The organism is Pseudomonas sp. URMO17WK12:I9 (genome assembly GCF_900230165.1).
GTDB lineage: Bacteria > Pseudomonadota > Gammaproteobacteria > Pseudomonadales > Pseudomonadaceae > Aquipseudomonas > Aquipseudomonas fulva.
In genome coordinates, this window is record NZ_OCMQ01000002.1 from 172767 (window position 1) to 229274 (window position 56508).

A 56508-nucleotide genomic window follows, 5' to 3' on the forward strand; every position below is an offset into this window, starting at 1 on the left:
GGCATGAAGCGACTGATCGGCGCCGGCCTGCTGATTGCCGGGCTGCTGTATCCGTTCGCCGTGCATTTCGGCATGGCGCACTACGCCCCCTGGCAATTTGGCCTGCTGCTCGGCGGCCTTTGGCTGGCACGTGCGCTCAGCGCCCCTCGTCGTCCCGGCAGCCTGTGGATGGCAGTTGCCGCCCTGCTGTTCTGTGGGCTGCTGGGGCTGTCGGACAGCCAGGCACTGCTGCGTTGGTATCCGGTGCTCATCAGTACCTTCATGCTGGGGCTGTTCGGTAGCAGCCTGCTGCACGGCATGCCGGTGGCCGAACGCCTGGCACGCTTGAGCGACCCAGCGCTGCCACCGCGCGCGGTGCGTTATACCCGGCAGGTCACGCAGGCCTGGTGCCTGTTCTTTTTGCTCAACGGCCTGATCGCGGCCGCGCTTACGCTGTGGGCGCCGTTGGGCTGGTGGACGCTCTACAACGGCGTGATCGCCTATGCCGCGATGGGCGTGCTGTTCGCCCTCGAATGGCTGATTAGACAACGTGTGCGAGGACGCTCATGAACTGGATCAACCTCCAACACCTGCTGCTGCCGCTGGATGCGCCGCGCCAGGTGACCCAAGCCCCTGTCCTGGACCATGCCGAACTGAGCCAGCAGGCACTGCGCCTGGCCGGTGGCCTGCGTGCGCGGGGTGTTCGCCGATTGGCGGTGCACCTGGAGGACGCCGCGCAACTGGCCGCTGCCCTGCTCGGTGCATGGCGGGCCGAGGTTGAGGTCTTGCTGCCGGCCGACCTGCAACCGGCCACACGCGAGCGCTGGAATGCCCACGTAGACCTGTGGCTCACGGATCAGGCTGAGGATACGCTGCCCGACGACCTGTTCGACGCGCCCTTGCCACCTGCCGTTCTGGACTTGGCCCGGTGCCGCATCAGCCTGTGCACCTCCGGGTCCAGCGGCGAGCCCAAGCGCATCGACAAGCAGCTCACGCAACTGGCCAGCGAGGTGAACGCGCTGGAGCACTTGTGGGGCAAGGCCCTGGGCCCTGCCTGGATCATCGGCAGCGTCGCCACCCAGCACATCTACGGGCTTTTGTTCCGCGTGCTGTGGCCCTTGTGCGCCGGGCGTGGTTTCGAGCGCCGTCAATTGCCGTTCCCCGAAGACCTGCAACGGGCCAGCCGCGCCCACCCGGCCTTTGCCTGGGTCGCCAGCCCGGCGCTGCTCAAGCGCATGGGGGAAAACCTCGACTGGCCAGCCCTGCAACCAGTGCGCAAGGTGTTCTCGTCGGGCGGTGAGTTGCCCGCCGATGCGGCCGAGCGCCTGCACCAGCGTCTCGGCCAATGGCCGGCTGAAATCCTCGGCAGCTCGGAGACCGGCGGGATCGCCTGGCGTCAGGGGCAGCCCTTGTGGCAGCCGTTTGCCGGTGTACAGGTCAGCCAGAATGAACAGGGCGCGCTGTGCATCGCCTCGCCCTACCTCCCTGCGGGGCATGTAGAACACAGCGCCGACGCTGTCGAATTCTCATCAGATGGGCGCTTTCGCTTGCTGGGGCGACTGGATCGGATCGTCAAACTCGAAGAAAAGCGCATTTCGCTGCCCATGCTCGAACAGGCCTTGTGCACGCATCCATGGGTGTCTGAAGCACGCCTTGGCATGATCGAAAACGGCCGGGCCAGCCTCGGCGCCCTGCTGGTGCCGACCCCCGCAGGCTTGCACGCCCTGCGCAACCAGGGGCGGCGGGCCTTGGTCGAGGCCCTGCGCAGCCACCTGGCAGGCCACTGTGAGGCGCTGGCACTGCCCCGCCGCTGGCGCTTGGTGCAGCATTTGCCGCTCAACAGCCAGGGCAAGCTGACCCAGGCTGCGCTGCAGGCATTGCTGCTGGCGCCTCGCAGCATGGCGCCGCATGTGCTGGAGCAGCACCGCGAGGGTGACGAACTCCAGCTCAAGCTCGGCGTGCCCCTGGACCTTGCCTGTTTCCCGGGGCATTTTCCCCGCACGCCCGTGTTGCCCGGCGTGGTCCAGATCGACTGGGCCGTCGCGCTGGCCGCTGAGCTGACCGAGTCGCCGCTGCGCTTTGCAGGCATGGAGGTGCTCAAGTTCCAGCAGTTGGTGCGGCCCGGCGATGAGCTGGCGCTGAGCCTTCGCCTGGACAAGGCCCGCGGTAAGCTTTACTTCGCCTTCACCTGTGCCGGTCAACCGTGCTCGAGCGGCCGGGTTCTGTTGGAGAACGCCTGTGCATAAGCCCTGCGCGGTGATCCCGGTCTACAACCATGAACAGGCCGTTCCGGCGGTCGTGGACGACTTGCTGCGCGCGGGCCTGCCCTGCGTGCTGGTCGACGATGCCAGCGACGCAGGCTGCGCGCAGGTGCTCGCCCGGCTGGCCGAACAGACGAACGTGTTTCTGGTCACCCTGCCCGTCAACCAGGGCAAGGGCGGTGCAGTCATGGCCGGCCTGCGCGAGGCAGCGCGACTGGGCTTCAGTCATGCGTTGCAGGTCGATGCCGATGGCCAGCACGACCTGGGCGATGTGCAGACGTTTCTGGAACATTCGCGTCATGCCCCCCAGGCACTGGTGTGCGGTTATCCACAGTACGATGCCAGTGTGCCCAAAGGGCGGCTGTACGCGCGCTACCTAACCCACGTCTGGGTGTGGATCAACAGCCTGTCGCTGCAGATTCCCGACTCCATGTGCGGGTTTCGGGTCTATCCGCTGCCAGCCACGCTGGCCCTGATCGACACCGTGCGACTTGGCAAGCGCATGGACTTCGACCCGGAAATTCTCGTGCGCCTGGCCTGGCGCAACCAACCAATGCGCTGGCTGCCGACGCGGGTACATTATCCACAGGATGGCCTGTCGCATTTTCGCCTGGTCCACGACAACGCACTGATTTCCAAGATGCACGCCAAGCTGTTCTTCGGCATGCTGGTGCGCGCACCGGCGATCCTCTGGCGTCGGTGGCGGTCATGAGCGAACCGTCGCAGCACTGGGCCGACCACCAGGAGCGGGGCAGCTTCTGGCTGATGAAGCTGACCGCCGCCCTGGTACGGTTGCTAGGCCGCCGCGTGCTCAGCCCATTGATCCACGTGATCGTCGCCTACTTCTTCCTGTTCGGCCGCCGTGCCCGCCGCAGCGCGTGGCAGTACCAGCAACGCCTGCGCCAGTGGAACACCGGGCAGACGCCTGCCCCTGGCTCATGGCAGGTCTTTCGCCAGTTCATGGCCTTTGCCGAGGCCCTGCTGGACAAGCTTGACGTGTGGAACGGCAAGCTGCGCATCGAGGATATCGAAATCCACGACCCTGCCGGCCTGCGTCAGCAACTGCGCGGCGCACGCGGGCAGATGCTGGTGGGCGCCCACCTGGGCAACCTGGAAGTCTGCCGGGCCCTGGCCGAAATCGGCGAGCAGGTGACCATGAACGTGCTGGTGCACACCCGCCATGCCGAGCGCTTCAACCGCTTGCTGGGCGAGGCGGGCGCCACCAACCTGCGGCTCATCCAGGTCAGCGAGCTGGACCCTGCGGTGATGCTGCAACTGTCCGAGCGCCTGGAGCGCGGTGAATGGCTGGCCATCGCGGGTGATCGCGTGCCGCTGCATGGCGGGCGTACCGTCGAGGTGGACTTCCTGGGCCACCGCGCCGCCTTCCCGCAGGGCCCCTGGTTGCTGGCGGGCATGCTCGAATGCCCGCTCAACCTGCTGTTCTGCCTCAAGCACGACGGCCGCTACCACGTCACCCTCGAGCCCTTTGCCGAACGCCTGCAATGGCGACGCGGCCAGCGCGATGAAGTCATCGCCCAGTGGGCCGCCCGCTACGCCGATCGCCTGGGCCACTACTGCACGCGCGCGCCCCTGCAGTGGTTCAATTTCTACCCTTTCTGGAAGACCGATGACGATGCAAGCGCATGAACCTGTCACGTTCGGCGAATCGCCGCTGGCTATCGAAGACGTCGTGGCGCTGGCCGAAGGCCGTGCCACGGCACACCTGCAGGGCGATGCCGCCTACCGCGAGCGCATTGCCCGCGGGGCGCGCTTTCTCGACACCCTGCTCGACAAGGAAGGGGTGATCTACGGCGTGACCACCGGCTACGGCGACTCCTGTGTCGTGGCCGTGCCGCTGGAACACGTCGAGGCGCTGCCACGCCACCTCTACACCTTCCACGGTTGCGGCCTCGGCAAGCTGCTGGACGCCTCGGCCACACGCGCAGTGCTGGCTGCACGCCTGCGGTCGCTCAGCCACGGGGTATCCGGTGTTCGCCTGGAACTGCTCGAGCGCCTGCGCGACTTCATTGCCCACGACGTCCTGCCGCTGATCCCCGAAGAGGGTTCGGTAGGCGCCAGTGGCGACCTCACCCCGCTGTCCTACGTGGCCGCGACGCTCTCGGGCGAGCGCGAGGTGATGTTCCAGGGCCAGCGCCGCCTCAGCGCCGACGTGCACCGCGAACTGGGCTGGCAGCCCCTGGTGCTCAGGCCCAAGGAAGCCCTGGCCCTGATGAACGGCACGGCAGTGATGACCGGCCTTGCGTGCCTGGCGTTTGCCCGCGCCGATTATCTTCTGCACTTGGCAACCCGCATCACCGCACTGAACGTGGTTGCCCTGCAAGGCAACCCCGAGCATTTCGACGAACGCCTGTTCGCCGCCAAGCCACACCCTGGCCAGGCGCAGGTCGCCGCCTGGCTGCGCCAGGACCTGGCGATCGACGCACCCCTGCCGCCCTTGCACCGCCTGCAGGACCGCTATTCGCTGCGCTGCGCGCCGCACGTCCTGGGGGTACTGGCCGACAGCCTGGGCTGGTTGCGTGGTTTCATCGAGACCGAGCTCAACAGTGCCAACGACAACCCGATCATCGACGGTGATGCCGAGCGCGTGCTGCACGGTGGGCATTTCTATGGCGGGCACATCGCCTTTGCCATGGACAGCCTGAAAACCCTCGTCGCCAACGTGGCCGACCTGCTCGACCGACAACTCGCGCTGGCGGTGGATGTGCGTTACAACCACGGCCTGCCGAGCAACCTGTCGGGCGCACCGGCCGAGCGCGCCATGATCAACCACGGTTTCAAGGCTGTGCAGATCGGGGCCAGCGCCTGGACTGCCGAAGCGCTCAAGCAGACCATGCCCGCCAGCGTGTTTTCGCGCTCCACCGAATGCCACAACCAGGACAAGGTGAGCATGGGCACCATTGCCGCCCGCGATGCCCTGCGGGTCCTGGAGCTGACCGAGCAAGTCGCCGCCGCTGCGTTGCTGGCCGCCAACCAGGGCGTCTGGCTGCGCAGCCAGCAGCCCCAGGCACACGCGCTGCCCCCTGCGCTGGCGCAGATGCACGAGGCGTTGTTGCAGGAGTTCGCGCCGGTCATCGAAGACCGGGCGCTGGAAGGCGAGCTGCGCCACTGCCTGGTGCGCATCGGCCAACGTCACTGGAGGCTGCATGCGTAACCCTGGCGTTTTCCACGTCGACACCGAAGTCATCGTGCCGTTTTTCGATGTCGACAGCATGCATGTGGTCTGGCATGGCCATTATGTGAAGTACCTGGAAGTGGCGCGGTGCGCCCTGCTCGACCGCCTGGCGCACAACTATGTGCAGATGCAGGCCAGCGGCTATGCATGGCCGGTGATCGACCTGCAGCTGCGCTACATGCGCGGCGCCACGTTCGGTCAGCGCCTGGTGGTGCGGGCCAGCCTGGTGGAATGGGAAAACCGCCTGAAGCTGCATTACCTGATCAGCGACGCCGTGACCGGTGAGCGCATGACCCGTGCCAGTACGGTTCAGGTGGCCGTGCACATCGACAGCGGCGAAATGCAGCTGGCCTCGCCGCAGGTCATGCTCGACGCCGTGCAGCAGGTGTTGTCATGAGTGCTGCGCTAAGACGGCTGGCCTGCGTGCTGGCAACGTTGGCGGTGCTGATCGTCAGCCCCTTGAGCGCAGCCTTTGACCTGGACGCCCTGCAACACCAGCTCAGCGCACCTGCGGTGGTCAAGGGCCCCTTCATTCAGGAAAAACACCTGCGTGCCCTGCCCCAGCCCTTGCTGAGCGAAGGTGAGTTCGTGCTTGCCCGTGATCATGGCCTGCTCTGGATGCTGCATACGCCACTGCGTCAGGACTACCGGATCGACGCCCATGGCATTGCCCGGCGCGACCCGAGCGGCTGGCAAGTGCTGCCGAGCCGCAGCGCCGGTGCGCAGCAAAACCAGCTGTTCTTTGCCGTGCTGCAAGGTGACAGCACTGGGCTGCAGCGTGATTTCGAACTGGCCTTGAGCGGCGATTCAACCCAGTGGCAACTGCGTCTGACCCCACGCTCGTTGCTGCTCAAGCAAATCTTCAGCCGCATCGATATCAGCGGCGGGCGTTTTGTGCAGCGCATCGAGCTGAGCGAGACCCAAGGCGACAGCACCGTGTTGCGCCTGCCTGAAAGCACCGGCGCTGCCGAGCTGAGCGACATGGAGCGCAGTGACTTTGCCGACTGAACGCCAGTTGCCGCGCCTGTTCGTCTGCCTGCTGCTGATCATGCTGGCCGTGGCCGGCTGGCAGTGGCACCGCGGCGCGCCCTTGTCCGCCGACTTGATGGCGCTGGTACCCGGAGCGACCCAGGATCCGCTGGTGCAACAGGCCGAGCAGCGGATGCAGGAACCGCTGAACCGCGAGTTGCTGCTTCTGGTCGGCCACGCTCAGCGTCAACAGGCAGTGGCGCTGGCACAACGGTTGGCGGAACAGTGGCAGGCCACTGGCCTGTTCGAAAAGGTGCAGTGGAGCCTGGACACCGACCTGCAGGCAGTGCGTGATCAGTTGCTCAAAGGTCGCCTGGCCATGCTGCCGTCATCTGACCGGCAACAATTGCAGCAGGAGCCGGACGCCTTCGTGGCGCAGCGCGTCCAGAGCCTGGTCGATCCCTTCGCAGGGTTCAGCCTCGTGCCAGGCCAGGATGACTGGCTAGGCCTGACCGGGCGTATCCAGAATGCCCAGCCCAAGCCCGCGAACGTGGAACTGGACACCGCCAGCGGTGCCTTGATTGCCCAGGCCGAAGGGGATTACTGGGTGCTGGTGCGCGCGCACACCCTGGGCAATGCCTTCGACATGCACCTGCCCCTGCAGGTCGCGGACTTGCTGGCCCAGGCGCGTGTGCAGGCAAGCGCTGTCGATGCGCAGTTGCTGGCCGCCAGCGGCCTGCTGCACGCGGCCGCCGGCCAGCAGCAAGCCAGCCGGGAGATCACCTGGGTAGGCGGCGGGGCAACGCTGGGCATCTTGCTGTTGCTATTGCTGGCCCTGCGCAGCGTGCGTGCGCTGCTGGCGTTCCTACCCGTGCTGGTCGGCATGCTGTTCGGTTCAGTGGTGTGCGTGGCGGTGTTCGGCCAGATGCACGTCATGACCCTGGTGCTGGGCTCCAGCCTGATCGGCGTCGCGATCGACTACCCACTGCACTACCTGACCAAGAGCTGGAGCCTCAAGCCCTGGCAAAGCTGGACGGCCGTGCGCCTGACCCTGCCAGGCATGAGCCTGAGCCTGGCCACCAGTTGCATCGGCTACCTGGCATTGGCCTTCACCCCGTTCCCGGCGCTGACCCAGATTGCCGTTTTCTCCGCCGCTGGCCTGTTGGGCGCCTACCTCAGTGCGGTGTGCCTGGTCCCGGCCCTGCTGAGCAAGGCGCAGCTGCAACCTGCCGATTGGCCAATGCGTATCGCGCAGGCGCTCACCCGCTGGCGTGAGGCATTGCTGCGCAAAGTGCCGAGCGCAGCGCTGTTGGCCCTGCTGCTGTTGTTCTGCGCCAGCGGCCTCTGGCACCTACAGACCCACAACGACATCCGCCAATGGGTGGGCACGCCGCCGCAACTGTTGCAGCAAGCCCAGGCAGTGGCACGCATCACCGGTTACCAGCCCTCCAGCCAGTTCTACCTGGTGCGGGCTGCCGACCAGCAGCAATTGCTCGAACGCACCCAACAGCTTGGGGCCAAGCTCGATGAGTTGGTCGCGCTGGGCAAACTCAAGGGCTACCTGAGCCTCGGACAGCTGGTCGCAACCCCTGCCGAGCAAGCACAGGTGCGCGAGGCCCTGGCCACGCTAACGGCGCATTGGCAGCCGCTGGTGGCGCTCGGCGTTCCCCAGGCGGCCTTGGCCGCTGAAGTCGCGCAACTGCGCGCACTGCCACTGCAGCGTATCGACGACGTGCTGGCAGGCCCGTTGGGCGAGGCATGGCGGCCCTTGTGGCTGGGCAGCACAGGTGACGGCGTGGCTGCCATCGTCAGCCTGCAAGGTTTGTCTGACGCCGCCCTGTTGCAGTTGCAGGCGCAGGGCCTGCCCGGTGTACAGCTGGTTGATCGTCTTGGCGAGCTGAACCAGTTGTTCGCCGCCACCCAGGTCAGCGCAGCGGAACTCAAACTGCTTTCGTGTGCGTTGATTCTGATGCTGCTGGCAGTGCCTTTCGGGTTGCGGGGTTCTTTGCGCATCGTTGCCCTGCCGCTGTTGGCTGCTCTGTGCAGCCTGGCGAGCCTCGGCTGGCTGGGCGAGCCGTTGACACTGTTCAGCCTGTTCGGATTGCTGCTGGTGACGGCCATCAGCGTCGACTACGCCATCCTCATGCATGAGCGCATCGGCGGCGCCGCGGTGAGCCTGCTCGGAACCTTGCTGGCTGCGTTGACCACATGGCTGTCGTTCGGCCTGCTGGCCCTGTCCAGTACGCCGGCAGTCAGCAACTTCGGCATGGCGGTAAGCCTGGGCCTGGTGTTCAGCTTCCTGCTGGCGCCTTGGGCAGCGCCTCGCGAGGGAGCGCACGACCGCTCATGATGATCGCCGTCTTCTGGGCGCTGGCGCTGGCGCTCTTCACCCTGGCCAGCAGGCTGGGCAAGCGCCTCGGGCTGATCCCGATCGTCAGCCATCTGTTGCTGGCAACACTGGTACTCCCTGCCTTGATGGGTCTGTGGGTAACGCCGCACTGGCAATTGGAGGGCACTGCGTTAATCGCACCAGCATGGGTAAAAGCCCTCTACGGCGGCAGTTTCGCCTTGTTGCTCGGTCATATCCTGATCGACGTGCTGGCGCTGCGCCCGGACCGACAGGCGCTGAAACTTGCCGTGCCCAGCTTCCTGCTGCCGTTCCTCTGCGGTATCACCTGCGCGATCTGGGTGATAGGCCTGAGCGGGGTCGGTGCACTGGCACTGGGCCTGGTGTTCGCAATCACCGCCATACCGGTGCTCTACCTCTATCTCCAGGCAATCGACTATCCCCCGGCGGCCAGCCGGCGGTTGTTGCAGGCTGCCATCTTGATCGACCTGGCGTGCTGGCTATTACTAGGTGCGGGCCAAGGCAGCCTCGATCCCGGCACACTGGCCGTGCCGCTGTTGGCGGCGCTGCTGCCATGGCCGTTGCACGCGCTGGGTCTGCGCGCGCCTTCGCTGTATGGCGCGTTGTTCCTGGTGCTGCTGTTCATTGCCGAACACTACAAGCTCAACGCACTGATCCTGGGGGTTGGCTATCTGGCGTGCCTGGCTTGGCTCAAGGTCGCGGCGGCATTGCCGCTGCCAGAGCGGTACAACCGCCTCGTGCAACAGGGCCTGGCGGTCCCCATGATCCTGACCTACGGCGTGGTGCAGATCGATGCCCACCAGGCCCTGGGGCAGTTGGACGCGTGGCAGCTGGTCGCCTTGCTGGTGCTTCCGATCGCCAGCAAGTTGCTGGGCAACTGGCTGGGCCTGTGCTGGGCTGCTGCGTCGCCCGGCGCTGCCGGCAAATGGCGCGAAAGCCTGCTGCTGAACATTCGCGGCCTCAGTGAAATCGTTTTTCTCAACCTGCTGCTGTCCCAGCAGTTGATTACCCCAGCGGTGTACTTCGCGCTCATGCTGATGAGCCTGGTCGCCACTCTGATGCCGGCGCTGGCCGGCCTTCATCGCCTTCCGCTCAACACAGAACCCATGGCAAGGAGCCCGCATGCCAACCCTTGAAACCCAACAACGCCAGGTCCTGGTCATCGGCGCCGGGCCTTCCGGTGCCATCGCGGCGGCCTTGCTCAAGCGCAGCGGGCACGACGTGCTGGTGATCGAGCGTCAGCGCTTCCCGCGCTTTTCCATCGGCGAAAGCCTGCTGGCGCACTGCCTGGACTTCGTCGAAGAGGCGGGCATGCTGGATGCCGTGCAGGCGGCAGGTTTCCAATACAAGAATGGTGCTGCCTTCGCATGGGGCGACGAATACACCGCCTTCGACTTCGGGCAGACCTTCACGCCAGGCAAGACCAGCACCTTCCAGGTGCAGCGTGCTCGCTTCGACCAGATACTGGCCGACCAGGCCCAAGCGCAGGGCGTGGAGATCCGCTACGAGCATGAGGTGGTCAGCGCCGACATGGGCGGGCTACAGCCACAGGTGCGTGTGCGCCGGCCTGATGGCAGCGAGTACGTGCTCCAGGCACAGTTCGTCCTGGATGCCAGTGGCTATGGCCGCGTGCTGCCGCGTCTGCTGGACCTTGAAGCCCCGTCCGCCTTCCCAGTGCGCAAGGCGGTCTTCACGCACATCGAAGACCGCATCGACCACCCCGGCTTCGACCGCGACAAGATCCTCATCACCACCCACCCCGAGCACCGTGACATCTGGTTCTGGACCATCCCCTTCAGTGATGGCCGCACCTCGTTGGGGGTAGTGGCTGCCGCTGAGCGCTTTGCCACTGCCCCTGACGACCTCGATGCGTGCCTGAAGCACTTCGTGGCGCAAGCGCCCGCCCTGGCCAAGGTGCTGGCCAATGCAGTCTGGGACACCCCGGCTCGCACCATCGGCGGCTACTCGGCCAACGTGAAAGCCCTGCATGGGCCGGGTTATGCGCTGCTGGGCAATGCCGCAGAGTTCCTCGACCCGGTGTTCTCCTCCGGGGTCACCATCGCCATGCGCTCTGCCAGCATGGCTGCAGGCCTGCTGCATCGCCAACTGCAAGGGGAGGCAGTGGACTGGCAGAGCGCATTTGCCGAGCCGCTGCAGCGTGGCGTCGACACCTTCCGTGTCTACGTGGAGGGCTGGTACGACGGCAGCTTCCAGGATGTGATCTATCACCCCGGCAGCTCACCGGAGATTCGCGCCATGATCAGCTCCATACTGGCCGGGTATGCCTGGGATACACGTAACCCGTTCGTCGCCGAGCCTCGGCGCCGGCTGCGTACCCTGGCTGAACTGTGCGCAAGGGACACCCCATGACCCAGCGCCCGTTCCTGAGCGAGACTTACGTGGAAGAAACCCGCATCGGGTTTCGCTTCCTGAGCAGCCACACCTGGCAGCATCACGTGCTGCGGGTGGCGATCGATGACCTCGCCCGACTCTTCGCAGGCGCCCTTCCCCAGGCGCCGGTTCTGCTCGATGCCGGCTGCGGGCAGGGCAAGTCGTTCAAACACCTGCAACGGGTATTCGCCCCCTCCAGGCTGCTGGGCACCGACGCCGATCCGCACAGCCTCGACCTCAGCGCAGCCGAGGCCAAGCGGCTGGGCATCGAGGTGGAATTGTCTGGCGGTGACTGCGCCAGCCTGCCCTACCCCGATGCCAGCATCGATGTGCTGTTCTGCCATCAGACCTTTCATCACCTGGTCGAACAGGAAAAGGCCCTGGCCGAGTTCTACCGCGTACTCAGACCGGGCGGCTACCTGCTGTTCGCAGAATCCACCCAAGCCTATATCGATACCTGGGTGATTCGCTGGTTCTTCCGTCACCCCATGCACGTGCAGAAAAGCGCCGAAGGTTATCTGCACATGCTGCGCATGCAGGGGTTCGCGTTCGGGCCCGACAACGTGTCCTATCCCTACCTGTGGTGGAGCCGGGCCAAGGACTTCGGCCTGCTGGAGCGTCTGGGCCTGCGCAAGCCACCTCCCGTTGGCGAACGCGATGAAACGCTGGTCAATGTCGTGGCTCGCAAGCCCTTGGAGCACGCATGAAAACCTGGATGGCGCTAGTCCTTTGCCTGATGCTCGGTGCCTGCGCCGCCAGGGCCCCGCTGCCCGCATCCCCCCCGGCGCTTGCCCTGCCGCAGCAACTGCATGTGGAGCGTACCCAGGCCGGTCAGCGCCAGGACTGGCTGCTGGTGATCCAGGACGAGGGTGGCCGCCTGCGCTGGTCGCTGCTCGACCTGCTGGGTATTCCCCAGGCGCGACAAGTGCTGGACGGCCAGCAGTGGCAGGCCGACGGCTTGCTGCCACCCGACCCGGCGGCCCGCGAGTTGTTCGCCGCCATGCTGTTCGCCCTCACGCCACAGGACCAGTTGGCCCGGTCGTATCCCCAGGCCCGGCAGGAGCAGGGGCAGCGTTGGCTGGGCAAGCGCTGGCGAGTGACCTACCGCACGGCCCACGCCTTCGACTTGCACTTGGACCAAGGCCTGCGCTATGTAGTCGCCCCCCTGCCCCGTGAGCACACACCATGACCGCCTACCTCAATGCCCTGGGCCTGATCTGCGCCCTTGGCCATGGCCAGGCCGAGGTCGCCGCACGCCTGTTCGCCGGCGACTGCTCGGGAATGCGGCCGGCCGCAGGCTGGATCCCCGAGCGCCAGCCTCCGGTGGGAGCCGTGATGCAGCCACTGCCAGCCGTCCCCTTGCCGGAGCAGCACAGTCGCAACAACCAGCTGCTGTACGCCGCCGCGTTGCAGATAGAGCCCGCCCTGCGCCAGGCGATCGCACAATACGGCGCCCACCGTGTTGGGGTGGTCCTGGGCACCAGCACTTCGGGCATCGCCGAAGGCAGTGCCGCCATTGGCCACTTCCTGGCGGGCGGCCACTTCCCGGCCGATTATCACTATGACCAGCAAGTGTTGAGCGCGCCGGCCGACTTTCTCGCCGACTGGCTGCAACTCGGCGGCCCGGCCTATGTGATTTCAACCGCGTGTACCTCCAGCGGCCGAGCACTGCTGAGCGCTCGGCGCCTGCTGGACCTGGGCGTGTGCGATGCAGTGCTGTGCGGCGGCGTGGATAGCCTCTGTCACCTCACGCTCAATGGGTTCAGCGCCCTGGAAGCGATCAGCGAGCACCGCTGCAATCCGCTCTCGGCCAACCGCGACGGCATCAATATCGGCGAGGCCGCCGCCTTGTTCTTGATGACCCGCACACCCGAAGCGCAAGGCGAGCGCATCGCCTTGCTCGGCGCGGGCGCCAGTTCCGACGCGCACCACATCTCCGCGCCCGACCCAACTGGCGCCGGTGCCTTGCAGTGCATGGGCAAAGCGCTGGACAATGCGGGGCTTGAGCCCGCGCACATCCATTACCTGAACCTGCACGGCACCGCCACGCCCCATAATGACGCCATGGAAAGCCTGGCCGTCGATACCCTGTTCGGCGCCGGTCTGCCCTGCTCATCCAGCAAGCCGATGACGGGCCACACCCTGGGCGCTGCCGGTGCGCTCGAGGCAGCGTTCTGCTGGCTGAGCCTGAGCAGGCACAACCCGTTGGGTTTGCTGCCGCCGCACGTGTGGGACGGTCAGCCCGACCCTGCCCTGCCTGAACTGACCCTGGTCGACGGCAGCCAGCGCCTGGCAACCCATGGCCCACGCCGACTGATGAGCAACTCGTTCGCCTTCGGCGGCAACAACGTCAGCCTGATTCTTGGAGACACCGCATGATCACCTGGCCCCTGGCCGAGCTGCTGCCCCATGCTGGCGACATGATCCTGATCGATCACATCGAGCATTGTGACGAGGAGCAGATCAGCACCCGCACCACCGTACGGCCCGGCGCACTGTTCAATCGCGCCGATGGCAGCCTGCCGGCCTGGTTCGGCATCGAATTGATGGCCCAGAGCGTGGCCGCCTATGCCGGCTGTCGGGCACGGCGCAATGGGCAAGCCGTCGAGCTGGGTTTCCTGCTCGGTGCCCGCAAGTACTCGTGCGATGTCGAGTCTTTTCCGGCCGGCGCCCAATTGCATGTGCACGCCCAGCGTTCGCTCGAAGACGAGAACGGCATGGGCGTTTTCGAATGTCACCTGCGCGGCCCCGGCATCCACGCCACCGCCCGCCTGAATGTGTACCGCCCGCCGCAAGCGGCCAGCTACCTGGCCGAAGCGGGCCCTGAGGAGCCCCTGTCATGACTGATACCATTCTGGTGACCGGTTCGAGCCGTGGAATCGGCCGCGCCATCGCCCTGCGCTTGGCCCGCTCGGGCTACGACCTGGTGCTGCATTGCCGCAGCGGCCGGGCCGACGCCGACGCGGTGGCCGATCAAGTGCGCGCGTTGGGGCAGCAGGCGCGGGTATTGCAGTTCGACATCGGCGAACGTGCCGCCTGCCGCACAGCGCTCGAAGCCGACGTGGAGGCCCACGGCGCCTATTACGGCGTGGTGTGCAATGCCGGCCTGACCCGCGACGGCGCTTTCCCGGCGCTGACCGACGAGGATTGGGACCAGGTGCTGCGGACCAACCTGGACGGTTTCTACAATGTGCTGCAGCCGCTGACGATGCCCATGATCCGCCGCCGTGCGCCGGGTCGCATCGTCTGCATCACCTCGGTTTCGGGGCTCATCGGCAACCGCGGGCAGGTCAACTACAGCGCGTCGAAGGCGGGCCTGATCGGGGCGGCCAAGGCCCTGGCAATCGAATTGGGCAAGCGGCGCATCACCGTCAACTGCGTAGCGCCCGGGCTGATCGACACCGCCATGCTCGACGAACATGTGCCGGTAGACGAACTGATGAAGATGATCCCTGCCGGGCGCATGGGCACCGCTGAAGAGGTAGCGGGCGCCGTCAACTTCCTCATGTCGCCGGAGGCCAGCTACATTACCCGCCAGGTGCTGGCGGTCAACGGGGGGCTGTGCTGATGCGTCGCGTGGTCGTCACCGGCATGGCCGGCATCACCTCGCTGGGCAACGACTGGGCAACCATTGCCGGTCATTTCGCCAGCCAACGCAGTGGTATCCGCCGCATGGACGAGTGGGACCGCTTCGAGGAAATGAACACGCGCCTGGCAGGGCCCATCGATGATTTCAAGGTCCCGGCGCACTGGACGCGCAAGCAGCTTCGCAGCATGGGCCGGGTGTCCCGCCTGGCCGTTGGCGCCGCCGAACAGGCCCTTGCCGATGCAGGCCTGCTCGGCGACCCGAGCATTCGCGACGGCCGCATGGGCGTGGCCTGCGGCTCGTCCACCGGCAGCACCGACGAGATCAAGGCGTTCGGCAACATGCTGCTCAACTCGGTGGCCGACGGGCTCAATGCCAACTCCTATGTGCGCATGATGCCGCACACGACCGCCGCCAACATCAGCATTTTCTTCGGCCTGACCGGGCGCCTGATCCCCACGTCCAGTGCCTGCACCAGCGGCAGCCAAGGCATCGGTTATGCCTACGAAGCCATCAAGTACGGCCGCTTGCCGATGATGCTGGCCGGCGGTGCCGAAGAGCTGTGCCCGACCGAGGCCATGGTCTTCGATGCGCTCTATGCCACCAGCCTCAAGAACGACACACCGCACCTCAGCCCGCGCCCCTACGACTGCGGCAGGGATGGCCTGGTGATCGGCGAAGGTGCCGGCATGCTGGTGCTCGAAGCGCTTGAGCATGCACAGGCGCGGGGCGCGAAGATTCATGCCGAGATCATCGGTTTCGGCAGCAATGCCGACGGTCAGCACACGACCCGGCCTGAACAGTCGACCATGCGCAGGGCCATGGAGCTGGCGCTCGAAGACGCAGGCCTGGCCCCGGAGGCGATTGGCTATGTGAACGGCCATGGCACCGCCACCGAGCAAGGCGACATCGCCGAAACCCTGGCCACCAGCGGCCTGTTCGGCCCACGCATGCCCATCAGTTCGCAGAAGAGCTTCCTGGGCCATACGCTGGGGGCGTGCGGTGCACTGGAGTCCTGGTTCAGTATCGAGATGATGAACAGCGACCGCTATGTGCACACGCTGAACCTGGACGCGGTAGACCCTCGCTGCGGCGAACTGGATTACCTGCGGGGTGAGTTTCGCCATATGAACCACGGGTTTGTGATGAACAACAATTTTGCCTTTGGCGGGGTCAACACATCGCTGATCTTCCGCCGCTGGCCCTGACCCTCGATAGGAGCGCAAGGAATGTCCTCACTGCTACGCGCCGCTGCACTAGGGCTGGTACTGGCCGGCATTGCCGGCTGTACCTCCAAACCGGTGCTCAACCCCTCGGAACAATTGGCTGCTGCCACCCCTTACACCCAGCAGCAGGTCCAGCAGGCGATCCTCAAGGCCATCGTCGAGCGTGGCTGGACGGCCCGGTCGGTCGGCGCTTCGGTCATTCAGGCTGACATCACCGTGCGCAATACCTTCTACGCCGCCGTGGACATCCACTACAGCGCCAGCCAGTTCCGCATCGATTATCGCGACAGCCGCGAACTGGGGTATGACGGCGGCAAGATCCACCGTAACTACAACCGCTGGGTCTACAACCTGGACCGCAGCATCGTGCGCCAGCTCAACGCACTGTCCGCCGATCAGCTTCTGCAACGCAGCAACGCCTCATCCAACCACTGACCAAGGAAGAACCCGATGCGCTTGAAAACCCTGACCGCCGCTACCGCCCTGCTGCTGGCTGCCCTGCCCGGCCTGAGCCAGGCCCGCGACACGGCGTTGTACCTGCCGTTCGAAAAGGTGGTGCAGCAGATGCTTGCCGAGAAGAAGCTCGATGGCTCGGTCAAATTCTACCTGGCCGGCGTAAAGCCGCGCGGCAAGGTCACCGTGATCAGCCCTAACTCGGTCACCAACAAGAAAACCAACGCCTTCAACAAGAGTGACGAGGCTGCCTGCGAGTGGGCCCTGCAGTCCGCGTTGCTGACCTTGCAGGACGCTGCCCGCAAGGCCAACGCCAATGCGGTGACGAACATCGCCAGCTACTACAAGCGCAACGAACGCAAGGACGCTTCCACTTACGAATGCCACGCCGGTGCAGTGATTGCCGGTGTTGCGCTCAAGGGTGACCTGGCCCGCGTCAACTGATGATCCGCTCTGCTCAACGGTCAGGTTTCACCCCTGAACCTGCCCGGTGAGCAGCTCGGCAAACGCCTGAGCCATCGCTGACCTGCGGGACTGGCGCTGTACCAGCCAGACCGCCGAGGTGGCCTGCTCGTCCAGCAAGGTGCGATACACCACGCCCTCAATGCGCATGCGCTGATAGGACGCCGGCAGCACCGACACCCCAAGCCCCGCCGACACCAGGCCGATGATGGTCATGGCCTCCCCTGCCTCCTGCGCAAAGTGGGGACTGAAACCCGCCTGCCGCGCCAGCTCCAGTAACTGCGCGTACAAACCACTGCCGTAGCTACGCGGAAAGAACACGAAGGGCTCGTGGGCCAACGCTGCCAGGTGCACACCCTGTTCGGCGCCGTTGGCCAGCGCATGAGAGGCGTTGATCACTGCCACCAAGGGCTCACGAAACAGCTCGGTCGCCACCAGGCCGTCTGCCAGCGGCATGGGCCGCATTAGCCCCACTTCGATGGACTCGTCGAATACGCCCTGCGCCACTTCGCGGCTGCTCATTTCCATGAGGTTCAGGTGCACGGCAGGAAAGCGCTGCCGGAATGCATGAATCGCCTTGGGAATTTTCGATGTGAACGGTGCCGAGGAGGTGAAGCCGATCTTCATCTCACCCAGTTCGCCCAACTGTGCGCGCCGGGCGACATCAGCGGCCTTTTCGACCTGCGCCAACACCTGGCGAGCCTCTTCCAGAAACAGTCGCCCGGCCTCGCTGAGCTCGACACGGCGGTTGGTCCGCTCGAACAGCCGCGCCCCGAGTTCTTGCTCGAGCGCCAGAATCTGCTGGCTAAGCGGCGGCTGCGAAATGCCCAGGTGCTGAGCCGCCCGGCCGAAGTGCAATTCTTCGGCAACCGCGACGAAATAGCGTAAATGGCGCAGCTCCATCACCCCCCCTCATAGGTCGTGAAACGTCTTAATTAGGTCGAACAATATATTGGACCTAATTATTAGCCAGCTATATGATTTTTTCACTGCCTCTGAGGTACTTGCCTGTGAAAACCGCTGTAGCCCTTGTAGCCACCAAACCCGAACCCGAGCCCGTGACCTCGAACGACGCCTGGATCGAAAAAGGCACGCCGGCCTTCATGAGAACGGTGCTGGCGCTGTTCAGCGGCGGCTTCGCTACCTTTGCCCTGCTTTACTGCGTCCAACCGATGATGCCCTTGCTGTCGAAGGAGTTCGGCATCAACGCTGCACAGAGCAGCCTGGTGCTTTCGGTTTCGACCGGCATGCTGGCGCTCGGTCTGCTGGTCACAGGCCCGATTTCCGACCGCATCGGCCGCAAGCCGGTAATGGTGGCGGCGCTGGGCTGCGCGGCCTTGTCCACGATAGCCAGCGCGGTGATGCCGACCTGGGAGCTGGTCCTGGCAACCCGGGCACTGGTCGGGTTGTCGTTGAGCGGGCTGGCGGCGGTGGCCATGACCTACCTCAGTGAAGAAATCCACCCACAGCACATCGGCCTGGCCATGGGCCTGTACATCGGCGGCAATGCCATCGGCGGCATGTGCGGACGCCTGATCACTGGCGTGCTGATCGATTTCGTCAGCTGGCACGCGGCACTGCTCACCTTGGGAAGCCTGGCGTTGCTGGCGGCGATCGTGTTCTGGAAGGCATTGCCCGAGTCGCGCAACTTCCAGCCCCAGACCCTGAACCCACGCACGCTGGTCAACGGGTTCCTCATGCACTTCAAGGACGCCGGCTTGCCCTGGCTGTTCCTCGAAGCCTTCCTGCTCATGGGCGCCTTCGTCACTCTGTTCAACTACATCGGCTACCGCTTGCTGGCCGAGCCTTATCACATGAACCAAGCCCTGGTGGGTTTGCTGTCGGTCGTCTACCTGTCCGGCATCTACAGTTCGGCCCAGGTGGGCGCACTGGCTGACAGGCTGGGGCGGCGCAAGGTGTTCTGGGCCAGCATCGTGGTCATGGGCGGCGGCTTGCTCATGACCCTGACCCAGCCGCTGTCACTGATCATCCTGGGCATGCTCGTCTTCACCTTCGGCTTCTTCGGGGCTCACTCGGTGGCCAGCAGCTGGATCGGGCGCCGGGCGCTGAAAGCCAAGGGCCAGGCCTCTTCGCTGTATCTGTTCTGCTATTACGCCGGTTCAAGCGTGGCGGGCACGGCGGGCGGGGTGTTCTGGCATCATTGGGGCTGGAATGGTATTGGCCTGTTCATTGGGAGCTTGCTGGCGGTGGCCCTGATGGTGGCGTTGCGCCTGAGCACCTTGGCGCCAAAGGCCGCCTGAAGGCTGGGGGCAGGCCGGTTCACGGCGCGGCGGACTCGCCAAGAACCGGCCTGCCTGCGACAGGAGTGCTGGATCAGTTGATGATCTCGACACGGTCCACGTCCACCTCGCGGCTCATCAAGTGTTTCTCGACTTCACCAGTGAGCTTGACCTTGGTCTTGTCATTGAATGGCGTGGCTGGCAGGTCCTCGTCATCGATCTCGACCGTGATGGTGCCGGTGCTGTCCTTGAATTCGTATTTGTCATCGTTGTCGAGCTTGCGGGTTACGTAGCCCTGCAAGACCACCGGGGTATCGTCTGCGGCCTCGCTGGCAGCGGCCACGGTGGAAATCGACTGCGCGCCAGGGCCGGTGTAGCCACCTGAAGCCAATGCAGCGGTGCTGAACAGGGGGGCAAGGATCAGGGCAAGATAGCGTGCTTTCATGGGGGCGGGTCCTATCTGTGTTGGAGTAGGACCAGCCTAGCGAGCACCGCTGAATTGAAACTTAATGCGACAGCCTTGCTGCATTCAGCCCCAGTCGGGCCATGCAGCGTAATGCGCTGTCACAACCGGTTCACTGGTGATACTGCGCCGACAGCTCGTGCACGGCATTGATGAAGGCGCCCGCGTTTTCAGGGTCGACCTCCGGCGTGATGCCGTGGCCCAGGTTGAACACATGGCCGCTGCCATGGCCGTAGCTGGCCAGGATGCGCGCCACTTCCGCACGAATGGCCTGCGGCCGGGCATACAGGACGGTCGGGTCCATATTGCCCTGCAAGGCGACCTTGTCACCTACCCGGCGACGGGCATCGCCGATGTCGCAGGTCCAGTCCAGCCCCAGGGCATCGGCCCCGGCATCGGCAATGCTTTCCAGCCACAGGCCGCCGTTCTTGGTGAACAGGATGACGGGGACTTTGCGCCCGTCATGTTCGCGAATCAGGCCGCTGACGATTCTGCGCATATAGGCCAGGGAGAATTCCTGATAGGCCGCCGACGACAGGTTGCCGCCCCAGGTATCGAAGATCTGCACGGCCTGGGCTCCGGCCAGGATCTGCCCATTGAGGTACGTGGTTACCGACTGCGCCAGTTTGTCCAGCAACAGGTGCAGTGCCTGTGGGTTGTCGTAGGCCATGGCCTTGGTCTTGCGGAAATCCTTGGAGGAGCCGCCTTCGACCATGTAGGTGGCCAGGGTCCAGGGGCTGCCGGAGAAGCCGATCAGCGGCACGCGGCCATTGAGTTCGCGGCGGATGGTACTGACCGCGTCCATCACATAGCCCAGGTCTTTCTGCGCGTCGGGAACAGGCAGCGCCTCGATGTCGGCCGGGGTGCTGACCACCTTCCGAAAACGCGGACCTTCACCGGTTTCGAAATACAGGCCCAGGCCCATGGCGTCCGGGATGGTGAGGATGTCCGAGAACAGGATCGCCGCATCCAGCGGGTAACGGTCCAGCGGCTGCAGGGTCACTTCGCAGGCGAACTGCGGGTTCTTGCACAGGCTCATGAAGTCGCCGGCCTTGGCGCGGCTGGCGCGGTACTCCGGAAGATAGCGGCCGGCCTGGCGCATCATCCATACCGGGGTGACGTCAACGGGTTGCTTGAGCAGAGCACGCAGGAAACGGTCGTTCTTCAGGGCAGTCATGTCGGCATCCGGAAAAATAGTGGGGGCATTTTCTCAGACACCGACACAAAAGGCACGGTCGGGGCCATGCGTTTTGTTTTTTGCGTGCTTCAGGTCAAGCATTCCTGGGCAAGCCCGGGCGTCTGCCCCAGGCAAGTGAGGCCGCCCAGCGACCCCACCTTACCTGCCAGGGCGCTTAGACTTCCAGGTAGTCCAGAATGCCTTCTGCAGCGGTACGCCCTTCGAAAATCGCGGTCACGACCAGGTCCGACCCGCGCACCATGTCGCCACCGGCGAACACTTTCGGGTTGCTGGTCTGATGCTTGAACCTGCTCTTCTCCGGCGCCACGACACGGCCCTGGCTGTCGAGCTGGATATCGTGCTGCTCGAACCAGGAGGCGGGGCTGGGGCGGAAGCCGAACGCGATCACCACCGCATCGGCCGGCAGGATCTCTTCAGAACCCGGGATTGGCTCCGGGCTGCGGCGCCCGCGCGCATCAGGCTCGCCCAAACGGGTCTCGACCACCTTCACGCCCTCCACCTTGTCCTCGCCAACGATGGCGATGGGCTGGCGGTTGTAGAGGAACTTCACCCCTTCTTCCTTGGCGTTCTTCACTTCCTTGCGCGAACCCGGCATGTTGGCTTCGTCGCGGCGGTAGGCACAGGTCACCGTCTGGGCACCCTGGCGAATCGAGGTACGGTTGCAGTCCATGGCCGTGTCGCCACCGCCCAGGACCACGACTTTCTTGCCCTTCATGTCGACGAAATCTTCAGGCGACTTCTCGAAGCCCAGGTTGCGGTTGACGTTGGCGATCAGGAAATCGAGGGCATCGTGCACCCCTGGCAGGTCTTCGCCAGGGAAGCCGCCTTTCATGTAGGTATAGGTACCCATACCCATGAAGACCGCGTCGTACTCGGCCAGCAACTGTTCCATGGTCACGTCCGTGCCCACGTCAGTGTTGAGGCGGAACTCGATACCCATGCCGGTGAAGACTTCGCGGCGATTGCTGAGCACGCTCTTTTCGAGCTTGAACTCAGGGATACCGAAGGTCAGCAAGCCGCCGATTTCAGGATTCTTGTCGAACACCACGGGCGTCACGCCAGCGCGCACCAGCACGTCTGCGCAGCCCAGACCAGCCGGGCCGGCACCGATGATGGCCACGCGCTTGCCGGTAGGCTTGACCTTGGACATGTCCGGGCGCCAGCCCATGGCGAAGGCCGTGTCGGTGATGTACTTCTCCACCGAGCCGATGGTCACGGCGCCGAAACCGTCGTTCAGGGTGCAGGCGCCTTCACACAGACGGTCCTGTGGGCATACGCGCCCACAGACTTCGGGCAAGGTATTGGTCTGGTGCGACAGCTCGGCGGCCGCCAGGATGTTGCCCTCGGACACCAGCTTCAACCAGTTGGGGATGAAGTTGTGCACAGGGCACTTCCACTCGCAATACGGGTTACCGCAGCCCAGGCAACGGTGCGCCTGTTCAACGGACTGCTGCGGCTTGAAGGGTTCGTAGATTTCCACGAACTCTTTCTTGCGCTGGCGCAGCAATTTTTTCTTCGGGTCCTTGCGGCCCACTTCGATGAACTGGAAGTCGTTGTTCAGACGTTCAGCCATTTTTCAAAACCTCTTAACAGCAGCCGCACGCTACACGCTGCAAGCCGCAAGACGATCACTTGAGCCGGGCAAACCCTGGGCTGCTCCGGTCGAGCGCCCAGGGTTGGTCACGTGCAGCTGTTTACTGCGGGTTGGCGCGGGTGCTGGACAGCAGTTGCTTGAGGTTGGCGGCCTTGGGCTTGACCAACCAGAAACGTCGTACGTAGTCGTCCAGGTTTTCGGAGAGCTCGCGCCCCCACTCGCTGCCGGTTTCATCCACATACTCGGCAAGAACCCGCGCCAGGTGGCTGCGGTAAGCCTCCATCGCTTCACCACTGATGCGCTGGATTTCCACCAGTTCGTGGTTGAGCTTGTCGACGAAGCTGTTGTCCATGTCGAGCACGTAGGCGAAGCCGCCCGTCATGCCAGAGCCGAAGTTGTAACCGGTCTTGCCCAGGACGCAGACGAAGCCGCCGGTCATGTACTCACAGCAGTGATCACCAGTGCCCTCTACCACGGCGTGGGCACCAGAGTTGCGAACAGCGAAGCGCTCGCCCGCCGTACCGGCAGCGAACAGCCTGCCACCGGTGGCGCCGTACAGGCAGGTGTTGCCGACGATTGCGCTGTGCTGGGTTTCGAACGGGCTGCCGGCCGGCGGCACGATGGTGACCTTGCCACCGGTCATGCCTTTGCCGACGTAGTCGTTGGCATCACCCTCGAGGTACAGGTTCAGGCCACCGGCGTTCCAGACGCCGAAGCTCTGGCCTGCGGTGCCTTTGAAACGGAACGTGATCGGCGTACCGGCCATGCCCTGGTTGCCGTACAACCGCGCGATCTCACCGGACACACGCGCACCGATGGAACGGTCGCAGTTGCAGATGTCGAGCGCGAACTCGCCACCGGCCTGGTCACGCACCGCCGGCATGGCCATTTCGACCATCTTCTCGGCAAGCTCGCCCTTGTCGAAAGGCGGGTTCCTGTCCACCTCACAGAACTGCGGCTTGTCGGCCGCAATGTGCGAGCTGCCCAACAGCGGGGTCAGGTCCAGGTGGTGCTGACGCTCGGTGTCGCCCGGCAGCACTTCGAGCAGGTCGGTGCGCCCGATCAGCTCCCCAAGGCTGCGTACGCCTAGCCTTGCCAGCCACTCACGGGTTTCCTCGGCAACGAAGGTAAAGAAGTTGACGACCATGTCGACCGTGCCGATGTAGTGATCCTTGCGCAGCTTGTCGTTCTGGGTAGCCACGCCGGTTGCGCAGTTGTTCAGGTGACAGATACGCAGGTACTTGCAACCCAGCGCGATCATTGGCGCAGTGCCGAAGCCGAAGCTCTCGGCCCCCAGGATGGCCGCCTTGATGACGTCCAGGCCGGTTTTCAGGCCGCCGTCGGTCTGCACCCGCACCTTGCCGCGTAAATCGTTGCCACGCAGGGTCTGATGAGTCTCGGCCAGGCCCAGTTCCCATGGCGCGCCCGCATACTTGATCGAGGTCAGTGGCGACGCACCCGTGCCGCCGTCGTAGCCCGAGATGGTGATGAGGTCGGCATAGGCCTTGGCCACGCCAGCGGCGATGGTACCGACACCCGCCTCGGCCACCAGCTTGACCGAAACCAGCGCCTGCGGATTGACCTGCTTGAGGTCATAGATCAGCTGCGCCAAGTCTTCAATCGAGTAGATGTCGTGGTGCGGTGGAGGCGAGATCAGCGTCACGCCCGGTACGGCGTAGCGCAGCTTGGCGATCAGGCCGTTGACCTTGCCGCCGGGCAGCTGACCGCCCTCGCCGGGCTTGGCGCCCTGGGCCACCTTGATCTGCAAGACTTCGGCATTGACCAGGTATTCAGGGGTCACGCCAAAGCGGCCGGTTGCCACCTGCTTGATCTTGGAACTCTTGAGGGTGCCATAGCGCGCCGGGTCTTCTCCGCCTTCGCCGGAGTTGGAGCGCGCGCCCAGGCGGTTCATCGCCTCGGCCAAGGCTTCGTGAGCTTCTGGAGACAGCGCACCCAGCGAGATACCGGCAGAGTCGAAGCGCTTGAGGATGGCGTCGAGCGGTTCGATCTGCTCCAGCGGCAACGGCTGGTCAGCCACTTTGACCTTCAACAGGTCGCGGATCATCGACACCGGGCGCTGGTCGACCAGTGTGGTGTATTCCTTGAACTTGGCGAAGTCGCCCTGCTGCACGGCGGCCTGCAGGGTGTTGACCACGTCGGGGTTGTAGGCGTGGTATTCGCCACCATGGACGAACTTCAGCAAGCCACCTTGCTGAATCGGCTTGCGTACGCTCCAGGCCTCGGCAGCCAACAGCTTCTGGTCACTTTCCAGATCGACGAAGCGCGCACCCTTGATACGGCTCGACACACCCTTGAAGCTCAGCCCGACCACTTCCTCGGCAAGACCGATGGCTTCGAACAACTGAGCGCCCCGGTAGGAGGCGACCGTGGAGATGCCCATCTTCGACAGGATCTTGAGCAGGCCTTTGGAGATGCCCTTGCGGTAGTACTTGAACACCTCGTCCAGATCGCCCAGCACTTCGCCAGTGCGGATCAGGTCGGCCAGCACTTCATAGGCCAGGTACGGGTACACCGCCGAAGCCCCGAAGCCCAGCAGCACGGCGAAGTGGTGCGGGTCACGGGCGGTGGCGGTTTCCACCAGGATGTTGCTGTCGCAACGCAGGCCTTGCTCGGTCAAGCGGTGATGCACTGCACCTACGGCCAGCGAAGCATGTACCGGCAGCTTGCCAGGGGCGATGTGGCGGTCGCTGAGTACCAGTTGCGTCTTGCCCGCGCGCACGGCTTCTTCTGCCTGGTCGGCGATGTTGCGGATAGCCGCTTCCAGCCCAACGGCCTCTTCGTAGTTCAGGTCGATCAGCTGGCGCTCGAAGCCGTCACGCTCCAGGTTCATCAGCGAGCGCCACTTGGCCGGCGAGATGACGGGCGAGCTCAGGATGACGCGCGAGGCATGCTCCGGCGACTCCTGGAAAATGTTGCGCTCGGCGCCTAGGCAGATCTCAAGCGACATCACGATCGCTTCGCGCAGCGGGTCGATCGGCGGGTTGGTGACCTGGGCGAACTGCTGGCGGAAGAAATCGTATGGCGAGCGCACGCGCTGCGACAGCACGGCCATCGGCGTGTCGTCCCCCATCGAACCGACCGCTTCCTGGCCCTGTTCACCCAAGGGGCGCAGCACTTGGTCACGCTCCTCGAAAGTGACCTGGAACATCTTCATGTACTGCTTGAGCTGGTCAGCGTCGTAGCTGGCCACACCCTGGTCGTCGGTCAGGGTCGCCTGAATCCGCGTGGCGTGCTGACGCAGCCAGCGCTTGTACGGGTGGCGGGACTTGAGACGGTCATCGATGGCATCGGTGTCGAGGATCTGTCCGGTTTCGGTGTCCACCGCCAGGATCTGCCCGGGTCCGACGCGGCCTTTGGCCAGTACTTCATCGGGCTGATAGCCCCACACCCCGATTTCCGAGGCAATGGTGATGTAGCCGTTGGTGGTGGTGACCCAACGCGCCGGACGCAGCCCATTGCGATCGAGCAGGCACACTGCGTGGCGACCTTCGGTCATCACGATGCCGGCCGGGCCGTCCCAGGGTTCCATGTGCATGGAGTTGTATTCATAGAAGGCGCGCAGGTCGGCATCCATGGTCTCGACGTTCTGCCAGGCTGGCGGCACCAGCATGCGCACGCCACGGAACAGATCGATACCGCCGGTCACCATCAGTTCGAGCATGTTGTCCATGCTCGACGAGTCTGAGCCGACGCGGTTGACCAGCGGGCCGAGCTCCTCGAGATCGGGGATCTGGTCATTGGCGAACTTGGTACGCCGGGCCATGGCCCAGTTGCGGTTACCGGTGATGGTATTGATTTCGCCGTTATGGGCAAGGAAGCGGAAGGGCTGCGCCAGCGGCCACTTCGGCAGGGTGTTGGTGGAGAAGCGCTGGTGGAACACGCAAATCGCGGTTTGCAGGCGCTCGTCGCTCAGGTCCGGGTAAAACGCAGCCAGGTCCCGCGGCATCATCAAGCCTTTGTAGATGATGGTCTTGTGCGAGAAGCTGCAAATGTAGTGGTCGGCGTCATGGGCATTGGCTACCGACGAACGGCGGCGGGCGCTGAACAGCTTGATGGCCAATTCCTGGTCGCTCAGGCCGTCGCCGCCGATGAACACCTGCTCGATTTGCGGCAAGCGTTCCAGGGCTAGGCGACCCAGCACGCTGGTGTCGATCGGCACCTTGCGCCAGCCCACCAGTTGCAGGCCGGCCGCGCGGATTTCACGGTCCATGTTGGCGCGGGCCGCTTCTGCCTTTATCGGATCCTGGTTGAAGAACACCATGCCGACGGCGTACTGCCTGGGCAGTTCGACGGCAAAATGTTCCTGGGCCATGGCACGCAGGAACTGATCGGGCTTCTGCATCAACAGCCCGCAACCGTCGCCGGTCTTGCCGTCGGCGTTGATACCGCCGCGGTGCGTCATGCAGGTCAATGCCTGCATGGCGGTTTGCAGAAGGTGGTGGCTGGGCTCGCCCGTCATATGGGCGATCAGGCCGAAACCACAGTTGTCCTTGAATTCTTCGGGATGGTACAGACCTGTTTTCATAGACACATTCTCACCAGGTTCACCCCTCAACGGAGGCAAATCTCTTTTTTTAACAACCACTTACCATCCACGCCGATCAAACGCCAGCTTTTTTGCGGTGGCCATGGAAAACTATTGTTGCACAGCGACAGCGACGCTCACAAATTTTCATGTCTCACCATTGAAAATTTATGTCGCATTTTTGAATGTATTGATGCCGCCAACCATGTGGCAACTTCGCTGGACTCTGAAGCGATTCAGCCAGGACTGCATGGGCGGCTTGTGGCCGGCAGCCCGGGACGGAAAAGCCTGCCGCGCTCAGGCGCAGCAGGCTAGACGAAAACCAGAATTCGCTTGGCTACAGGGCAGCGGGGTGGTGCTGCCCGGAAGGTATCAGCGGGCCGAAGCCAGCTCTTGTTGGACGCTGGCGACGGTACGTGGCCAAGGTTTACCAGCCTGGACCTTCGCTGGCAAGTTCTTGATGGCAGCCACAGCTGCATCGCGGTTGGCGAAGTTACCGTAAGTGACCACGTAAAGCGGTTTGCCCTGCAGGGACTTGCGGAAGTAGCGATAGTCGCCACCTTGGGCTTTCACGAAGGCCTGGGCGGATGCTTCGGAGCTGGTCCCCAGAATCTGCACCACGTAGTTGCCCGGCTTCTGACCGGTGTACCAGCTGCTGTTGCCGCTGCCACCTGACGCTGGTTTTTCAGCAGCTTTCTCGGCGACCTTGGGCGCGGGCTTGGCCACCGCCACCTGGGTAGGTGCAGGCTCAGGCTTGGCCGGCGTGGTTTGCTTGGGCTGTTGCGTGACCACCGGCTTGGGCGTGGAGGTCACCGGCTGGGCAGGTGCCGGCGCTGGGCCAGCAGACACGCCCTGTGGCGGTGCGATGGTGGTTACCGTGGGTGGCGGGTTGCCCGGTTGCAACGCGGTATCACCCGCCGGGCTGCCCTCTTCGCCCTCGCCCATGCCTGCGGCCTGGGCCAACGGTTCACGCATGACCGGTTGCGACTGCCCGCCCAGCGGCAGGGGCTTGGGCTGGGACGAGCCGGAGAACTCGATTGCCGCGCTGGAATTGCCGTCGCCAAGGGGCAACTGGGCCTGGGCTGCGGGTGCATCTTCAGGGGCCTTGTCGCCCTTGCGGGGCATCAACACCGCCGCGGCCACGGCGACGACGACCACGGCGGATAGCGCGAGTACGTGTTTTTTAGGCATCTTGAACCCCATGGCTGGTCGCTTTGCCGTCGAGCGGCTGGCGATCATGGCTTCGATCAGAGTGTCACGGGCAACCTGGTTGATAGTGCCAGGCCACCCATCGGCATTTTCATGGATATCGGCGATCTGCTCCCGGCTGAACACCTCGATACCCCGGCCGGCACCCACCAGGCGCTGTTCGAGATACTCGCGGGTTTCCTCCTCGCTGTACGGCGCAAGTTCGATGATGTGGAAGCGTTCTTCCTCGATATTCAACTCATCGAGCCCTGCGATCAGCGATGGCTCACCGAACAGGAATACATGCGGACGCCCTTCGGGAACGCCTGCCGCCAATTCCAGCAACGCTTGGAGTGCCGACTCGTCCAGTTGTTCCGCATCGTCCACCAGCAGATACACTTCCTGGCCAGTCAGGGCCAGTTGCACCATCTTGGACAGGATGCTCTGGACCTGCGGCTCGGCCACATCCAGGTACTGCGCAATCTGGCCGAGGATACTGGCAGCATCGCCGGCACTGCGGGCCGAAACCACGACGCTCTGCACCGACTGCTTGTTGGTGCTGGCCGCCAGCGCCTGGCGCAGCAAGGTCTTGCCGCTGCCCAGAGGCCCGGTGACCACCAGCATCAGGTGGCTGTAGCGAGCCAGGTGGTGCAGCTGCGCCAGAACCGGCTTGCGCTGGGCGGGAAAGAACTTGAAGCCCGGTACGCGCGGTGCGAACGGGTCATGGCTCAGTTGGTAATGGTCGAGAAAGGCCTCATCGGCGTGCAAACTGGTCATTGCGCTGTCACAACCTCAAAGCTGGGCCACGATCGCGCGGTAATCCGCCGACAGCGTGGCCTGGAGAATCTCATTGGGATAGTCGTCGGTGACCACGGCCTCGCCTAGCTGGCGCAACAGCACCAGGCGCAGACGGCCGTCCAGCACCTTCTTGTCGACCGCCATGTGTTCCATGAAATGCGCTGGGGTCATTTCCTGCGGGGGCACCACCGGCAAGCCTGCCTCCAGCAGCAAGCCAATGCCGCGGTCGCGTTCGGCCTGCGTGATCCAGCCCAGACGCATGGACATTTCCAGCGCCATGGCCGTACCTGCTGCCACGGCTTCGCCATGTAGCCAGACGCCATAGCCCATATGGGTTTCGATGGCATGGCCGAAGGTATGGCCAAGATTGAGCGTGGCGCGAACACCCGACTCGCGCTCGTCAGCCCCTACGACGGCTGCCTTCGCCGCGCACGAGCGGCGGATGGCTTCGGTCAACGCGACGGCGTCGAGGCTGCGCAGCGCCGGCATATTTTCTTCGAGCCAGGCCATGAAAGGCTTGTCACAGATCAAACCGTACTTGATGACTTCGGCCAACCCGGCAGACAGCTCACGCGCTGGCAGGGTCCCGAGGGTCGTGGTGTCGATCACCACGGCGTTGGGCTGGTAGAACGCCCCGACCATGTTCTTGCCCAGTGGGTGATTGATGCCGGTCTTGCCGCCGACCGACGAATCCACCTGCGACAGCAGGGTGGTGGGTACCTGGATGAAATCCACACCGCGCTGATAGCACGCCGCAGCAAAACCGGCCATGTCGCCGATCACGCCGCCACCGAGCGCTACAACGGTGGTGCGCCGATCGTGGCGGGCCGTCAGCAGGCCATCGAAGATCAGCTGCAACGTTTCCCAGTTCTTGTGGGCCTCACCGTCGGGCAGGACCACCGGCAGTACGCTGTAAGCCCCCAGAGTCTTGCTCAGGCGCTCCAGATAGAGCGGCGCCACGGTCTCGTTGGAAACGATGGCAACCTGACGGCCAGCGATATGCGGCGTCAGCCACTCAGGCTGGTCCAGCAGGCCTTCGCCAATGTAGATCGGGTAGCTGCGCTCGCCCAGGTCGACCTTCAGTGTCTGCATGTATCCCCACAATGAGCTGGTGCACGGCGCCTTTGGCAGGCAAGCCACGCGGTATCGTTGAGCCTCGCCTCGGCGCAGGAGGCCGAGAATAGTCCCGGGTTAACGGGGCGGCAACTGCTGCAGGCGCTCGAGAATGTCGATCACCACCATTCGCGGTGGCCGCTCGTCGGTTTGCACCACCAGGTCGGCAATTTCACGGTAGAGCGGGTCTCGGGTTTCGAGCAAGGCGCGCAGGGTCGCCTCCGGGTTGGCGGTACGCAGCAATGGCCGGTTGCGATCCCGAGCGGTGCGGCCGACCTGCTGCTCGACCGAGGCATGCAGGTAGATCACCCGCCCGCCCTGGTGCAGCGCGCGGCGATTGGCCTCGCGCATGACCGCCCCGCCACCGGTGGCAACGACCACGCCATCAAGGCTGCACAATTCGGCAATCATGGCCTGCTCGCGGTCACGGAAACCCGGTTCGCCTTCCTTGTCGAAGATCCACGGAATGTTGGCACCGCACCTCAGTTCGATTTCCTTGTCGGAATCCCTGAATGGCAGGCGCAGCTCTTTGGCCAATAGGCGCCCGATGGTGCTTTTACCAGCACCCATGGGCCCCACAAGTATCAAATTTCGCACAGAATCAACGACTCACAGCAATCGTCTGGTCACTCATGATACGCGGAGTCAGGAAGACCAGCAGCTCGGATTTTTTCTCTTGTAGTACATCGCGTCGAAACAGCCGTCCAACATACGGCAGATCGCCAAAAAATGGCACCTTGTCCACTACATTGTTTTGCGTGGTGGAGTAGACGCCACCGATCACGATAGTCTGCCCGTTCTCGACCCTGACCTTGGCATTGACCTCGTTCTTGCGAATGGGCGGGACGTCATTGAGGGCATTGACGTAGTCAGGTTCGTCCTTGGTCACTCTCACGGTCATGACGACACTGTCATCCGGCGTGATCTGCGGCGTCACCTCCAGTGAAAGCGAGGCTTCGCGAAACGACACGGTTGTCGCGCCATTCTTGTTGGACTGCTGGTAAGGCACCTCGGTACCTTTGAGTATCCGCGCCGTCTCCTTGTCGGCGGTCACTACCTTGGGCTGGGAGATGATCTCGCCCTCACCGCTCTTTTCCATGGCACTGAGCTCAAGGTCAAGGAGCACGTCGCCGCGCAACAGACCAACGCCAAGGCTGCTGCCGCCCCGCTCGACGCCCAGGTCAACGAACAGGTCCTTGCCCGCTCTCGGTGCGGCGCTGTACAGGTCGCCGCCCCATCTCACCCCCAGGCCTTTCTGGTAGTCGACGTTGGCCTCCACGATACGGGCCTCGATCGCTACCTGACGCACGGGCACATCCAATTGGGCGATCAGTTGCCGAATCTCGGCGAGTCGATTCGCCGGCTGGTGGACCACCAGCGTGTTGGTGCGCTCATCCACGCCCAGGCTGCCCCTGCCGGCAAGAATGCCGTCCTCAGACATGCTCGCCAGTAACAGCTCGGACAAATCGGCGGCCTTGGCGTAGTGGATACGCATCAGTTCCCGACGCATGGGTTGTGATTGCGTGTCGAGTGGGTTCGAGGTGCCCTCGAACGACTGCGCGCTCAGGGTAGAAAGCGGTGCGATCAGCAGCACGTTGCCTTCGTGGCGTCGACCCAGGCCCTTGCTGCGCAATACCAGGTCGATCGCTTGATCCCAAGGCACATCTTCCAGTCGCAAGGTGACGCTCCCTTGTACGTCGTCGCTGGCGACCAGGTTGATGCCGGCATGATCGGCAAGCACCTGCAGCACGGCGCGTACCTCGACATCCTGAAAATTCAGTGACAGCCGCTCACCCTGGTAAGGGGCCGCCATTGCCGTCAACGGCAGCAGCAGGGTTGCCAATAGCCATTTCCATGTCTTGCTCATCCAGGACCAGGGCCTCCTTGCCCACAGGTGTTGCCATAGAGATAAACGCAACGCGCTCGTGCCATGCACCGTCCATGAACCAGTGTTCGCGGATTTCCACTTGAACCGAATCGATATGCGTAACGACCCCTTGATCGCGCCCGACCCGGTCGCCCAGCCGCACCCGATGAACCTTACCGGCCGCCATTAATAGCGCTTCGTTAGCCTGTGCCCGTGACAGGCTGCCAACCATGCGCACCTGGGACAGCGGCACGCTTGCCAGCCCGCGATCAGGCAGCCGGCCCTGCTGCGGCCTGAACGGATCGACCTGTGGTGCCGCCGCGGGCACGCTTGCCGGCAGCTGGGCCAATGTCTGTGGTTGCAGCGTCGGGACAGTTGCCTGAAAGGCATCGACCTGCAGCCGTAGCTGCACCATGCCAGGCTGCCCGGTGACAGGCTCCAGGCTCATGTCGCCAGTGCGCAGCAGCCGAGCCTGGCCAAGCCACTCCAATAACCATTGCCGCACGCCGGCATACTCGCCTTTGACCCGCAGCTCCAGCGGCACCTGTTGGTACTCACCATGGGGTTGCGCCTCTTGCACCCGCAGCAGCTCGATGAGCAAGCCGTGGGCACGGCCCAACGCCGAGATGTGGTCCACCAGGTCGCTCATGTCCTGGCCGGCGGCCATGTTCCACAGGGCCACCTGCAGGCGTTGCTCAGCCCCTGCCACCGAGGCGCGCAGGCTGTCGAGCGTTGCGCGTTCTCCATTCAAAGCCGATTGCTGCTCATCCAGTGCCTGGGACTTGGCCTGCTCCTGGTCCATTTGCTGCAGCGCTGCGGGCAGGCGTATCGCGCAGCCCAAGGCGAACAGGCAAACGGCCAGCAGCACTGGCGCCATGCGCTTGGCCCGCACGGACTGCCCGAGCAGCGCCGCTCGATCCAAGTGCGCCTGCAGTTTCATGACCAGGACGCAGCGACGCGTGCCGTCAGCAGGAACTGATCGGCACGGGGCAGGCTTTTGATGTGCTTGAGTTGCAGGTCGATCAACATGCCAGAGCGACCCAGGTCCCGCATGAACTGGGCGATCACGGCGCCAGAGGGAGCGAGGCCCGTAATCTGCAGGTGGCTGGCTTCGAGTTGCAGGCCCAATAACTGCACAGTGGTCGGCAGGGCGCGCTCAAGGTCCGTGAACAGCCCCTCCAGGATGCGCTGTTCAGCGCGCAGCGTCTCAAACCGGGCAAGCTGACTCGACGACGTGGCGTACTGGTCCTGCAGCTGCGCCCTCGACGCTGTCGGCTCATTCAGGGCCGCCAATGCCGCCGCACGCTGCCTGTTATCGGTCGTCTGTAACTGGGCCCGTTGACGCGCCAGCTGATCGACCATCGTCACGGCGCACAGGGCCGCCAAGGCGCTTGCCAACAGCTGGTTGCGAAAGCGCCGAATGGCCGCTTGCCGCTGCCGCTCGCGCCAAGGAAGCAGGTTGAACCTGATCATGCCCGTAACCCACCTGCCGCCAGCGTGCTGGCAAGCAGCATGGGGCCACCGAGACACTCGAGCCCGCCGGGTGCGGGTAACGGCCGGCAACGCACGTTGAGCCGTTCGCTCATCGCGTGCAGGTGCCGAGGGGTCATGCAGGCGCCGCTGGACACCCACAGGTCCGCCGGCAGGCCCTGCGACACGAGCGCCAAGACGACCTGCTCTGGCAGCTCACCCGACAACATGGGTTCAGTCGACGTCCACGCCCATCGTTGGCAGACGCCTTGGCGCTGCCAACGATGCAGGGCGATGTTTTGCAGATCGATCCGCAACACGGCGGATTGATCCGAACAGGCAGGCGGTAACAGCCGGGTAAGGGCAATCGTATCGACCTCGACGGCTTCCAGTTGCAGCCCCGCGTGCCTCGCCACCGATTGCACCAGTGCCAGCGTGCTCTGCCGGCAAGCCGCCACCATCACGTCGACACTGTTCGGCTCATCAGAGCAGGGACCCAGCACATGGAAATCCATGGCCAGGTCATCCAGCGCAAAAGGCAGTAGCCGCTCGGCTTCGGCGAGCAACTGCGCTTCGATCTGCTCCTCGCACGCCTGACGCGGCACGCGGCACGGCTTGCAGATCACCTGGTCGGCTGCCAACGCCATGGCCACTCGATGCGGGCATACACCGTGACGCTCGAAGGCACGGCGCAGCGCCGCTGCAGCATGTGCTGGCTGAACCATCCAGGTGGTGTCGGCTGGCTGCTGATAGGGTTCCTGTGCCTGGCAAAGCACCTCAAAGCGCCGCTTGCGCTTGCGCAACTGAACCACCCGCACCGCATTCTCGACGATTTCAATCCCTGTAAATGAACCGGCATCCTTGCTGAAGCGTCCAAGCATCGCGGCCTCCCTTACGCTCGATGCAGCCTGGGGCACCCCCTGGACCTGGCCGCCGCCAGACGACGAGCAGCCCGGGCGGTAACCCCGGCGTGGCGAAAAATGCTTATAATGCCCGGCGTTTTCCGGCCCGCCGGGCCTGCGTGCAACCCATTCACAACCTGGACACCGAAAAGCCTTGATACGTCTGCTTAAGTTCTTCTGGTGGTCTTCCGTCGCAGCCATCTGCGCGCTCGTACTCGGTGTGAGCGGCGCGTTTCTGTATCTTAGCCCCAACCTGCCTTCGGTCGATTCGCTCAGAAGCATCCAGTTGCAGATCCCCCTCAAGGTGTTCAGCAGCGACGGCAAGCTGATCGCGGAATTTGGCGAAATGCGCCGCTCCCCGATCCGCTTCTCGGAGATTCCGCCACAGTTCATTCAGGCACTTCTGTCGGCCGAGGACGACAATTTCCTCAACCACTATGGCGTCGACCCCAGCAGCCTGATGCGCGCGGCCACACAGCTGGTCAAGACCGGACACATCCAGACCGGCGGCAGCACCATCACCATGCAGGTGGCGAAGAACTTCTTCCTGACCAGCGAACGCAGTTTCTCGCGTAAGACCAACGAGATCCTGCTGGCACTGCAGATCGAGCGCGAGCTGACCAAGGACGAAATTCTCGAGCTGTACGTGAACAAGATCTACCTGGGCAACCGTGCGTACGGCATCGATGCCGCCGCCCAGGTTTACTATGGCAAGTCGATCCGTGACGTGAGCCTGGCGCAGATGGCGATGATCGCGGGCCTGCCCAAGGCGCCGTCACGCTTCAACCCGCTGGCCAACCCGGTCCGCGCCAAGGAGCGCCGTGACTGGATCCTGGGCCGCATGTACAAGCTCGGCAAGATCGACGAGGCAAGCTACCAGGCCGCCCTGGCCGAGCCGCTGAACGCCCGCTATCACGTGCCCACTCCTGAGGTGAATGCGCCCTTCGTCGCCGAAATGGCCCGTGCCGAAATGGTCGGCCGCTACGGCAGCGACGCCTACACCGAAGGCTTGCGCGTGACCACCACCGTGCCTAGCGACACCCAGGAAATCGCCAACAAGGCGGTCCTCAAAGGGTTGACCGACTACGACCAACGCCATGGCTACCGCGGTCCCGAAGCACGCTTCCCAGGGCGTACCGTCGCGGCCTGGACTCACGAACTGGCCAGGCAGCGCACACTGGGGGGGCTGGAACCAGCCATCGTTACCCGCGTCGAGAAGACCGGCCTTCAGGTGTTGACCCGCAATGGCAAGGAACAAACCGTAGCCTGGGACACGATGAAGTGGGCGCGTCCGTTCATCAACACCAATGCCCAAGGCCGTGCGCCCCAGTCGCCGGCAGACGTTGCCCAAGTCGGCGACCTGGTGCGCCTGCAGCGGCTGGATGACGGGTCGTTCAAATTCAGCCAGGTGCCCAGCGCCCAGAGCGCGCTCGTCACCCTGGACCCTACCAGCGGCGCCATCCGCGCACTGGTCGGCGGTTTCTCGTTCGAGCAGAGCAACTATAACCGTGCCATGCAGGCCAAGCGCCAGCCCGGTTCGAGTTTCAAGCCTTTCATCTACAGCGCAGCGCTCGACAGCGGCTACACCGCCTCCAGCCTGGTCAACGACGCACCCATCGTGTTCGTCGACGAATCGGTGGACAAGGTCTGGCGCCCCAAGAACGATACCAATACGTTCCTCGGCCCGATTCGCATGCGCGAAGCCCTGTACAAGTCGCGCAACCTGGTTTCGATCCGGCTGCTGCAGGCCATGGGCATCGACCGCACCATCGACTACATCGCCAAGTTCGGTTTCAACAAGCAGGACCTGCCACGCAACCTGTCGCTGGCACTAGGCACCGCCACACTGACGCCGATGGAGATCGCCACCGGCTGGAGTACGTTCGCCAATGGCGGCTACAAGATCTCGCCGTACCTGATCGACCGTATCGAGAGCCGCAATGGCGAGACGCTGTTCACGGCCAATCCGCCGCGCGTTCCTCAAGGTTCGGAAGACAATGCCGGGCTGGCCGCTCCCGAGCAGCCCATCAGCACTGGGCAAGTGCCGGGTGAGCCCTCCACTTCGCTCGATCAGGCGCCCGCACCACAAGCCCCGGCAGTGGCCGAGCGCATCATCGACGGCCGTACCACCTATATCCTCACCAGCATGCTGCAGGACGTCATCAAGCGCGGTACGGGCCGCCGAGCGCTGGCACTGGGGCGCACCGACCTAGCGGGCAAAACCGGTACCACCAACGAATCCAAGGATGCCTGGTTCTCGGGCTACAACGCCGATTACGTGACCACGGTGTGGGTTGGTTTCGATCAGCCCGAAACCCTGGGTCGTCGGGAATACGGTGGCACTGCCGCACTGCCGATCTGGATGGGCTTCATGGGCCCGGCCCTCCAAGGCCGGCCTGAGCACCCGCCCGCGCAGCCTGAAGGCATCCTGAGCCTGCGGGTCGATCCCGTCAGTGGCCGTGCTGCCTCGGCAAGCACGCCCAATGCCTATTTCGAGCTGTTCAAGGCAGAGGACTCGCCACCGTCGGTGGACGAACTGGGTAACGGGACTGCACCAGGTAGCCCGCTTCCAGCCGATGAAGCAACGCCAATGGATCTCTTCTGATACCTGACCGGTACCCTGACAGGGCTGCAAGGCGGCCCTGGCATTACGGCTCGATGCCGGCGAATTCCCGCTGCCCCTTTGTTCTACAGCCATGAAAAAACCCGGCAGTCATGGCCTGATACTGTCTTGACATCGTTGAGGCCGCTTCGCGGCCCTACGTAAACAGCATCAGGCCACGACGGCCGGGTTTGTTGGTGCAGAACGACGATCAGCCGTTGAACACGTCATCAACGTTCTTGAGCGGGTAATGCTTCGGGTACGGCAGCGTAGCGACGCCCGACTCGATAGCAGCCTTGGCCACGGCGTCGGAGACGACAGTGATCAGGCGTGCATCCAGCGGCTTGGGAATGATGTACTCACGACCGAATTCCAGGCCGTCCACGCCGTAGGCTTCGCATACTTCCTTGGGAACCGGCTGCTTGGCCAGGTCTTTCAGCGCGATGGCAGCGGCGATTTTCATTTCTTCGTTGATACGCTTGGCTCGAACGTCCAGCGCGCCGCGGAAGATGAACGGGAAGCCCAGCACGTTGTTGACCTGGTTCGGATAGTCGGAACGACCCGTCGCCATGATCACGTCGTCGCGCGTGGCGTGGGCCAACTCAGGGGCGATCTCAGGATCGGGGTTCGAGCAGGCAAACACGATCGGGTTGGCGGCCATCGACTTCAAGCCTTCAGCGCTCAACAGGTTTGGACCGGACAGGCCCACGAACACGTCAGCGCCTTCAAGGGCATCGGCCAGCGTACGCTTGTCGGTGGCGTGCGCGAACTGCGCCTTGTACTGGTTCAGGTCGTCACGGCCAGCGTGGATGACGCCGCTGCGGTCGATCATGAAGATGTTCTCGACCTTCGCACCCATGCTGACCAGCAGCTTCATGCAGGAAATGGCCGCTGCACCTGCGCCCAGGCAGACGATCTTGGCGTCTTCGAGGGTTTTGCCGGCGATTTCCAAGGCGTTGATCATACCGGCGGCCGTTACGATGGCGGTGCCGTGCTGGTCATCGTGGAAGACCGGAATGTCGCACTGCTCGATCAGGGTGCGTTCGATCTCGAAGCACTCTGGCGCCTTGATGTCTTCGAGGTTGATGCCACCGAAGGTGATCGAAATACGGCGCACGGTATCGATGAAGGCCTGCGGGCTCTCGGACTCGACTTCGATGTCGAACACGTCGATACCGGCGAAACGCTTGAACAGAACACCCTTGCCTTCCATGACAGGCTTGGACGCCAGCGGACCCAGATCGCCAAGACCGAGAATGGCAGTACCATCGGAAATCACTGCAACCAGGTTGCCTTTGCCGGTGTACTTGTAGGCCAGCTCCGGATCACGACCGATCTCGCGCACAGGCTCTGCCACACCTGGGCTGTAGGCCAGGGCGAGGTCACGGGCGGTGGCGGTGGGCTTGGAGAGCTCGACGCTCAGTTTCCCTGGGCGAGGGTGAGCGTGATATTCGAGAGCGGCGGTTTTCAGGTCTGACATGTTGGGCATTCCGCTATTGGCTGTTCTGACGGACCGCCGAGGATACGCAAAGAGTCCAGCAGTCACAAGACTGGCCGGTCACTCGTGTCAAGGCCTCTAGCCTAAGACTTTATGCTACAACCCACGGGGCATGCAGGCTTCAGTGTGTACAATCTGGTGTAGAAATGTCTACATCTTTTATCTTTGCAGGCGGTCGAGCATGCTGACGTCTGTAAGGGTCATCTGCCAGCGTCGCTGACCCGGCGTGTAGGGCACTTTACGTGAATGGCTGCGAATCCAACCCCTGGCCTCGACCTTTTGCCCTTTGAGGTTATCGAAGAAACCCGCGGGCAATGCACGGCGCAGACGAGCGGGTATGTGCAGCGTCATGGCGCTGTCGAGGGTCAATCGAACCCCCGTACGACTGCGTTCGATGGCGGTGACGCGGCCTGACACCAGCGCAAAACCTGGTTTACGCACGGCATGGGCAGGCATCACCGGTGAGCGTTTCCACACACCGACAGCCGCCCGGCGCGCGACTGACTCGGCGCGCTGCTGGCAACCGCTCAGCTCAGTATTGGGTCCAATGGCAATACGGTATGCAAGCCCTTCGCTGAGCAGCTGCGCCTCAAGATTATGCCCTTCACGGCTGTACAAGTGGGCCAGGCTGCGACCGTACCGATCTTTGCCCTCCTTGCCGCGTACCAAGCCAACGCGCCCGTCACTGGCTTTGATCAATGCTTGCAGGCGTTTGCGGGCAGCCTGGGCAAGAGGCTCATCCGCTTGTCCCTTGCGGCCGATTTCGGGGGCATTGATCCCGATCAGACGCACACTGCGGCCATCGACCAAGCGCACGGTGTCACCATCGACCACATGCCGTACGGCCACCCATTGAGCACGTGACGGCGCCGGGCAGAAAGCCTGCGCCTGGGATACCCCACAAGCGAGCATAAAAAAAGCGCCCACAAGGGGCGCTTTTTTCTGCAACGCTGCGAAACCCGAAGGGTTCGCCATGCGCATCAGCCTTTCTTGGCACCGAACATGCCAAAGCGATCGGCGAACTTCTGTACGCGGCCGCCGGTGTCCAGGACTTTCTGCTTACCGGTGTAGAAAGGGTGGCACAGGTTGCAAACGTCGATCGACAGGGTATCGCCCAGGGTCGAACGGGTTTCGAATTTGTTGCCGCAGCTGCAGGTGACAGCAACTGCTTCGTAGTTCGGATGGATATCAGCTTTCATGGTCACTTCCTCGAGCTGCGTGCCGCCATCCAACACCAATTGTTGAATACCGCACGTAATTAGGCGGCAAATAATACCAGAGCATGGCGCCAGCGCAAGTTGTCGCTTGTACCGACCGTCGTCTGCTAGGCTCGCCAGTTCTGAAACGCCCCCCGAGACCATTAGCGTGCCCGACGTCATCCTGCGCCTTGCCCTGCCCTCCCCGCTGCGCCGCCTGTTCGACTACAAGGCGCCGGTCGGCATGGCGAACCAGACATGGGTGCCAGGCATGCGCCTGCGCGTACCGTTCGGGCGGCGCGAGATGATCGGTGTTCTGGTAGAAGTGTGTGCCGAAAGCGAGGTGCCGGCTGACAAACTCAAGCCAGCCAGCGCCCTGCTCGACCCGGTATCGCCCATTCCGGCGTCGCTGTTCAAGCTGTGCCTATGGACCGCCCAGTACTATCAGCACAGCCTGGGCGACACCTTGAGCTGGGCGCTTCCTACCCTGCTGCGTCAGGGTGAACCTGCCGAGATGCGCCAGGAACGTTTCTGGCATGCAGCGCCGGGCGCTCGCCTTGAAGACCCACGCATCGCACGCGCCCCTCGCCAGCGTGATGCGCTCAAGACCCTGGCTCAGCACCCACATGGGGTGGCCCACAGCGTGCTGTCGAAGCTCAACCTCAACAAGGACAGCCTTGATCTGCTGCTGGCCAAAGAGCTGGTGTGCGTGGAAATACGCCGCCAACGCCCGGCAGAACGGCGTGAGCACTGGCTGGCGCAGTCGGAGTTGCCACTGAACGAAGAACAGCGTGATGCCTTCGATGCCGTGCTCAGCGGCTTCGGGCAGTTTGGCGCTTTTCTGCTGGCGGGCGTCACAGGAAGCGGCAAGACCGAGGTTTACCTGCAACTGATCCGCGAAACGCTCGAGGCAGGCAAGCAGGCCCTGGTACTGATCCCGGAGATCAACCTGGGGCCACAGACACTGGCGCGTTTCGAGCAGCGCTTCAACGCCCGCATTGCCCTCGTGCACTCGAACGTCAGCGACCGTGAGCGCCTCGATGCCTGGTTGGCTGCGCGTGACGGCGAGGCAGACATCATCATCGGCACCCGCTCGGCGTTGTTCACGCCAATGAAGAACCCAGGCCTGATCATCATCGACGAGGAACACGACGGCTCCTATAAACAGCAGGAGGGCTTGCGCTACCACGGCAGGGATCTGGCGCTGGTGCGCGCGCACCAGGAGAACGTGCCGATCGTGCTTGGCTCGGCCACCCCGTCCCTGGAAACCCTGCACAACGCAGTGAGCGGCCGCTACCGCCTGCTGCACATGACCCAACGCGCAGGCGGTGCACGCGCACCACGCATGTTGCGCCTGGACGTGAAAAGCCTGCCGCTGGACAGCGGCATCAGCGGCCCCTTGCAGCAGGCCATTGGCCAGACCCTGGAGGCGGGACAACAGGTACTGGTGTTCCTCAATCGCCGTGGCTTCGCCCCAACCCTGCTGTGCCACGATTGCGGCTGGCTGTCCGAATGCCCGCGGTGCGATGCGCGCATGACGGTTCACCAGCGCTCCGGCGTGCTGCGTTGCCACCACTGCGGCTACGACGAGCGGCTGCCGCATCACTGCCCTCAATGCAAGCACGTGGACCTGCGCCCTGTCGGGGCCGGCACCGAGCGCGCCGAAGAGCGCCTGAAGGTGTTGTTCCCGGACTATCCCGTGCTGCGCGTGGACCGCGACAGCACTTCGCGCAAGGACGCGATGCACCAACTGTTCACAACCATTCAGCGCGGCCAGCCAAGCCTGCTGGTCGGCACGCAGATGCTCGCCAAAGGGCACCACTTCCCCCGGGTGACGCTGGTTGCCATTCTCGATGCCGATGGCGGTCTGTTTTCCGGTGACTTCCGCGCCAGTGAACGCATGGCCCAGCTGATCGTGCAGGTCGCAGGCCGTGCAGGACGGGCGGAAGAACCCGGCAAGGTCATCATCCAGACGCACCTGGCTGACCACCCTCTGCTGGTTCAACTGACCGAGCAGGGCTATTTTGCCTTTGCCAAGCAGGCGCTCGACGAACGCCGCGCCGCCGGTTTGCCGCCTTTTTCGCACTTGGCCCTGTTGCGCGCCGAAGCGCACAAGCCGGGGCAGGCCGAGGCGTTTCTGGATGAAGCCTGCACGGCGGCCGAGCGCCTGATGGCGCAGCAGCACCTGCCCGGCATCGAGCTGCTTGGCCCGGTACCCGCCCCCATGGAGCGCCGAGCCGGGCGTTTTCGCGCTCAGTTGCTACTGCAGGCCAGCACCCGCGCGCCCTTGCACCGCCTCATCAGCGCCTGGCTGCTGGTGCTGGAGCAACTGCCGAGCGGGCGCCAGGTGCGCTGGTCGGTAGACGTCGACCCGGTGGATCTTTACTGAGGGCACGTTTCAAGCGCCAAGCCGCGAACGGCAAGGCTGCGGGCGGGCCCAACGGCGGTTTTCAGACGGCTCCATGCCTCGGCACATGCCTGCCAAGGTTGGCAACGCGCGCCCAGCCACGGATAATGCTCAGTTTTTCCACCAGCGCATCCAGGCGCCCGCCGCGCTTGCGGTCGAAAAGAGATTCCTATGAAAGACACCATTCGCCAGCTGATCCAGCAAGCCCTCACCCAACTCGTCAACGACGGTGTGTTGCCTGACGGGCTGTCGCCGGCGATCCAGGTGGAAAACGCCAGGGACAAGACCCACGGCGATTTCGCCAGCAACATTGCCATGATGCTGGCCAAGCCGGCCGGCATGAAGCCACGTGACCTGGCCGAAAAACTGATCCAGGCCCTGCCGGCCAGCGCCGACATCAGCAAGGTCGAGATCGCAGGTCCGGGCTTTCTGAACTTCTTCCAGAACACCGCCGCGTTGGCGGCCCGCCTGGACGCAGCGCTTGACGATCCCCGGCTTGGCGCGCGCAAGGCTGGCCCAGCGCAGACAGTGGTGGTCGACCTGTCGGCGCCCAACCTGGCCAAGGAAATGCACGTCGGCCACCTGCGCTCGACCATCATCGGCGACAGCGTGGCGCGGGTGCTCGAGTTCCTGGGGGATCAAGTGATCCGCCAGAACCATGTAGGCGACTGGGGTACCCAGTTCGGCATGCTGCTGGCCTACCTTGAAGAGAACCCGATCACCAGCGACGAACTCTCCGACCTGGAAAACTTCTACCGTGCGGCCAAGAAGCGCTTCGACGAATCCGAAGCCTTCGCCACGCGCGCGCGGGGGCTGGTGGTCAAGCTGCAGGCGGGCGACCCGGACTGCCTGGCCTTGTGGACACGGTTCAAGGACATCTCGCTGTCGCACTGCCAGAAGACCTACGAACTGCTCAACGTCAAGCTGACCATGGCCGACGTGATGGGCGAAAGCGCCTACAACGATGACCTGGCCAATGTCGTTGCCGAACTCAAGGCCAAAGGCCTGCTGGTCGAAGACCAGGGTGCTCAGTGCGTGTTCCTGGAAGAATTCAAGAACAGCGAGGGCGAACCGCTCCCCGTGATCGTGCAGAAGGCCGATGGTGGCTACCTGTACGCAACCACGGACCTTGCCGCGGTGCGCTACCGCAGCAACGTACTCAAGGCAGATCGCGCCCTGTATTTCGTCGACCAACGCCAGGCGCTGCACTTCAACCAGGTGTTCGAGGTCGCTCGCCGCGCCGGCTTCCTGGGCCACCCCATGCAGATGGAGCACATGGGCTTCGGCACCATGAACGGCGCCGACGGTCGCCCGTTCAAGACGCGTGACGGCGGCACGGTCAAGTTGATCGACCTGCTCAACGAAGCCAAGGACCGTGCGTATGCGCTGGTGAAGGAAAAAAACCCAGGCCTGCCCGAAGAGGACCTGCGTCGCATCGGCGAGGTGGTGGGCATTGGTGCGGTGAAATATGCCGACCTGTCCAAGCACCGTACCAGCGACTACAGCTTCAACTTCGAGCTGATGCTCAACTTCGAAGGCAACACTGCCCCCTACCTGCTTTACGCCTACACCCGCGTGGCCGGTGTGTTCCGCAAGCTGGGCAAGGGCTTTGACGAAGTCGAAGGCACTATCGTGCTGCAAGCGCCTCATGAGCAGGACCTGGCCGCGCGCCTGGCCCAGTTTGGAGAAATTCTCAATAACGTAGCCGACAAGGGTACGCCGCACGTCTTGTGCAGCTACCTGTACGACCTGGCAGGCCTGTTCTCCAGCTTCTACGAAAATTGCCCGATCCTGGCTGCCGAGACGCCCGAGCAGCAACAAAGCCGCCTGCGTCTGGCAGCCCTGACCGGGCGCACCCTCAAGCAAGGTCTGCAACTGCTCGGCCTGGAAACCCTGGAGCGCATGTAAGGTGGCTGCCAAGAAGAAACCTGCTCCCAAACGTGGCGCCAGTCGCCAGACGGCGCCCGCCAAGCAGCCCATGCCCGGCTGGGTATGGCTTGCAGTCGGCCTGACCATCGGTGCGTTCATCGTGTTCCTGATGAAGCTCGAACCCGGTGGCGGCGATATCAAGCGCACCAAGCCCGAGCAGCAGAAAACCGAAAAGACGGTCGAAGCCGGGAAGTCGACCCAGGCCACACCGCAACAGCCGGTAAAGCCCAAGTACGATTTCTACACCTTGCTGCCGGAGTCGGAAGTCATCGTGCCGCCTGAGGCCGTGCCCGAGAAAACGCCACCTGTGCCAGCCCAGCCCGTCACCCCAGTGACCCCGGCAGAGGCCGCCAAGATCGACACCGCACGCGCCCAGGCTGCATTGCTGGGCCAGACGCCACCGCCTGCCCCTCCGGTGATCAAGCCGGCGGCAACCACGCAGTTCTTCCTGCAGGCAGGCTCATTCCGCAAGCAGGCCGATGCGGACAAGGTGCGCGCGCAGATCATCCTGCTGGGGCAGAGCGTGAAAGTGGAGTCCGGTACGGTGAAGGACGAAACCTGGTACCGGGTACTGGTCGGGCCGTTCAGCAACCGCGAGCAGTTGACCGTGGCCCAGAAGCAACTGGCAGGCGCAGGCTTCAGTAACCTGCTGCTGCAACAGCGTCAGACCCGCCAATAGCCTTGGTGCAGCGCGGTTGGCGCGGCCTGTCCAGGCCGCGCCAGAGGGTCTGACGGTCAGCGCTGGCCGGCATTGCGCTCGGACACCTGCCCGTTCAATGTCCAGAAGTCGTACAAGACGCCCACCAGGAACAACCCGCCCGTGCAGAAATAGATGATGGCGGTGATCCACTTGCCTTGGTAAAGGCGGTGCAGGCCGAAGATGCCCAGGAACGTCAGCAGTATCCAGGCGATGTTGTAGTCGATTCGGCCAGAGTGGAAACGCAGATCGGCTTCGCGGTCCATGGCCGGGATCAGGAACAGGTCGATGAGCCAGCCAATGCCCAGCAGCCCGAAGGTGAAGAACCAGATTGTCCCGGTGATGGGCTTGCCGTAGTAGAAACGGTGCGAGCCGGTGAAGCCGAAGATCCACAGCAAATAGCCGATCACCTTGCTGTGGGTGTCATGGAAGGGCGCGCCCTGTTGATAAGTGTTCATGCATGGCCCTCGTGGGTTGCTGATTAAATTTTCTAAAAAAAGTTGTGACTTTTTCCGCCAAGGCCGACGGATGGTAAGCGAGAATCGACCAACGGATCAGAATTTGAACAAAAAGCTGTTATAAAGTTGCGCGCCCAACACACAACTATTCATAAGAGCTTCATCTATGCCGCCTTTGATCAAGACATGGCTGACCCTCTGCCTACTATTGCCCCTGGCCGCCCACGCCACCAACCGTGAGCAACGTCTTCCCAACGGCTTTACCGGCTACACCACCAACGCTTCGGTAAAGCGCACGCCCATCAAGCAGACCACCCTGCACGCCCGTCCTGGCAACGCTGCCAGCACCACGCGTGGCAAGACGGTGGCAGCCGCGTCGAGCAAGCAAAGCAGCGCTGTGCTCGACCGTGCCGTCAACATGCTCGGCACCCCTTATGTTTGGGGCGGCACCAGCCCGAAAAAAGGGTTCGATTGCAGCGGCCTGGTTCGCTACGCCTTCAACGACGTGGCCGAGGTCAACCTGCCTCGCACCTCCAGCGCCATGGCCAGCGGTCACGGCACCAAGGTCGCCAAGGGCGACCTCAAGCCAGGCGACCTGATCTTCTTCAACATCAAGAGCCGCCGCGTCAACCATGTTGCCATCTACCTGGGCAATGACCGCTTCATTCATGCGCCGCGTCGCGGCAAGCGGGTGAGCATCGATAACCTGAGCAAGCCCTACTGGCAGAAACACTACGTGGTCGCCAAACGTGTACTGCCCAAGGAAAAGCAACAGCTAAGCCTGGCCAAGCGCTAATCGAACCTCATCCCAATCTCGTGCGCCGCCGCTCACTTGCCCACCTTGGGTAATGGGCGGCGGCACGGGTTGCATCACTCGGCGAGCAGCCCGCCCGCTTGAAGTTGCTTCATGGCCCCGGCCAGGGTTTGCATGCCCTCTGCCGCGCCGGTCTGCATCACCGAATGAAGCTGGGCCATGCGCCCTTCGCGGATCAGGTTGCGGGCCGCATCGTTCACCACCAGCACTTCTCGCGCCGCTACCCTGCCCCCGCCCCGCCGGCCGACCAGCACTTGCGCCACAACCACTCGCAGCGAGTCCGCCAGCATCGCGCGCACCCAAGGCTTTTCCTGCGCTGGGAATACCTCCACCACCCGGTCGACACTGTTCACCGCTGACCGTGTATGAACGGTTGCCAGTACCAGATGACCCGTTTCGGCGGCACGCAGTGCAAGACGAATGGTCTCCAGGTCCCTCAACTCGCCCAGCACGATCACGTCGGGGTCCTGGCGCAATGCGCTGCGCAGGCCTTGAGCAAAGCTGCAGCAATCGCGGCCGATTTCGCGCTGGTTGACCACACCTTGATGGCTGGCATGGACGACCTCGATCGGATCCTCGAGGGTGACGATGTGCAGCGCACGCTCGCGGCCCATCTGATCGAGCAGGGCTGCCAATGTGCTCGTCTTGCCACTGCCCGTCGGCCCGCCTATGAGGACCAGACCGTCACGGTATCGGCCAGTGGTTCGGACGATCTCGCCCAGGCCAAGCGCCTCAGCGCAGGCGATGCGTGCGGGGATCAAGCGGACAGTGAGCGCGGGGCCGTTCATCTGCCTGAACAGGTTCACGCGAAACCGCCCGAGCGCGGGCAGCTCCAGTGCCACGTCCAGGTCGTGACCGGCAGCCCACTGTCGATACGGGTCGGCATCGAGCAACGATTCCATGCTTCGCATCAATTCATCCGGCGTTGCCATCGGTACCGGCAGGCGTTGCAGCACGCCATGCACGCGCATCGCCGGTGCCTGACCTGCAGCCAGGTGCATGTCACTGGCACCTGCCTTCAAGGCAAGCGCCAGCAGGTCTGTCACCTCCATGAGACTCCCCATCTGCCTTCAACCAGGTAAAATGCGGCGAACCTTCAGTTGCCGGCGTCGATCTATGTCCACCCTAGCAGACAACCTTTCCTCGATTCGCGACCGCATCACGCGGGGCGCCCAGGCTGCCGGGCGTGATCCCGCCGACGTCCGGCTGCTGGCTGTCAGCAAAACCAAGCCGGCCGCCGCCATACGCGAACTCCATGCCGCGGGCGTGCATGATTTCGGGGAAAACTACCTACAAGAGGCGCTGACGAAACAACAGCAACTCATCGACCTGCCTCTGACCTGGCACTTCATTGGCCCAATTCAGTCGAACAAGACCAAGGCCATTGCCGAGCATTTCGACTGGGTGCACTCCGTGGATCGCCTGAAAATCGCCCAACGCCTTTCAGAACAGCGCCCAGCTGGCCTGGCGCCGCTTAACATCTGCCTGCAGGTGAACGTCAGCGGTGAAGCCAGCAAGGCCGGTTGCGCACCCGCGCAACTGCCCGCCCTGGTGACGGCCGTGGCTGCCCTGCCTAACCTGCGTTTGCGGGGGCTGATGGCAATCCCCGAACCTACCGATGATCGCAACGACCAGGAAGCCGCCTTCGCCCAGTTGCGTCAGCTACAGGACGCGCTAGGGCTGGGCCTGGACACCCTGTCCATGGGCATGAGCCATGACCTGGAAGCTGCAATTGCTCAAGGCGCGACCTGGGTCCGTATCGGCACCGCCCTGTTTGGTGCCCGCGACTACGGCAACGCTTGATGACATGCTTAACTCACTTTTCCTAACAAGGACCTGACATGAGCAAGACACGTATTGCCTTTATCGGCGCCGGCAACATGGCCGCAAGCCTGATCGGTGGTCTGCGTGCCCAGGGCGTGGAGGCGTCGCACATCCGCGCCAGCGACCCCGGTGCCGAAACCCGTACCCGCCTTCAGGCCGAACAGGGCATCGAAACCTTCGAGCACAACGCACAGGCCATCGAAGGCGCCGATGTGATCGTGCTGGCGGTCAAGCCGCAGGTGATGAAGACCGTGTGCCAGGCCTTGCGCGCCGACCTGAAGGACGGCCAGCTGATCGTGTCCATCGCTGCAGGTATCACCTGCGCCAGCCTGCAGAGCTGGGTGGGCAGCCGCCCAGTGGTGCGTTGCATGCCGAACACGCCGTCGCTGCTGCGCCAGGGTGTCAGTGGCCTGTACGCCACAGCCGAAGTCACGGCCGAGCAGCGCCAGCAGGCCGAGCAACTGTTGTCGGCGGTAGGGACGGCGCTCTGGCTCGAACAGGAACAACAACTGGATGCAGTGACCGCCGTCTCCGGTAGCGGCCCTGCGTATTTCTTCCTGCTGATCGAGGCCATGACGGCGGCTGGCGAAAAACTCGGCCTGCCCCGTGAGACCGCCACCGAGTTGACCTTGCACACGGCGCTGGGCGCCGCCCGCATGGCGGTTGCCAGCGATGTGGATGCCGCCGAATTGCGCCGCCGCGTGACCTCACCTGCCGGCACCACCGAAGCCGCCATCAAATCGTTCCAGGCCAGTGGCTTCGAGGCCATCGTGGAGCAGGCGCTGCGGGCTGCAGCCACGCGCTCTGCAGAGCTGGCCGAGCAACTGGGCAAATAAGGAGTTTCAGATGAATGCACTGTCCGGCGCCGCGATCTTCGTGGTGCAAACCCTGGTCAGCCTGTACCTGGTGATCGTCCTGCTGCGCTTTGTGCTGCAACTGGTCAAGGCCAACTTCTACAACCCGCTCAGCCAGTTCACGGTGCGCGCGACCCAGCCGCTGCTCAAGCCGATCCGCCGAATCGTACCCAGCATCGCCGGGCTGGATACCTCGTCGCTGCTGTTGGCCGTGGTCATACAGGCCCTGCTGATGGGGTTCGTGCTGATGGTGACCTACGGTACCTTCGGTGATGTGCTGCACCTGCTGTTGTGGGCCATCATCGGTATCACCTCGCTGTTCCTGAAAATCTTCTGGGTGGCCATGATCGTCATGGTGATCGTTTCCTGGATAGCGCCCAACAGCCACAACCCGGCGGCCGAGCTTGCGTATCAGATCAGCGAGCCGGTGCTGGCGCCGTTCCGCCGTATCGTGCCGAACCTTGGGGGCTTGGATATTTCGCCGATCTTCGCGTTCCTGGCCATCCAGGTCATCCAGTCGTTCGTCATGCCGCCATTGGCCGCCTACGCTGGCATGCCGCAAGAGCTGTGGCGGATGATCTGACCCGACAGCACCCCGGCGACAAGCCTTCGCTTGCCGCTGGGGGTGGTGCTCTTTAGACTTACGCCTCCGTCAAGCGTGAGCAGGGTCGATGTCCACTGTCTTTCCCGAAGATTCCGTCGGTCTGGTCATACCCCAGACCGCCCGGTTCGACGAGCCGCTGGCTCTGGCCTGCGGCCGTTCACTGAACCGCTATGAGCTGGTCTACGAGACCTATGGCACGCTGAACGCCAGCGCGAGCAATGCGGTACTGATTTGCCATGCCCTGTCAGGGCATCACCATGCCGCGGGTTACCACGCTACCACTGACCGCAAGCCGGGTTGGTGGGACAGCTGCATCGGCCCAGGCAAGCCCATCGACACCAATCGCTTCTTCGTGGTCAGCCTGAACAACCTGGGTGGCTGCAATGGCAGCACCGGGCCGAGCAGCATCAACCCGGCCACTGGCAAGGCCTATGGCGCCGACTTCCCGATCCTGACCGTCGAAGACTGGGTTCACAGCCAGGTCCGCCTGGCAGAGCGCCTGGGCATCGCGCAGTGGGCAGCCGTGGTGGGTGGTAGCTTGGGCGGCATGCAGGCGCTGCAGTGGACCATCAGCTACCCCGAACGCGTGCGCCATTGTGTCGATATCGCCTCGGCGCCCAAGCTGTCCGCGCAGAACATCGCATTCAACGAGGTGGCGCGCCAGGCCATTCTCACCGACCCCGAGTTCCATGGCGGCTCGTTCCAGGACCAGGGCGTCATTCCCAAGCGGGGCCTGATGCTGGCACGCATGGTCGGGCATATCACCTACCTGTCGGATGACTCGATGGGTGAGAAATTCGGCCGCGAGCTCAAGAGTGACAAGCTCAACTACGACTTCCACAGCGTGGAATTCCAGGTCGAAAGCTACCTGCGCTATCAAGGCGAAGAATTCTCCGGGCGCTTCGATGCCAACACGTACCTGCTGATGACCAAGGCCCTGGACTACTTCGACCCGGCTGCGGCTCACAACGGCGATCTGGCCGCGACCCTGGCCCACGTCAAGGCCAGCTACTGCATCATGTCGTTCACTACCGACTGGCGCTTCTCGCCGGCCCGTTCGCGGGAAATCGTCGATGCCCTGATGGCGGCGCGCAAGGACGTCTGCTACCTGGAAATCGACTCGCCCTACGGCCACGATGCCTTCCTGATTCCCACGCCTCGCTACATGCAGGGTTTCTCGAACTACATGAACCGCATTGCCATCTGAGGACAGCATGAGAGCCGATCTGGAAATCATCCACGACTGGATTCCCGCCGGCAGCCGGGTACTGGACCTGGGCTGTGGTACCGGCGAGCTGCTGGCTTCGCTGCGCGACCGCAAGCAGGTCACCGGCTACGGCCTGGAGATCGACGGGGACAACATCGCCGCCTGCGTGGCCAAGGGCGTGAACGTCATCGAGCAGGACCTGGACAAAGGCCTGGGCAATTTCGCCAGCGACAGTTTCGACGTGGTGATCATGACCCAGGCCTTGCAGGCGGTGGAGTACCCCGACCGCATCCTGGACGAAATGCTGCGCGTCGGTCGCCAGTGCATCATCACCTTCCCCAACTTCGGTCACTGGCGCTGCCGGTGGTACCTCGCGACCAAAGGCCGCATGCCCGTCTCGGACTTCATGCCGTACACCTGGTACAACACCCCCAACATCCACTTCTGCACCTTCGCCGATTTCGAAGAGCTGGTTCACGAGCGCAAGGCCAAGGTGCTGGACCGGCTGGCGGTGGACCATATGCACCGCAACGGCCTGGGCGGCCGGCTGTGGCCCAACCTGCTTGGCGAAATCGGTATCTACCGCGTCAGCAGCCCCGGCCTGCAGGCACATCAAGTCGCGGTCTGACCCAGGAGAATCTGCGCCATGCGTCGCCTTGCCCTGCTTTTGATCGGCCTGTGTCTGGCGTTGCCAGTACTGGCAGCCGATACTGCACGCGCTGCTCGCAAAGAAGTATTTGGCGATATCACGGTGCACTACGGCGCGTTCACCTCGAGCATGCTCACCCCGCAGGTCGCAGCGGCCACGGGGCTGGTCCGCAGCCGTCACCAGGGCGTGCTGAGCCTTACCGTACTCAGAGACGGCAAGCCGATTACGGCCGTGGTCAGCGGCGCGGTCAAGGACCTGACCGGGCGCAAGCAGCCCCTGGCCTTCAAGCAGGTGACCGACCACGGCACCGCGTCGTACGTCGCCCAATTCACGATCGAACAACCTGAGACCGTCGTCTTCGAGCTAGGCGTCCAAGCCGGTGGTGTCAGTCACTCCTTCAGCTTCAACCAGGACGTTTTCCCAGGCGAATGATGAATTTCCAGCAACTCGTATTGGCCAGCCATAACGCCGGCAAACTCAAGGAACTGCAGGCGATGCTCGGTCAATCCGTGCAATTGCGATCGATCGGCGAATTCAGCCAGGTCGAGCCGGAAGAAACCGGTCTGTCGTTCGTCGAGAACGCCATCTTGAAGGCCCGCAATGCCGCGCGTATTTCCGGGCTCCCCGCCTTGGCGGACGATTCTGGTCTGGCCGTGGACTGCCTGGGCGGTGCACCGGGCATCTACTCGGCGCGTTATGCCGATGGCCAGGGCGATGCCGCCAACAACGCCAAGTTGCTCGACGCGCTGAAGAACGTGCCGCAGGCCGAGCGCACTGCGCAGTTCGTCTGCGTCTTGGCGCTGGTGCGTCACGCCGATGATCCGCTGCCAATCCTGTGCGAAGGCCTGTGGCAGGGCAGCATCCTGTTCAAGGCGAGCGGCGAACATGGTTTTGGTTACGACCCGCTGTTCTGGGTGCCAGAACGTGATTGCTCAAGCGCCGACCTGACCCCGGCTGACAAGAACCAGATCAGCCACCGTGCCCGCGCCATGGCGCTGCTGCGTCAACGTCTGGGCCTGGCATGACCCTGACGTCGCCGCTCATCCAGGCACCCGGCATCAGCCAGCTGCCGCCGTTGGCGTTGTACATCCATATCCCGTGGTGCGTGCGCAAATGCCCCTACTGCGACTTCAATTCCCATGCCGCCGGGCCTGAACTGCCCGAAACGGCCTACGTGGCGGCGCTGCTGACCGACCTTGATCAGGAACTGGCCGCAGTCCAGGGCCGCGTCATCACCTCGATCTTCTTCGGTGGTGGCACACCCAGCCTGTTCAGCGCCGATGCCCTGGGCCGGTTGCTGCGCGGCGTCGAGCAACGCATCCCGTTCGCTTCGGACATCGAGATCACCCTGGAAGCCAACCCGGGAACGTTCGAACAGGACAAGTTCAAGGCCTATCGCCAGACCGGCATCAACCGCCTGTCCATTGGCGTGCAGAGTTTCCAACCGGCCAAGCTGCAAGCACTGGGCCGCATCCACAACGGCGAGGAAGCGATCCGCGCCGCTGGCATGGCAAGGGCCGCAGGCTTCGACAACTTCAACATGGACCTGATGCACGGCTTGCCCGACCAAACGATGGACGACGCCCTGGGCGATCTGCGTCAGGCAATTGAGCTTGGGCCCACGCACCTGTCCTGGTATCAGCTGACGGTAGAACCCAACACCGTATTCTGGAACCAGCCGCCCGAGCTGCCCGAGGACGATATCCTCTGGGACATTCAGGAGGCCGGCCAGGGCCTGATGGCGGCCAACGGGTTTGGCCAGTACGAGGTGTCTGCCTACGCCCAGCCCGAGCGCGCTGCTCGCCACAACCTCAACTACTGGCGCTTCGGGGACTTCATCGGTATCGGTGCCGGCGCCCATGGCAAGCTCACCTACGCCGACGGGCGCATCGTACGCACCTGGAAAACCCGGTTGCCCAAGGACTACCTGAACCTGGCCAAGCCGTTCAAGGCCGGCGAAAAACAGTTGCCCGATGACGAATTGCCCTTCGAGTTCCTGATGAACGCGCTGCGCCTGACCCAGGGTGTGGAAGCGCAGCTGTTCACCGAGCGCACGGGATTGCCGCTCGCACGGCTGGCCCAAGCCCGTCGCCTTGCAGAACAAAGAGGGCTTTTGCAGGTCGAACCGGATCGACTGGTGGCAACGCCCAGGGGCCAACTGTTCCTCAATGACTTGCTGCAGTATTTCTTGACCTAAGGATGACCCATGGATTTGGTACTCGACCTGCTCGCGACGATTTCCCGCTGGAGCCGCAGCAACTTGTCGGAAATTTCTCTGGCGTTGGTAGGCTGTCTGCTGGTGCTGTTCGGGACGGACATCAAGGCCTGGGCTGAACAGCGCCTGGGAGGGCTGACAGGGGCCCTGCGGGTACCGCTGATGGCATTGCTGGTGATGATCGGCAGCGGCGCGGCCTTGATCTACGCCACACCTTGGGTCCTGAAGGGGCTGAGCCAGTTCAACAACTACGCGTTGGCGCCTGTGCTGCTGGTGGTCTTGGCGCTGATCGGTGTGGTAGCGGATCGTCGCGGCTGAAGCTGTAGCAGTCCAGGCGCCTTATGCGCAATGCTTCAGCGTAAGGCCGCCTAGCGGCTCAGCAACCAAAAAAACCGCCCTTTCGAGGCGGTTTTTTGTCTATCAGCACAGCGTACGGTTCATCGCCTCACGCGGTCTTTTCGAATTTCAGGTCCCACACACCATGGCCCAAGCGCTCGCCGCGGCGTTCGAACTTGGTGATCGGCCGCTCGCTTGGGCGCGGCACGTAGGTACCGTCCGCTGCCTGGTTACGATAGCCAGGGGCTGCATTCAACACTTCCAGCATGTACTCGGCATAGGGTTCCCAGTCCGTGGCCATGTGGAACACGCCGCCTGGCTTGAGCTTGCGCCGGACCAACTCGGCGAACTCCAGCTGGACGATGCGACGCTTGTGGTGACGCGCCTTGTGCCAAGGGTCGGGGAAGAACAGCATCAGGCGGTCGAGGCTGTCGTCGGCCACGCAACGATTCAACACTTCGATGGCATCGCAGTCATATACCCGCAGGTTGGTCAGCCCTTGGGTGAGCACGCCGTTGAGCAGTGCTCCTACGCCTGGGCGATGGACCTCGACACCGATGAAGTCCTGCTCAGGTGCAGCGGCCGCCATTTCCAACAGGGAGTGACCCATGCCGAAGCCGATTTCCAGCGTGCGCGGTGCCGAGCGGCCGAAGACCTGGTCATAGTCGACCGGGCTGTCCGCCAGCGGCAGGACGTACAGCGGCCCACCCTGGTCCAGGCCGCGCTGCTGGCCTTCGGTCATGCGCCCGGCACGCATCACGAAGCTCTTGATGCGGCGGTGCGGGCGGGCGTCGCCGTCGGCGGCGTTCGGCAGATCTTGTGAATCAGTCATCAGGGGCTCTTACTTGATCAGACCATCCAGCGGCGAAGAGGCGCTGGCATAGAGTTTCTTGGGCATGCGACCGGCCAGGTATGCCATGCGACCCGCCACGATGGCGTGCTTCATGGCCTCGGCCATCAGTACCGGTTGCTGGGCGTGGGCGATGGCCGAGTTCATCAGTACCGCCTCGCAGCCCATTTCCATGGCGATGGTGGCGTCGGAGGCAGTGCCTACGCCAGCATCCACCAGTACCGGTACCTTGGATTCTTCGAGGATGATCTGCAGGTTGTAAGGATTGCAGATGCCAAGCCCCGTACCGATCAGGCCAGCCAGGGGCATGACGGCGATACAGCCGGCTTCGGCCAGCTGGCGGGCGATGATCGGGTCGTCGCTGGTGTAGACCATCACGTCGAAGCCATCCTTGACGAGCACTTCGGCGGCCTTGAGGGTTTCGATCACGTTGGGGAACAGGGTTTTCTGGTCGGCCAGCACCTCCAGCTTGACCAGGTTGTGCCCATCGAGCAGCTCCCGGGCCAGACGGCAGGTGCGCACCGCCTCGACGGCGTCATAGCAGCCGGCAGTATTGGGCAGAATGGTGTAGCGGTCCGGCGGCAGTACGTCCAGCAGGTTCGGCTCGCCCGGGTTCTGACCAATGTTCGTGCGGCGCACCGCGACAGTCACGATCTCGGCACCCGAGGCCTCGATGGCCTGGCGGGTTTGCTCCATGTCACGGTACTTGCCGGTGCCTACCAGCAGGCGCGACTGGAAGGTGCGCCCGGCCAGGGTGAAGGGCTTGTCGCTGCGAACGTTGCTCATCGTTGTTCCTCGGGAAAAGGTTGCTGGGCCTGCGGTTGGGTTGCCGACAGCGGTCAGCCGCCACCGATGGCGTGCACCACTTCGACCTGGTCGCCATCTCTCAGCGCGGTGGTGTCATGCTGACTGCGCGGCACGATGTCCTGATTCAGCTCAACCGCCACGCGGCGGCCAGCCAGCTCAAGGCGTGCTAGTAGCCCAGCGACGCTTTCGCCAGCAGGCAATTCGTAGGGTTCACCGTTCAGTTGGATACGCATGCTCACGGCCACCATTGTTCTTTGGGGCCCGCATTCTAGCGCCGAAAGGCCGCGCAACCCAAGGCCACCGCACGCCATTAGTCGTTAATGTGGACTGGGCGGTCAGCCCAGTCGCCATGCGGCGAGCCCTAGGCAGAGCCACCCTGCCAGGAAGCACAGGCCGCCGATGGGCGTGATCATGCCCAGCTTGCTGATGCCCGTCAGTGTCAGCAGGTACAGGCTGCCGGAGAACAGCACGATACCCAGCACGAACAGATAACCGGCCCAACCCACCAGCCGGCCAGGCAGATGGACCGCCAGCAATGCCACGCCAAACAGCGCCAGCGCGTGAACCAGTTGGTAGGTGACTCCGGTGTGGAAAATAGCCAGGTAGTCAGCGCTGAGTCGATTTTTCAGGCCGTGGGCTGCAAAGGCGCCCAGGGCCACGCCGGTAAAACCGAAAAAAGCGGCAAGCATCAGGAAGCTGCGAAGCATGGGACGACTCCTCGAATCGGGTCTGTATAATGGCCCTTCCCCAACGTCCGGCCAAGCCACCCTATGCTGCGAAACCTTCTCCGACGTCTTCTGCGCGCTCTGCTCTGGTTTGCCGCCGTGAGTATCGTGCTGGTCCTGGTGTTTCGCTGGGTACCTCCGCCCGGCACGGCGTTGATGCTCGAGCGTAAGGTGCAATCGTGGGTAAGCGGCGAACCGATTGACCTGCAGCGCGAATGGGTGAGTTGGGACCATATCTCCGATGACCTCAAGGTGGCTGTCATTGCCGGTGAAGACCAGAAATTCGCCAGCCACTGGGGCTTCGACATACCCGCCATCCAGGCAGCCCTGGCCTTCAACGAGCGTGGCGGTAACGTGCGCGGCGCCAGCACCCTGACCCAACAGGTGGCCAAGAACCTGTTCCTGTGGCCAGGGCGTAGCTGGCTGCGCAAGGGTCTGGAAGCATGGTTCACTGGCTTGATGGAACTGTTCTGGACCAAGCAGCGCATTCTCGAGGTCTACCTCAACAGTGCCGAGTGGGGCCAAGGGGTATTCGGTGCCCAGGCAGCCGCTCGCTATCACTTTGGCGT

56 protein-coding genes (2 of these 56 running past the window's edge) are annotated in these 56508 nt (G+C 63.6%); 35 read left to right on the forward strand and 21 right to left on the reverse strand.

Translation table 11 applies throughout. The features are described from left to right. The 19 genes in view from CRP40_RS05405 to CRP40_RS05495 are tightly spaced (at most 21 nt apart) and all read left to right on the forward strand, a layout consistent with a single transcriptional unit that may run on beyond the window. Positions 1-7, forward strand: the end of a protein-coding gene (locus tag CRP40_RS05405) for an acyl carrier protein (protein ID WP_027913536.1). Its footprint begins 248 nt before the window's first position; 7 of the gene's 255 nt are visible here — the last part of the coding sequence; its start codon lies off the left edge, out of view; its stop codon occupies positions 5-7. Further along, the gene (locus tag CRP40_RS05410) at positions 4-549 is read left to right on the forward strand and encodes a membrane protein (protein WP_027913535.1); all 546 of its coding nucleotides are present in this window, start codon (positions 4-6) and stop codon (positions 547-549) included. The genes CRP40_RS05405 and CRP40_RS05410 overlap by 4 nt, the downstream gene beginning before the upstream one ends. Next, a complete protein-coding gene (locus CRP40_RS05415) occupies positions 546-2225 on the forward strand; it encodes an AMP-binding protein (RefSeq protein WP_027913534.1) in 1680 nt (559 codons plus the stop codon). Before CRP40_RS05410 ends, CRP40_RS05415 begins: the two co-directional genes overlap by 4 nt. After that, positions 2218-2952 carry a glycosyltransferase family 2 protein gene (locus CRP40_RS05420; protein ID WP_027913533.1) on the forward strand — a complete coding sequence of 245 codons (735 nt, stop codon included), beginning with the start codon at positions 2218-2220 and terminating at the stop codon, positions 2950-2952. The genes CRP40_RS05415 and CRP40_RS05420 overlap by 8 nt, the downstream gene beginning before the upstream one ends. Beyond that, entirely contained in the window at positions 2949-3887 is a 939-nt protein-coding gene (locus CRP40_RS05425; RefSeq protein ID WP_027913532.1) for a glycosyl transferase, read from the forward strand. The genes CRP40_RS05420 and CRP40_RS05425 overlap by 4 nt, the downstream gene beginning before the upstream one ends. After that, positions 3874-5412 (forward strand): aromatic amino acid ammonia-lyase, encoded by a 1539-nt coding sequence (locus tag CRP40_RS05430; RefSeq protein ID WP_027913531.1) that lies wholly within the window; start codon positions 3874-3876, stop codon positions 5410-5412. The genes CRP40_RS05425 and CRP40_RS05430 overlap by 14 nt, the downstream gene beginning before the upstream one ends. Further along, positions 5405-5830 (forward strand): acyl-CoA thioesterase, encoded by a 426-nt coding sequence (locus CRP40_RS05435; RefSeq protein ID WP_027913530.1) that lies wholly within the window; start codon positions 5405-5407, stop codon positions 5828-5830. Before CRP40_RS05430 ends, CRP40_RS05435 begins: the two co-directional genes overlap by 8 nt. Next, positions 5827-6441, forward strand: a complete 615-nt coding sequence (locus tag CRP40_RS05440; RefSeq protein ID WP_033694883.1) for an outer membrane lipoprotein carrier protein LolA — start codon at positions 5827-5829, stop codon at positions 6439-6441. The genes CRP40_RS05435 and CRP40_RS05440 overlap by 4 nt, the downstream gene beginning before the upstream one ends. Then, positions 6431-8752 (forward strand): MMPL family transporter, encoded by a 2322-nt coding sequence (locus CRP40_RS05445; RefSeq protein WP_027913528.1) that lies wholly within the window; start codon positions 6431-6433, stop codon positions 8750-8752. Before CRP40_RS05440 ends, CRP40_RS05445 begins: the two co-directional genes overlap by 11 nt. Further along, a complete protein-coding gene (locus CRP40_RS05450; RefSeq protein ID WP_027913527.1) occupies positions 8749-9906 on the forward strand; it encodes a hypothetical protein in 1158 nt (385 codons plus the stop codon). The genes CRP40_RS05445 and CRP40_RS05450 overlap by 4 nt, the downstream gene beginning before the upstream one ends. After that, positions 9893-11140 carry an NAD(P)/FAD-dependent oxidoreductase gene (locus CRP40_RS05455; RefSeq protein ID WP_027913526.1) on the forward strand — a complete coding sequence of 416 codons (1248 nt, stop codon included), beginning with the start codon at positions 9893-9895 and terminating at the stop codon, positions 11138-11140. Before CRP40_RS05450 ends, CRP40_RS05455 begins: the two co-directional genes overlap by 14 nt. After that, positions 11137-11868 (forward strand): class I SAM-dependent methyltransferase, encoded by a 732-nt coding sequence (locus CRP40_RS05460; protein ID WP_027913525.1) that lies wholly within the window; start codon positions 11137-11139, stop codon positions 11866-11868. The genes CRP40_RS05455 and CRP40_RS05460 overlap by 4 nt, the downstream gene beginning before the upstream one ends. Further along, positions 11865-12350 carry a hypothetical protein gene (locus CRP40_RS05465; RefSeq protein ID WP_027913524.1) on the forward strand — a complete coding sequence of 162 codons (486 nt, stop codon included), beginning with the start codon at positions 11865-11867 and terminating at the stop codon, positions 12348-12350. The genes CRP40_RS05460 and CRP40_RS05465 overlap by 4 nt, the downstream gene beginning before the upstream one ends. Further along, a complete protein-coding gene (locus tag CRP40_RS05470) occupies positions 12347-13540 on the forward strand; it encodes a beta-ketoacyl-[acyl-carrier-protein] synthase family protein (protein ID WP_027913523.1) in 1194 nt (397 codons plus the stop codon). Before CRP40_RS05465 ends, CRP40_RS05470 begins: the two co-directional genes overlap by 4 nt. Further along, the gene (locus CRP40_RS05475) at positions 13537-14004 is read left to right on the forward strand and encodes a hotdog family protein (protein ID WP_027913522.1); all 468 of its coding nucleotides are present in this window, start codon (positions 13537-13539) and stop codon (positions 14002-14004) included. The genes CRP40_RS05470 and CRP40_RS05475 overlap by 4 nt, the downstream gene beginning before the upstream one ends. After that, positions 14001-14729, forward strand: a complete 729-nt coding sequence (gene fabG / locus CRP40_RS05480) for a 3-oxoacyl-ACP reductase FabG (protein WP_027913521.1) — start codon at positions 14001-14003, stop codon at positions 14727-14729. Before CRP40_RS05475 ends, fabG begins: the two co-directional genes overlap by 4 nt. Continuing rightward, positions 14729-15955 (forward strand): beta-ketoacyl-ACP synthase, encoded by a 1227-nt coding sequence (locus CRP40_RS05485; protein WP_027913520.1) that lies wholly within the window; start codon positions 14729-14731, stop codon positions 15953-15955. Before fabG ends, CRP40_RS05485 begins: the two co-directional genes overlap by 1 nt. A 21-nt stretch (positions 15956-15976) precedes the next feature. Beyond that, the gene (locus CRP40_RS05490) at positions 15977-16408 is read left to right on the forward strand and encodes a hypothetical protein (protein ID WP_027913519.1); all 432 of its coding nucleotides are present in this window, start codon (positions 15977-15979) and stop codon (positions 16406-16408) included. A gap of 15 nt (positions 16409-16423) precedes the next feature. Then, complete coding sequence (locus tag CRP40_RS05495) at positions 16424-16870, forward strand: hypothetical protein (protein ID WP_027913518.1); 447 nt, start codon at positions 16424-16426, stop codon at positions 16868-16870. A gap of 27 nt (positions 16871-16897) precedes the next feature. On the opposite strand, the gene CRP40_RS05500 is transcribed toward CRP40_RS05495, so the two are convergent. After that, complete coding sequence (locus tag CRP40_RS05500; protein WP_027913517.1) at positions 16898-17791, reverse strand: LysR family transcriptional regulator; 894 nt, start codon at positions 17789-17791, stop codon at positions 16898-16900. Positions 17792-17898: 107 nt separating this feature from the next. Here CRP40_RS05500 and CRP40_RS05505 point away from each other — a divergent pair, with 107 nt between their 5' ends. Continuing rightward, positions 17899-19149, forward strand: a complete 1251-nt coding sequence (locus CRP40_RS05505; protein WP_027913516.1) for an MFS transporter — start codon at positions 17899-17901, stop codon at positions 19147-19149. Between the two features lie 73 nt (positions 19150-19222). Here CRP40_RS05505 and CRP40_RS05510 read toward each other — a convergent pair whose 3' ends face one another. From CRP40_RS05510 to pilM, 11 genes are all read right to left on the reverse strand, one after another. Further along, a complete protein-coding gene (locus CRP40_RS05510) occupies positions 19223-19573 on the reverse strand; it encodes a NirD/YgiW/YdeI family stress tolerance protein (RefSeq protein WP_023532560.1) in 351 nt (116 codons plus the stop codon). A 130-nt stretch (positions 19574-19703) separates the two neighbouring features. Beyond that, positions 19704-20768 carry a uroporphyrinogen decarboxylase gene (gene hemE, locus CRP40_RS05515; protein ID WP_027913515.1) on the reverse strand — a complete coding sequence of 355 codons (1065 nt, stop codon included), beginning with the start codon at positions 20766-20768 and terminating at the stop codon, positions 19704-19706. Positions 20769-20943: 175 nt separating this feature from the next. Next, positions 20944-22362 (reverse strand): FAD-dependent oxidoreductase, encoded by a 1419-nt coding sequence (locus CRP40_RS05520; protein WP_027913514.1) that lies wholly within the window; start codon positions 22360-22362, stop codon positions 20944-20946. A gap of 121 nt (positions 22363-22483) precedes the next feature. Continuing rightward, entirely contained in the window at positions 22484-26929 is a 4446-nt protein-coding gene (gene gltB / locus CRP40_RS05525; RefSeq protein WP_027913513.1) for a glutamate synthase large subunit, read from the reverse strand. A 372-nt stretch (positions 26930-27301) separates the two neighbouring features. After that, positions 27302-28894, reverse strand: a complete 1593-nt coding sequence (locus tag CRP40_RS05530; RefSeq protein ID WP_027913512.1) for an AAA family ATPase — start codon at positions 28892-28894, stop codon at positions 27302-27304. 15 nt (positions 28895-28909) lie between these two features. Beyond that, entirely contained in the window at positions 28910-30007 is a 1098-nt protein-coding gene (gene aroB, locus CRP40_RS05535) for a 3-dehydroquinate synthase (protein WP_027913511.1), read from the reverse strand. Positions 30008-30106: 99 nt separating this feature from the next. After that, a complete protein-coding gene (gene aroK, locus CRP40_RS05540; protein ID WP_027913510.1) occupies positions 30107-30625 on the reverse strand; it encodes a shikimate kinase AroK in 519 nt (172 codons plus the stop codon). A 4-nt stretch (positions 30626-30629) separates the two neighbouring features. After that, positions 30630-31895, reverse strand: a complete 1266-nt coding sequence (locus CRP40_RS05545; protein WP_050587290.1) for a secretin N-terminal domain-containing protein — start codon at positions 31893-31895, stop codon at positions 30630-30632. Next, positions 31819-32835 carry a pilus assembly protein PilP gene (locus CRP40_RS05550; protein WP_033694882.1) on the reverse strand — a complete coding sequence of 339 codons (1017 nt, stop codon included), beginning with the start codon at positions 32833-32835 and terminating at the stop codon, positions 31819-31821. Before CRP40_RS05550 ends, CRP40_RS05545 begins: the two co-directional genes overlap by 77 nt. Next, complete coding sequence (locus tag CRP40_RS05555; protein ID WP_027913508.1) at positions 32832-33368, reverse strand: PilN domain-containing protein; 537 nt, start codon at positions 33366-33368, stop codon at positions 32832-32834. Before CRP40_RS05555 ends, CRP40_RS05550 begins: the two co-directional genes overlap by 4 nt. Beyond that, entirely contained in the window at positions 33365-34246 is an 882-nt protein-coding gene (gene pilM / locus CRP40_RS05560; RefSeq protein ID WP_027913507.1) for a pilus assembly protein PilM, read from the reverse strand. The genes CRP40_RS05555 and pilM overlap by 4 nt, the downstream gene beginning before the upstream one ends. Positions 34247-34421: 175 nt before the next feature. On the opposite strand from pilM, the gene CRP40_RS05565 reads away from it, so the two are divergent. Beyond that, complete coding sequence (locus CRP40_RS05565) at positions 34422-36872, forward strand: penicillin-binding protein 1A (RefSeq protein WP_027913506.1); 2451 nt, start codon at positions 34422-34424, stop codon at positions 36870-36872. 208 nt (positions 36873-37080) lie between these two features. Here CRP40_RS05565 and CRP40_RS05570 read toward each other — a convergent pair whose 3' ends face one another. From CRP40_RS05570 to rpmE, 3 genes are all read right to left on the reverse strand, one after another. After that, positions 37081-38349: a malic enzyme-like NAD(P)-binding protein gene (locus CRP40_RS05570; protein WP_023532374.1), complete on the reverse strand. Its 1269-nt coding sequence runs from the start codon at positions 38347-38349 to the stop codon at positions 37081-37083. Positions 38350-38526: 177 nt separating this feature from the next. Then, on the reverse strand, positions 38527-39348 hold the full coding sequence (locus CRP40_RS05575; protein ID WP_027913505.1) for a thermonuclease family protein: 822 nt from the start codon (positions 39346-39348) through the stop codon (positions 38527-38529). Beyond that, the gene (gene rpmE / locus CRP40_RS05580) at positions 39348-39566 is read right to left on the reverse strand and encodes a 50S ribosomal protein L31 (RefSeq protein ID WP_023532368.1); all 219 of its coding nucleotides are present in this window, start codon (positions 39564-39566) and stop codon (positions 39348-39350) included. The genes CRP40_RS05575 and rpmE overlap by 1 nt, the downstream gene beginning before the upstream one ends. Before the next feature lie 166 nt (positions 39567-39732). Between rpmE and CRP40_RS05585 the strand changes: the two genes are divergently transcribed. The 3 genes from CRP40_RS05585 to CRP40_RS05595 all read left to right on the forward strand — a co-directional run bounded on the left by CRP40_RS05585 (position 39733) and on the right by CRP40_RS05595 (position 44578). Continuing rightward, a complete protein-coding gene (locus CRP40_RS05585; protein WP_027913504.1) occupies positions 39733-41952 on the forward strand; it encodes a primosomal protein N' in 2220 nt (739 codons plus the stop codon). A gap of 189 nt (positions 41953-42141) precedes the next feature. Then, the gene (gene argS / locus CRP40_RS05590; RefSeq protein ID WP_027913503.1) at positions 42142-43878 is read left to right on the forward strand and encodes an arginine--tRNA ligase; all 1737 of its coding nucleotides are present in this window, start codon (positions 42142-42144) and stop codon (positions 43876-43878) included. A 1-nt stretch (position 43879) separates the two neighbouring features. Beyond that, positions 43880-44578 carry an SPOR domain-containing protein gene (locus CRP40_RS05595; RefSeq protein WP_023532748.1) on the forward strand — a complete coding sequence of 233 codons (699 nt, stop codon included), beginning with the start codon at positions 43880-43882 and terminating at the stop codon, positions 44576-44578. A 56-nt stretch (positions 44579-44634) separates the two neighbouring features. Here the strand turns inward: CRP40_RS05595 and CRP40_RS05600 are convergent, their stop codons facing one another. After that, a complete protein-coding gene (locus CRP40_RS05600) occupies positions 44635-45054 on the reverse strand; it encodes a TM2 domain-containing protein (RefSeq protein ID WP_023532338.1) in 420 nt (139 codons plus the stop codon). 166 nt (positions 45055-45220) lie between these two features. On the opposite strand from CRP40_RS05600, the gene CRP40_RS05605 reads away from it, so the two are divergent. After that, entirely contained in the window at positions 45221-45850 is a 630-nt protein-coding gene (locus CRP40_RS05605; protein WP_027913502.1) for a C40 family peptidase, read from the forward strand. A gap of 74 nt (positions 45851-45924) precedes the next feature. Here the strand turns inward: CRP40_RS05605 and CRP40_RS05610 are convergent, their stop codons facing one another. Further along, entirely contained in the window at positions 45925-46920 is a 996-nt protein-coding gene (locus CRP40_RS05610) for a PilT/PilU family type 4a pilus ATPase (protein WP_027913501.1), read from the reverse strand. 64 nt (positions 46921-46984) lie between these two features. Between CRP40_RS05610 and CRP40_RS05615 the strand changes: the two genes are divergently transcribed. The 9 genes from CRP40_RS05615 (at position 46985) to CRP40_RS05655 (ending at position 53539) form a co-directional block, all read left to right on the forward strand. Continuing rightward, on the forward strand, positions 46985-47671 hold the full coding sequence (locus CRP40_RS05615) for a YggS family pyridoxal phosphate-dependent enzyme (RefSeq protein WP_027913500.1): 687 nt from the start codon (positions 46985-46987) through the stop codon (positions 47669-47671). A 38-nt stretch (positions 47672-47709) separates the two neighbouring features. Further along, the gene (proC, locus tag CRP40_RS05620; protein WP_027913499.1) at positions 47710-48528 is read left to right on the forward strand and encodes a pyrroline-5-carboxylate reductase; all 819 of its coding nucleotides are present in this window, start codon (positions 47710-47712) and stop codon (positions 48526-48528) included. A 10-nt stretch (positions 48529-48538) separates the two neighbouring features. Next, positions 48539-49129, forward strand: coding sequence for a YggT family protein (locus CRP40_RS05625; RefSeq protein WP_023532686.1), 591 nt, complete (start codon positions 48539-48541; stop codon positions 49127-49129). 88 nt (positions 49130-49217) lie between these two features. Beyond that, a complete protein-coding gene (locus CRP40_RS05630) occupies positions 49218-50357 on the forward strand; it encodes a homoserine O-acetyltransferase (protein ID WP_027913498.1) in 1140 nt (379 codons plus the stop codon). Between the two features lie 7 nt (positions 50358-50364). Then, positions 50365-50985 (forward strand): methionine biosynthesis protein MetW, encoded by a 621-nt coding sequence (metW, locus tag CRP40_RS05635; RefSeq protein WP_023532733.1) that lies wholly within the window; start codon positions 50365-50367, stop codon positions 50983-50985. A gap of 18 nt (positions 50986-51003) precedes the next feature. Next, complete coding sequence (locus tag CRP40_RS05640) at positions 51004-51438, forward strand: DUF4426 domain-containing protein (protein ID WP_027913497.1); 435 nt, start codon at positions 51004-51006, stop codon at positions 51436-51438. After that, positions 51435-52031, forward strand: a complete 597-nt coding sequence (rdgB, locus tag CRP40_RS05645) for an RdgB/HAM1 family non-canonical purine NTP pyrophosphatase (protein WP_027913496.1) — start codon at positions 51435-51437, stop codon at positions 52029-52031. The genes CRP40_RS05640 and rdgB overlap by 4 nt, the downstream gene beginning before the upstream one ends. Further along, entirely contained in the window at positions 52028-53203 is a 1176-nt protein-coding gene (gene hemW, locus CRP40_RS05650; protein WP_027913495.1) for a radical SAM family heme chaperone HemW, read from the forward strand. The genes rdgB and hemW overlap by 4 nt, the downstream gene beginning before the upstream one ends. Positions 53204-53212: 9 nt before the next feature. Further along, positions 53213-53539, forward strand: a complete 327-nt coding sequence (locus CRP40_RS05655; protein ID WP_023532330.1) for a DUF3392 domain-containing protein — start codon at positions 53213-53215, stop codon at positions 53537-53539. A 127-nt stretch (positions 53540-53666) separates the two neighbouring features. On the opposite strand, the gene trmB is transcribed toward CRP40_RS05655, so the two are convergent. The 4 genes from trmB to CRP40_RS05675 form a co-directional block, all read right to left on the reverse strand. Then, positions 53667-54389, reverse strand: a complete 723-nt coding sequence (gene trmB / locus CRP40_RS05660) for a tRNA (guanosine(46)-N7)-methyltransferase TrmB (protein ID WP_027913494.1) — start codon at positions 54387-54389, stop codon at positions 53667-53669. A 9-nt stretch (positions 54390-54398) separates the two neighbouring features. Beyond that, complete coding sequence (locus tag CRP40_RS05665; protein ID WP_023532295.1) at positions 54399-55193, reverse strand: thiazole synthase; 795 nt, start codon at positions 55191-55193, stop codon at positions 54399-54401. 53 nt (positions 55194-55246) lie between these two features. Next, positions 55247-55447 (reverse strand): sulfur carrier protein ThiS, encoded by a 201-nt coding sequence (thiS, locus tag CRP40_RS05670; RefSeq protein ID WP_027913493.1) that lies wholly within the window; start codon positions 55445-55447, stop codon positions 55247-55249. A 102-nt stretch (positions 55448-55549) separates the two neighbouring features. After that, positions 55550-55921 (reverse strand): DUF423 domain-containing protein, encoded by a 372-nt coding sequence (locus CRP40_RS05675; RefSeq protein ID WP_027913492.1) that lies wholly within the window; start codon positions 55919-55921, stop codon positions 55550-55552. A 63-nt stretch (positions 55922-55984) separates the two neighbouring features. Between CRP40_RS05675 and mtgA the strand changes: the two genes are divergently transcribed. Further along, a protein-coding gene (gene mtgA / locus CRP40_RS05680; protein ID WP_027913491.1) for a monofunctional biosynthetic peptidoglycan transglycosylase crosses the window boundary here: on the forward strand, positions 55985-56508 show its 5' portion. 187 nt of this gene lie beyond the right edge of the window; only the first 524 of its 711 coding nucleotides appear in the window; the start codon lies at positions 55985-55987; its stop codon lies beyond the right edge, outside the window.

Coding starts and splice junctions, on each gene's coding strand:
- hemE (WP_027913515.1), bottom strand. CDS start 20,768: ATGACTGCCCTGAAGAACGACCGTTTCCTGCGTGCTCTGCTCAAGCAA.
- CRP40_RS05410 (WP_027913535.1), top strand. CDS start 4: ATGAAGCGACTGATCGGCGCCGGCCTGCTGATTGCCGGGCTGCTGTAT.
- rpmE (WP_023532368.1), bottom strand. CDS start 39,566: ATGAAAGCTGATATCCATCCGAACTACGAAGCAGTTGCTGTCACCTGC.
- CRP40_RS05490 (WP_027913519.1), top strand. CDS start 15,977: ATGTCCTCACTGCTACGCGCCGCTGCACTAGGGCTGGTACTGGCCGGC.
- CRP40_RS05550 (WP_033694882.1), bottom strand. CDS start 32,835: ATGAAACTGCAGGCGCACTTGGATCGAGCGGCGCTGCTCGGGCAGTCC.
- CRP40_RS05530 (WP_027913512.1), bottom strand. CDS start 28,894: ATGACCAGTTTGCACGCCGATGAGGCCTTTCTCGACCATTACCAACTG.
- CRP40_RS05675 (WP_027913492.1), bottom strand. CDS start 55,921: ATGCTTCGCAGCTTCCTGATGCTTGCCGCTTTTTTCGGTTTTACCGGC.
- proC (WP_027913499.1), top strand. CDS start 47,710: ATGAGCAAGACACGTATTGCCTTTATCGGCGCCGGCAACATGGCCGCA.
- CRP40_RS05470 (WP_027913523.1), top strand. CDS start 12,347: ATGACCGCCTACCTCAATGCCCTGGGCCTGATCTGCGCCCTTGGCCAT.
- pilM (WP_027913507.1), bottom strand. CDS start 34,246: ATGCTTGGACGCTTCAGCAAGGATGCCGGTTCATTTACAGGGATTGAA.
- CRP40_RS05605 (WP_027913502.1), top strand. CDS start 45,221: ATGCCGCCTTTGATCAAGACATGGCTGACCCTCTGCCTACTATTGCCC.
- CRP40_RS05455 (WP_027913526.1), top strand. CDS start 9,893: ATGCCAACCCTTGAAACCCAACAACGCCAGGTCCTGGTCATCGGCGCC.
- CRP40_RS05615 (WP_027913500.1), top strand. CDS start 46,985: ATGTCCACCCTAGCAGACAACCTTTCCTCGATTCGCGACCGCATCACG.
- gltB (WP_027913513.1), bottom strand. CDS start 26,929: ATGAAAACAGGTCTGTACCATCCCGAAGAATTCAAGGACAACTGTGGT.
- aroB (WP_027913511.1), bottom strand. CDS start 30,007: ATGCAGACACTGAAGGTCGACCTGGGCGAGCGCAGCTACCCGATCTAC.
- trmB (WP_027913494.1), bottom strand. CDS start 54,389: ATGACTGATTCACAAGATCTGCCGAACGCCGCCGACGGCGACGCCCGC.
- hemW (WP_027913495.1), top strand. CDS start 52,028: ATGACCCTGACGTCGCCGCTCATCCAGGCACCCGGCATCAGCCAGCTG.
- CRP40_RS05465 (WP_027913524.1), top strand. CDS start 11,865: ATGAAAACCTGGATGGCGCTAGTCCTTTGCCTGATGCTCGGTGCCTGC.
- CRP40_RS05450 (WP_027913527.1), top strand. CDS start 8,749: ATGATGATCGCCGTCTTCTGGGCGCTGGCGCTGGCGCTCTTCACCCTG.
- CRP40_RS05475 (WP_027913522.1), top strand. CDS start 13,537: ATGATCACCTGGCCCCTGGCCGAGCTGCTGCCCCATGCTGGCGACATG.
- metW (WP_023532733.1), top strand. CDS start 50,365: ATGAGAGCCGATCTGGAAATCATCCACGACTGGATTCCCGCCGGCAGC.
- CRP40_RS05600 (WP_023532338.1), bottom strand. CDS start 45,054: ATGAACACTTATCAACAGGGCGCGCCCTTCCATGACACCCACAGCAAG.
- CRP40_RS05520 (WP_027913514.1), bottom strand. CDS start 22,362: ATGGCTGAACGTCTGAACAACGACTTCCAGTTCATCGAAGTGGGCCGC.
- CRP40_RS05545 (WP_050587290.1), bottom strand. CDS start 31,895: ATGAGCAAGACATGGAAATGGCTATTGGCAACCCTGCTGCTGCCGTTG.
- CRP40_RS05415 (WP_027913534.1), top strand. CDS start 546: ATGAACTGGATCAACCTCCAACACCTGCTGCTGCCGCTGGATGCGCCG.
- CRP40_RS05655 (WP_023532330.1), top strand. CDS start 53,213: ATGGATTTGGTACTCGACCTGCTCGCGACGATTTCCCGCTGGAGCCGC.
- argS (WP_027913503.1), top strand. CDS start 42,142: ATGAAAGACACCATTCGCCAGCTGATCCAGCAAGCCCTCACCCAACTC.
- CRP40_RS05460 (WP_027913525.1), top strand. CDS start 11,137: ATGACCCAGCGCCCGTTCCTGAGCGAGACTTACGTGGAAGAAACCCGC.
- CRP40_RS05625 (WP_023532686.1), top strand. CDS start 48,539: ATGAATGCACTGTCCGGCGCCGCGATCTTCGTGGTGCAAACCCTGGTC.
- CRP40_RS05575 (WP_027913505.1), bottom strand. CDS start 39,348: ATGCGCATGGCGAACCCTTCGGGTTTCGCAGCGTTGCAGAAAAAAGCG.
- CRP40_RS05640 (WP_027913497.1), top strand. CDS start 51,004: ATGCGTCGCCTTGCCCTGCTTTTGATCGGCCTGTGTCTGGCGTTGCCA.
- CRP40_RS05630 (WP_027913498.1), top strand. CDS start 49,218: ATGTCCACTGTCTTTCCCGAAGATTCCGTCGGTCTGGTCATACCCCAG.
- CRP40_RS05485 (WP_027913520.1), top strand. CDS start 14,729: ATGCGTCGCGTGGTCGTCACCGGCATGGCCGGCATCACCTCGCTGGGC.
- CRP40_RS05665 (WP_023532295.1), bottom strand. CDS start 55,193: ATGAGCAACGTTCGCAGCGACAAGCCCTTCACCCTGGCCGGGCGCACC.
- fabG (WP_027913521.1), top strand. CDS start 14,001: ATGACTGATACCATTCTGGTGACCGGTTCGAGCCGTGGAATCGGCCGC.
- CRP40_RS05435 (WP_027913530.1), top strand. CDS start 5,405: ATGCGTAACCCTGGCGTTTTCCACGTCGACACCGAAGTCATCGTGCCG.
- CRP40_RS05570 (WP_023532374.1), bottom strand. CDS start 38,349: ATGTCAGACCTGAAAACCGCCGCTCTCGAATATCACGCTCACCCTCGC.
- CRP40_RS05425 (WP_027913532.1), top strand. CDS start 2,949: ATGAGCGAACCGTCGCAGCACTGGGCCGACCACCAGGAGCGGGGCAGC.
- CRP40_RS05610 (WP_027913501.1), bottom strand. CDS start 46,920: ATGGAGGTGACAGACCTGCTGGCGCTTGCCTTGAAGGCAGGTGCCAGT.
- CRP40_RS05555 (WP_027913508.1), bottom strand. CDS start 33,368: ATGATCAGGTTCAACCTGCTTCCTTGGCGCGAGCGGCAGCGGCAAGCG.
- CRP40_RS05430 (WP_027913531.1), top strand. CDS start 3,874: ATGCAAGCGCATGAACCTGTCACGTTCGGCGAATCGCCGCTGGCTATC.
- rdgB (WP_027913496.1), top strand. CDS start 51,435: ATGATGAATTTCCAGCAACTCGTATTGGCCAGCCATAACGCCGGCAAA.
- CRP40_RS05500 (WP_027913517.1), bottom strand. CDS start 17,791: ATGGAGCTGCGCCATTTACGCTATTTCGTCGCGGTTGCCGAAGAATTG.
- CRP40_RS05510 (WP_023532560.1), bottom strand. CDS start 19,573: ATGAAAGCACGCTATCTTGCCCTGATCCTTGCCCCCCTGTTCAGCACC.
- thiS (WP_027913493.1), bottom strand. CDS start 55,447: ATGCGTATCCAACTGAACGGTGAACCCTACGAATTGCCTGCTGGCGAA.
- CRP40_RS05440 (WP_033694883.1), top strand. CDS start 5,827: ATGAGTGCTGCGCTAAGACGGCTGGCCTGCGTGCTGGCAACGTTGGCG.
- CRP40_RS05495 (WP_027913518.1), top strand. CDS start 16,424: ATGCGCTTGAAAACCCTGACCGCCGCTACCGCCCTGCTGCTGGCTGCC.